The organism is Microvirga alba, from assembly GCF_015694465.1.
In the GTDB taxonomy this organism is placed as follows: Bacteria; Pseudomonadota; Alphaproteobacteria; order Rhizobiales; family Beijerinckiaceae; genus Microvirga; species Microvirga alba.
Genome location: NZ_JADQDO010000002.1, coordinates 113,420 through 170,608, shown reverse-complemented (window position 1 = coordinate 170,608; position 57,189 = coordinate 113,420). Strand labels below are relative to the sequence as shown.

Genomic DNA, 57,189 nt, shown 5'->3' with positions numbered 1-57,189 from the left:
CACAAGGGCGTCGATCAACTCGTCGAGGGCGTTGCCGCTCATGACCTCTTCGAGTTTGTACAGGGTCAGGTTGATCCGGTGGTCGGTCACCCTTCCTTGCGGAAAGTTATAGGTGCGGATGCGCTCGGAGCGATCACCGGAGCCGACCTGGGACTTGCGGTCCGCGGCGCGAGCCGCGTCCTTGGCGCTGCGCTCGGCGTCGTAGAGCCGCGCGCGCAGCAGGGCGAGCGCGCGGGCGCGGTTCTTGTGCTGGGATCGCTCGTCCTGCACGAAGACCACCGTACCGGTCGGAATATGGGTGATGCGGATCGCCGATTCGGTCTTGTTGACGTGCTGACCGCCCGCGCCTTGGGCGCGCATGGTGTCGATCTTCAGATCCGCGTCGTTGATCGCGATATCGACATCCTGCGCTTCCGGTAGCACGGCGACCGTGGCGGCGGACGTGTGGATTCGCCCTTGCGTTTCGGTGTTCGGCACGCGCTGGACCCGGTGCACGCCGCTCTCGAATTTCAGGCGGGCGAAGACACCCCGTCCTTTGACCTCGGCAACGATTTCCTTGTAGCCGCCCGCCGTCCCCTCGCTCTCGGAGACGATCTCGACCTTCCAACCCTTCAGGTCGGCGTAGCGGGCATACATGCGAAACAGGTCGCCGGCGAAGAGGGCCGCCTCGTCGCCGCCGGTACCGGCGCGGATTTCGAGGATGGCGCTTTTCTCGTCCGCTTCGTCCTTGGGCAGGAGAATGAGGCGCAGGTCCTGCGCTGCCTTCTCCACCTCTTCACGCGCCTGGGGCAGCTCGTCGGCGACGAGCGCGCGCATTTCGGAATCGGTCGCGGGATCGTCCAGAAGGGCCTGCAGGCCGTTCAGATTCTCTTCCATGGCGTGATAGGCACGAATCGCCCCTACCACGTCGTCGAGTTCCGACAATTCCCGCGACAGGGCGACGAAGGTCTCGGGGTCCGGACCAGCGTTCAGGGTCGCCGTGATGATGTCATGGCGGGCGAGAATGGCGTTCAGTCGTTCAGAAGGCGGGGCAATCGACATCAGATCGGAATACCATGGGTTTCCGCAAAACGGGCGAGCTTCGGGCGCAAGCTATCGCCGCCCCCGGCATGTTCCAGCTCCTCCCTGATAAAGGCGCCGACCTTCTCCGCGTCAAGGGCCAGCAGCATCGCCTTGACCGGGCCGATCGAGGCCGGGGACATGGAGAGCGAGCGGAAGCCGAGCCCGATCAAGGCCATGGCTTCGAGCGGACGCCCGCCGATCTCGCCGCAAACGGTTGCGAGGCAGTTGGAGGCGTTAGCCTGCTCCGCGACAAGGCTCAGCGCCCGCAGCATCGGAGCGCTCAGGGGGTCGAAACGGTCGGCCACGCGCCGGTTTTCCCGGTCGATGGCGAAGAGGAACTGCATCAGGTCGTTGGAACCCACGGAGACGAAATCGGCGCTGGCGCAGATTTCCTTGAGCTGGAACAGGAGGGAGGGGACCTCCAGCATCACCCCGAGCTTCAGATCGGAGGGATGGGCGTGCCCGTGGCGGGAGAGGTGGTTGCGTTCCCGCTGGACCAGTTCCTTGGCGCGGAAAAACTCGTCGCAGGTGGCGACCATGGGGAACATGATCTTCAGGGGCCGCTCACCCGCCGCCTTCAGAAGCGCGCGAATCTGCGCGCGCAAGAGGCCGGGACGGTCGAGGCCGATGCGGATGGCACGCCAACCGAGAGCCGGATTCTCCTCCTCGACGGCCTGCATGTAAGGCAGAACCTTGTCGCCGCCGATATCGAGGGTGCGGAAGGTAATGGGCAGATCGCCCGCCGCCGCGAAGACCGCGCTGTAGAGGGATTGCTGCTCGGTCGCCGTCGGCATGCGCTCGGCGATCATGAATTGCAGTTCGGTACGGAACAGCCCGACGCCGGCGGCCCCCGTCTCCCCGAGATGCGGCAGGTCGACCAGCAGGCCCGCATTGAGCTGGAGCGTCACCTCGACCCCGTCCTTGGTGACGGAGGGCACGTCGCGCAGCTTGAGATATTGCTCCTGACGCCGTGCCCGAAGGCGCGCCTTTTCGGCATAGGCCGCTTCCACGTCCGGGCTCGGGCGCACCTGCACCTCGCCCGCCGCGCCGTCGACGATGATGGCGTCGCCCTGCTCGGTGAGGGAGGCGATGTTCGCCACCTCGCCCACGGCGGGGATGCCCAGCGCCCGGGCGACGATGGCGATATGGCTCGTCGGGCCGCCCTCCTCGAGCACGAGGCCGCGCAGACGCGAGCGGTCGTAATCGAGGAGCGCCGCCGGGCCCATGGACCGGGCGACGAGAATCGCGTTTTCGGGCAGCAACCCCCGCTCCACCACGAGGTCGCGACCCACCAGCCGATGCAGCAGACGGTTGGCGAGATCGTCGAGATCGTGCAGGCGCTCGCGCAAGTAAGGGTCGGTCTGGCGCATCATCCGCGCCCGGTTATCCGACTGCACCCGCTCCACGGCGGCCTCGGCGGTGAGGCCCGAGGTGACGGCTTCGCGCATGCGGCGCAGCCAGCCCTGGTCGTGGGCGAACATGCGGAAGGTCTCCAAAACCTCCCGGTGCTCGCCGTGATGGGCCACGTCGCCTCGTTCGATCAGCTCGTCGATGGAGGTGCGCACTTCGGCGATCGCGTCATCAAGCCGGTGCAATTCCGATTCGACATTCTCGGCGATGAGGTTCTTCACGACCACGCGAGGTTCGTGAAGCACCACATGGCCGAGGCCGACGCCGTCGGCGAGGGCGGTGCCCTTCTGGTGGAACGGGCGGCGAAGCGCAATTCCGGTCTCGACGGGGGCGAGCGCTTGTAATTCGCCCGTGGCGATCAGCTCCGCCAGCACCATCGCGGTGGTCTGGAGCGCCTCGATTTCCTCTTCCGCGTAGACCCGGTAGGTGCGGTTCTGAACGACCAGGACCCCCAGGGTATTGCCCGCGCGCAAGAGAGGCACGCCAAGGAAGGCGTGGTATATCTCCTCGCCCGTCTCCGGCTTGTAGGAGAAGGCCGGGTGGCTCTGGGCGTCCGAGAGGGCGAGGGGCTCCGCGGTCGATGCGATCAGGCCCACGAGGCCTTCGCCGGAACGCATGACGGTATGGTGGACCGCTTCCCGGTTCAAACCCTCGGTTGCGAACAGCTCAAGGACGCCGTCGCCGCGCATGACGTAGACGGAGCACACCTCGGCCACCATGTTGGCGGCGATCTGGATCACGATTTTGTCGAGGCGATCCTGCGCTCCGACCGGCTCCGCCATGATCTCGCGGAGGCGGCGCAGCAGAAGGCGCGGACCGCCGGGAGCGCTTGGCATGAGCTTCGTGTCCCGTCCTTAATAAAGCCGACGAGTCAACCGGCGGCTGTCCTAGAGTTGTCGCAGCCTCACCGACGAGCCGTCAATCAGCTTTGATCAAGGCCGTATAGCGAGTGGAGCGTGCGGACGGCAAGCTCCGTGTAGGCGGAGTCGATCAGAACCGAGAACTTAATCTCCGAGGTCGTAATGGCCCGGATGTTGATGCCCTTGTCCGCCAAAGCCTTGAAAGCCTTGGCCGCCACGCCCGCATGGCTGCGCATGCCGACCCCGATGGCGGAGACTTTCACCACGTCGGTCGCGCCCTGAAGGTCCTTGAACTCGATCTCGCCCTTATGCTCGTTCAGGACGGAGCAGGCGCGTTCGTAATCGGCGGTCGGGACCGTGAAGGTCAGGTCCGTGGTGGTGGTATCGTCCGACACAACCTGGATGATCATGTCCACATTGATGTTGGCCTCGGCCAGCGGCACGAAAATCGAGGCGGCGATACCGGGTTTGTCGGCTACATTCCGCAGCGTAATCTGGGCTTCGTCGCGCGAATAGGCGATGCCGGTGACAACCTGCTGTTCCATGATGTCTTCCTCGTCGCAGATGAGGGTGCCGAGCTTGGGATCGGCGGGATCGTCGAAGCTGGAGCGCACGTAGGTGGGGACGCGGTGCATCATGGCGAGCTCCACCGAGCGGACCTGAAGCACCTTGGCCCCCAGCGAGGCCATTTCCAGCATTTCCTCGTAGGATACTTTATCGAGACGCTTGGCCTTCGGCACGATGCGCGGATCGGTGGTGTAGACCCCGTCCACATCCGTGTAGATGTCGCAGCGCTCGGCCTGGATCGCGGCGGCCAGCGCCACGGCGCTGGTGTCCGAGCCACCGCGCCCGAGGGTCGTGATGCGCTGGGTCGGCTGGTGCACGCCCTGGAAGCCCGACACCACGGCCACTTCCTTGTCGCGCGTGAAGCCTTCCAGGATACCCGTGCCGTCGATGGCGGCGATTCGCGCCGAGCCATGGGCTTCCGAGGTCATGATCGGGATCTGCCAGCCCTGCCAGGAGCGGGCTTTCACGCCCATTTCCTGCAAGGCGAGGGCCAGAAGACCCGACGTCACCTGCTCGCCGGAGGCGACGACGACATCGTATTCCTTGGAATCGTAGCGCGCGGAGGCGTCCTTGACCCAGCCAACGAGCTCATTCGTCTTGCCGGACATGGCGGAGACGACGACGGCCACGTCATAGCCGGCGTCGGTCTCGCGTTTGACGTGTCGCGCCACATTACGGATGCGATCGACCGTGGCGACGGATGTACCGCCAAACTTCATGACGAGACGGGGCATGGGCGAAAAGGCCAAAGGTGAGAAGAAATTTTACCTCTTCGCCGGGGAGGCGAGGGCGGCGTATACATGACTGTGGGGTAGCGCGCTGTCAACGCGCGGTTTTTATTTCCCTCCCCCTTGCGGGGAGGGTGGCCGGAGCGTAGCGGGTGGGTACCCCGACCCTCCCCGCAAGGGGGAGGGAGCAGAGGAGCGCTTTCAATGACCGACGGCCCAGCCACGACCATCGACCCGGCGGAGGTCGCCCGTTTCGAGCGGATCGCCGAGACGTGGTGGGACCCGAAGGGGCCCATGAAGGTTTTGCACAAGTTCAATCCGGTGCGCCTCGCTTATATCCGCGACGAGGCCTGCCGCCGGTTCGGGCGCGATCCGCGTTCGGCGCGTTCGCTGGACGGACTGACGATCCTCGATGTGGGCTGCGGCGGCGGCGTGCTTTCAGAACCCTTGGGCCGCCTGGGAGCCAAGGTGACCGGTCTCGATCCCGCCCCCACCAACATCTCGGTTGCCCGGCTCCACGCGGAGCGGGCGGGTGTTCCGGTCGATTACCGCAACGAGACGGTCGAGGCGGTCGTCGCTCGGGGTGAAACCTTCGACATGGTGCTCGCCATGGAGGTGGTCGAGCATGTGGCCGACGTGCAGGCCTTCGTGAGCGCCTGCGGCCAGGCGGTGAAGCCCGGGGGCGTCCTCGCCATGGCGACGCTCAACCGGACCCTGCGGTCGTTCGCGCTCGCCATCGTCGGCGCGGAATACATTTTGGGCTGGCTGCCGAAGGGCACGCATGAATGGGACAGGTTCGTCACGCCGGACGAGTTGACGGAGGCTCTGCGGGTCGCAGGCTTTGCCGTCGACGACCTCAAGGGCGTGGTCTACAACCCCCTGCGGGGCGACTGGTCTCTGTCGGCTGACACCGCCGTCAACTACATGCTGCTGGCCGCGCGCGGCTGAAGCTGCTCGCGGGCCGCGAAGCGCAGGATCAGCCAGCCCGCGAACGCGGACACCACCGAGCCCGCGAGCACGCCGAGCTTGGTGGCGTCGGTCAGTTCGGGCCGGTCCGGGAACGCGAGCGCGCCGATGAACAGGCTCATGGTGAAGCCGATGCCGCACAGAAGCGCCACGCCGTAGCATTGCAGCCGGGACGCGCCCGCCGGCACGTCGGCGAGGTCGAAGCGAATCGCCAGCATCATGAAGGCGAAGACGCCGACCTGCTTGCCGACGAAGAGGCCGAGCGCGATGCCCAAGGGCAGCGGGTTCAGCAGGGTGCCGAACGACAGGCCCGCGAACGACACGCCCGCATTGGCGAAGCCGAAGATCGGGATGATGGCGTAAGCCACCCATTTCTGCAGCGAATGCTCCAGGCGATGCAGGGCTGAATCCTCGTCCTCGCGCCGTTGCTTGCCGAGCGGAATGGTCAGAGCCAGGGCGACGCCGGCGAGCGTAGCGTGGATGCCCGATTTCAGGACGAAGAACCACAGCAATGCGCCGAGAACGACATAGGGCGCGAGCATCGTCACGCCGGATCGGTTCAGTGCGACGAGGACTAGAATGCATAAGGCCGCCGCGCCGAGCATCGGCACAGCCAATTCGCCCGTGTAGAACAGCGCGATGATGATGATTGCGCCGAGATCGTCGAGGATGGCGAGCGCCGTCAGGAAGATCTTGAGAGAGGCCGGAATGCGCGATCCGAGGATCGCCAGGACGCCGAGGGCGAAGGCGATATCGGTGGCTGCCGGAATGGCCCAGCCTCGGACGAGGTCCGGATTATTCCAGGTGACGGCGAGATAGACGAGCGCCGGAACGATCATGCCGCCCAAGGCCGCGACGCCGGGCAGGACGCGCCTCGGCCACGTCGCGAGTTGGCCCTCGAGGAATTCGCGTTTGATCTCCAAGCCGACGAGCAGGAAGAATACGGCCATGAGGCCGTCGTTGATCCAGTGCTGAATGCTCAGGCCGAAGAGGTAGCTGTGCAGAGCGTCCGAATAGACGCCCGCAGCGGGTGAGTTCGCGACGACAAGAGCAAGGATCGTCACGCCCATCAGGATGATGCCGCCGGCGGCCTCGCTGGCGAAGAAACTGCGCATCAACGATTTCTGCCGGGGGTGCTTCGCGCTGGGATTCATTCGCCGCTCCTTTGCTCAGCTCCGGTCTTGGAGTTTGATACGATCCTGACGGACAACCGGATTCCACTTGCCCTGATCATGCTCTAAGGCGCATGACGCGGTTGCGAAAGGCTCAGCTTGTCGATTTCCAGCGGTGCAGGCGCGATCCGAGGATCGTGGACAGCGTGACGGGGCGATAGTCCCACACATCGACGCCGACATCGTATTGCCGCGTCTTGTGAGAGAGCCTGCCATGGCTATGGCCGTGCAGATCGATCCAACCCTTGCTCATGCTGTGCCAGGTCCGAAACGGATAATGGCAAAGCACCAGATCCCTGTCGTCGAGATGCAGTTCCGCATAGGCCTGCACGCTCGCCCATCCCTTTGCCGCAAGGGTCGTCGGGCCGTCGTTGTTGCCCGTGACGAGGTGTTTACGGCCATACAGGCGATCGAGCAGCTCGTCGATCCGCTCAAGGTTGTCGGCTCGCGCGAAATCGCCGAGGTGCCACACTTCATCGTCGGGCGACACCACTTCGTTCCAGTTCGCCAGAAGCGCTTCGTCGTGCTCGGGGATCGTCTTGAACGGGCGCTTGTCCACCCGCAACACACGCGGGTCGCCGAAATGGGTATCGCTGGTGAAGAAGACCGCCACGGCAATTCCCTCAGGAGACAATGCTTCGATTGATGAATGTAGGCTTCGAGGAAAGCCGGGCCATCGGGCATCAATCCGCCGAAAGGACGGAAAGACGTCGGAATGGCGAAGGAGGCGAATTGTTGCCGCGCGGGGGAACCTTTTCAGGCTCGTGCGCTCTATGTCTCGAGACGTGCAGGGTTGGTGAGGCTCTTGAACAGGGGAGAATCCGATGTTGTCCGTTCGACTGGCCGGTGCTTTGAGCGCACTGATCTTGGTCTCTGGTGCTGCCGCCGCCCAGGGGGCCAAGCCGACCGATCCGCAAATCGCGCATATCGCCTACACGGCTGGCCAGATTGATGTCAGGGCCGCCGAGCAAGCGCTCAGGAAGTCCAAGAACAAGAATGTCAGGGCCTTCGCGCAGGATATGGTGCGCGACCATACGACGGTGAACAAGAAGGCGTTGGCACTGGTCAAGAAGCTTCATGTCACGCCGGAGAACAACGATACCAGCAAGGCGCTCGTGAAAAAGGCCGATGCCGAGCGCGAGAGTCTCGCGAAGCTGAGCGGCGCCGCCTTCGACAAGGCCTATGCCGCCAACGAGGTCGCTTATCACAAGACCGTCAACAGTGCCTTGCAAGACACCTTGATCCCATCCGCAAGCAACAGCGAATTGAAGGATCTCCTCTCAACGGGGTTGAAGGTCTTTCAAGGACACGAGCAGCACGCCGAGCATCTCGTGGAGACATTGAAATGACATATGGCCAGCGAAACCTTTATCGGATTTCCTTAGCTGCGGCGCTCGCGCTCGCGAGCGTCGCGTCCGCGAACGCTGATGTGATTCACGTCAAGGTTTCTGGTTTTGCCTTCGTCCCGGCGCAAATCTCCGCTCGTGTCGGCGATACGATCGAGTGGGTCAATGGAGACTTCTTCTCTCATACCGCGACGGCGAGAGACGGGACGTGGGATGTACCGCTTCCCGCAGGCCGAGCCGGAGCTCTTACGGTCAAGAAGGCGGGCCCGATCGACTACTATTGTCGCTATCACCCGAACATGATTGGTCGCATCGACGTCATGAAACGCTAGAGCTTGATCATGTCTCCTTGAAACATGATCAAGCTCTCGATTCCCTATTGCCGCATGATCCTGGCGAACAACCGGTTTCCACTTGTCTCGATCATGCTCTAGCGCAAAGCGTCAGTTGCGGTCATCGGGCACGACGGGAAGGGGCAACACGTCGATGCCTTCCTCCAGCAAGGCTTTTGCCTCGGCCAGATCTGTCTCGCCATAGATCGAGCGTTGATCCGTTTCGCCATAGTGCATCTTGCGCGCTTCCTCGGCAAAGCCTGCACCGACATTCTCGGCATTCTGCATGACGTGCTCGCGCAGCGCGCGTAGCGCGACACGAATTTCCTTCTCCTTGTCGGAGAGCGCAGCCACGGGCTGCGGCGCGGGACTGACAACGGGAGCCTTGTCGGTGCGCGCGATGGACGGCGCCATGATCTGCTTCTCGACCTTGGCCGAGTTGCAATAGGGACAGGTCACGAAGCCGCGCTTGCGTTGCGCTTCAAACGCATCGCTTGAGGGAAACCAGCTCTCGAAATCGTGGGCCTGTTCACAGGCGAGGGCGTATTTGATCATGTCATTGAAGATGGGAATTCATAAAACGCGATGCCAGGACTTCACGCCGTTGCAGCTTTGCCGGCGGATGACGGCGATGACATTGTCGCGACCTCGAAGGGGCGAGCGTTCTTGAGGGTTGGGATGCGGCCCCTGGCATCCGCGACGAGGCCAGGATCGATCTCGGCCAGAATGACGCCGGGCTCCGCGCCCGCTTCGGCGAGAACGCGGCCCCAGGGATCGACGATGATCGAATGGCCGAAGGTCTCGCGTCCGTCCTCGTGCAGGCCGCCCTGCGCCGCCGAGATCATGAAGGACCCGGTCTCGATGGCGCGCGCCCGATGCAGCACATTCCAATGCGCTTCGCCCGTCTGCTTGGTGAAGCAGGCGGGGGCGGACAGGAACGACGCGCCATTCTCGGCCAGCGCCCGGTAGAGCGCGGCGAACCGCACGTCGTAGCAAATGGTCATGCCGAGATAGCCCCAGGGGGTTTCGGCCAGCACCGCCTTGTCGCCGCCCGTATAGGTCGCCGATTCCCGCCAGCTCTCGCCGTTCGGCAGATCCACGTCGAAGAGGTGGACCTTGTCGTAGGACGCGATGATCTCGCCATCCGCGCCGATGAGGAAGGCGCGGTTGGCGATCTTGTCGCCCTCCTTCACGGCGATCGAGCCGATCTGGATGATGATGCCGCTCTCACGGGCGACCTCGCGCAGGGCCGCGAGCGTCGGGTCCTGGGCTTGCGGCCCGACTTTTTCGAACAGGGCCGCCCGCTCGCGCTCGACCAGGGACGTCATTTCCGGCGTCTGGACGAAATGGGCGCCTTTCGAGGCTGCCTCACGCACGAGCGCTACGGCGGCGTCGCGGTTTTGCAGCGGATCGCGGGTGGAGCGCATCTGGACGCAGGCGGCGGTAAAGCGGGTGGCGGTCATGGGCGAGGGTCTCCGTCAGGCCTGCAGCAGGGGCTCGAGTTGGCCCTTGTCGTCCAGGGCGTAAAGGTCGTCGCAACCGCCCACATGGCGCTCGCCGATGAAGATCTGCGGCACCGTGGTGCGGCCTCCGGCCTTCCTGATCATCTCCGCGCGGGTCTCGGGCTTGGCCTCGATGTCGATTTCGATGAAGGCGGCGCCCTTTTCGTCGAGAAGCTTCTTCGCGGCGGAGCAATAGGGGCACCAGCCCTTCGTGTAGATCGTGATGGACGGCATGGCCGATCAGTCTCCTGAGTTAAGGAGCATATAAGATGAGCTGTGCCTTGGTCACAACCCTTGCACCACGCGCGCAAAGGCCAGCACATCCACTTGGGTCGCACCCCCTCGCAGGAGCGCCCGGGAGGCGGCGTTCGCGGTTGCTCCGGTGGTGAGCACGTCGTCGATGAGCAGGACCCGCTTGCCCTGAAGCCGCGCCTTGGCGCTGTCGGTGACGCGAAACGCGCCCTGCAAATTGTCCTGCCTTTGCGCCTTGGTCAGCCCGACCTGCCGGCGGGTGTGCTTCACGCGAGTGAGGAGGAAGGGATCGCACGGCAGGCCGCTCGCGCCTGAGACGACGGCGGATAGCGCCATGGCCTGGTTGAACCGCCGCCGCCACAGCCGCCAGCGATGCAGGGGCACGGGCACGATCACGTCCGCCTCCTGCGTCAGTTCCGCGCCCGCGCGGGCCATCATGATGCCCAGTGCCCGCGCCAGCTCCAGCCGGTCGCCATATTTGAGCCGATGCACGAGCATGGCGGCCGTTCCGTCATATTCGGCGACAGCCCGGGCGCGCTCGAATACCGGTGGATCGGCAATGGCGGCGGGCGAGAGGAGCGGCTGGCCGAGGTCGACGGCGAAGGGCGTGCCCAGCCGCTCGCAATAGGGCCGCTCGATGAAGCGAATGCCGGACCAGCAGGTTGCGCAAAGAGCATGCGCCTCGCCAGTTGCCGCCTGGCAAGCGATGCAGGTCGGGGGATAGAGCAGGCCAAGCACCCCGCGCGAGGCGTACCGCGCCGTCTGGAGCAGGCGGGCGGTCAGGCTGGGCGTCTTCGTTTCGGCTTCGTCCATCACAGGGCAAACCAAGAGCTTGATCATGTCTCTTTGAAACCTGATCAAGCTCCGGATTCCTTATTGCCGCACGATCCGGGCGAACAACCGGTTTCCACTTGTTCTGATCATGCTCTAGCCGATTTGCAACAAAGAAGCGACCTTCCAGGGTGCCTCCCTCCGGCTTCCGTCCTAATAGCCCTTGGCCGCGCCATCATTTCACGCCATATCGGGCGTCTCATGAGCACGCCTCTCGTCTTCGACCGCCCTCTCGTCCGCCGCCGCCTTCAGCGCGCCCTGCGATCCGGCTATGCCGATTTCCTGCTGATGCGGATCGTCGAGGATATGCAGGAGCGGCTCTCCACGGTTCTGCGGCCTTTTTCGAATGCGCTCGATGTCGGCACCCCGACGGCCGCCGCCGCGGATAGCCTGCGCGAGAGCGGGCGCGTCGAGACGGTGCTGCGCCTGTCGCCTGTCGCGGAGCCCGGCAGCATCTTGGGCGACGAGGAACACCTGCCTTTCGCGGGTGAGCGTTTCGATCTCGCGGTGTCGCTGCTTGCGCTCCAGAGCGTGAACGACCTGCCCGGAGCGTTGGTCCAGATCCGCCGCGCCTTGAAGCCCGATGGGCTCTTCGTCGCGGCGCTGCTCGGGGGCGCGACCCTGACCGAGTTGCGGCAGGCCTTCACCCAGGCCGAGGCCGAATTGGAAGGCGGCGTGAGCCCCCGCGTCGCGCCCTTCGCTGATGTGCGCGATCTTGGCGGATTGCTCCAGCGCGCCGGTTTTTCCCTGCCGGTGACGGATTCGGACGTGATCCGGGTGCGCTATGGCGACCCCTTCGCGCTCATGCGGGACCTGCGCCAGATGGGCCTCTCCAATGCGCTCCATGATCGTCGCAAGACTCCCTTGCGGCGGGCGACACTCATGCGCGCGGCGCAGATTTACGCGGAGCGCTTCGCAGATCCCGACGGGCGGTTGCCTGCGACCTTCGAGATCGTCTGGCTGTCGGGTTGGGCACCGCACGAGAGCCAGCAGAAGCCGCTCAAGCCGGGATCGGCCAAGATGCGCCTCGCCGATGCGTTGGGCGTCGTGGAGACGCCGGCCGGTGGCGCGCGGCAGGAGTGATGCCGCAGGCCTGAATCACGGTTAATCCTTTGTCTTGGAGCAGGCGCTGCTGTATTTTAGAGCCTGATCAGGACAAGTGGAAAACCGTTGTCCGTAAAGATCATGGGGTATCCAAAAGCTGCAGGCGAGGCCGTCATGAAACAGCCCGGGCCCGATCATCCGATTACCATCGAGACGAATCCGCATCGCATCCGCGTCGTGCTTGGCGGCTTCATCGTTGCCGAGACGACCGACGCTCTCACTCTTCACGAAGCCTCGCTTCCGCCCGTGCATTACATTCCGCGCAAGGACGTGCGGATGGATCTGCTCGAACCGAGCGACCGCAAGAGCCATTGCCCGTACAAGGGCGACGCGTCGTATTTCACGGCGATGGCGGGCGGATTGGTGCGCGAGAATGCGGTTTGCTGCTACGAGAACCCCTATCCTGTCGCCGCCGTGATCGCCGGGCATCTCGCCTTCTATCCGAGCAAGGTCGACGACATCGAGGAATTCATGGTGTGAGAGCGCTCACGTCCGCCCATCGCCGTCGCCCGTGAACCGGGCGAGGTCGCGGCGCAGGCCCAGCATCATCAGGAGCTCGGCCATGATGAACATGGGCCCGATGAAGGCCTGGAACAGATTGTCCGCAAGCGCCGGTCGCCGTCCCTCGAAGGCGTGGCCGAGAAACTGAAACACCCAGCCGCCGACGAACAAGACGCCGAACAGCCACCAGGTCGCAGAGCTGCCATAGGTCGAAGTGAACCAGTTCGAGAACAGCACGACCGGCAGGAGGGCGATCGCCATCGCCAACCCGATGGTCAGGTCGAGGGCGATCCAGCCAAGGCAGGCTGCCGCCCAGACAATCCACGCGCCCGAGACGCTGATCGAGCCAAGGTGGGGCCACCAAAGAGCGCAGACCAAAAGAATCGAGCAGACGATGGCCGGGATGCCGATGAAATGGGTCGCGCGGTTGCGGTGATCCCGATGATAGCTCGAATAGGTCGCGAGCTGGCGTTCGAACAGGGTCGACATGGGCCCCTCCCATCCTTTTGTTTGAAAGAATGTAGCCGGTCTGCGTCCGGCGTGAAGGGTGTTCGACGACCGTCTTTAGCCGGATGCCGCTTTCAGCCGGCCGCGGAGCAAGCGAAAAGGAAGCCTTGCGGCGGAGCTGGGAGGGCGGAGATTGCCGCGCGGTCTGTCAGGGCGATGACTGCGGCTCAAATGGCGACGAGATCCACGAGAAACGGAATCAAAGGTTCATCCGCCGGCGGCATGGGATAGCTGCGCAAATCCTGTGGCTTTACCCATTTCAATGCCTGCCCCTCGAGCGATTGCACGAAGCCGTCCCAGCGCCGGCAGACATAGAGCGGCATCAGGAGATGGAAGCTCTCATAGGCATGGCTCGCGAAGGTGAGCGGCGCGAGGCAGGGCTCCTTCACGGTGATGCCAAGCTCCTCGCGCAATTCGCGGATCAGCGTCTCTTCCGGGCGTTCGCCGGGCTCCACCTTGCCGCCGGGAAACTCCCAGAGCCCCGCGAGCTGCTTCCCTTCCGGGCGCTGCGCGAGAAGGATGTGGTTATCAGCATCGATGAGGGCGACGGCGACGACGAGGGTGAGCTTGGGAGAGGACAAGGATGATCGGTCCAGTTGGCCAGGAGAGGCTTTAGGATTGGAAAGGAACTCTCATAGCCTGCTTTAAGTCTGCGGCGAACAGAATTTCGGGCAACGACACCGCCTGGCCAGTCCAAGTCTCCGTTAAAGTTGTTCCATAATAACAGACAGAATTCTTAACCCATTCCCGCTTGTACTACTGTTTCCGTCATGATCCTCGGGTTTTCCCGGAAGATCCTGAAAGGCGCGGACCTCTTCAGATCCAAGCTTGCTAGGTATATCCATGAATAGGAAATTGCTTATCTCGGCTTTCGCCGCACTGATCTGGGCGGATGCTGCCCGGGCGGATAACTGCACCGTCTCACCCATGAACTTCAACTCCCATATCGCGAATGTTGAAGCGGAGATGACGATCAAGGCAGGCAAGGGGTGCGGCTTCGGCCTCAACGGCATTCAAGGGGCGATCAACGAAGCGGTGATCGTCCAGAAACCGAAAGTCGGCTTGGCGGGTGTGCAGGGGTTGACGCCCTTTTATGTCGCGAAACCCGGCTACAAGGGGGCGGATGAATTCTCCTACGCCATCATCGGGACGGACCAGTACGGCGGCCTGATGCGGGTCACTACCAAGCTGAAAGTCACCGTCGTCCCCTGATCCCCGGACGGCTTTAGCTCCGGTAATCCCCGTTTATCTCCACATAGGCCTTGGTGAGATCGCAGGTCCAGGCGGTGGCTTCGCCGCGCCCGAGGCCGAGATCGACTCGGATCGTGATCTCGTCGCCCTTCATGTAGGCGGAGGTCTTCTTCTCGTCATAGTCGTTGTCGCGCGCCCCCTTCACGGCGACGCGGATGTCGCCGAACCAGATCGCGAGCTTGTCGCGCTCCGCCGGCTCGCCCGCCTTGCCGACCGCCATGACCACACGGCCCCAATTCGCATCCTCGCCGGCAACCGCCGTTTTCACCAGCGGTGAATTGGCGATCGCCATGGCGATGCGCTTGGCGGAGGTCGCGCCCGTCGCGCCCGTGACCTTCACGGTCACGAATTTGCGGGCGCCTTCGCCGTCGCGGGCGACCTGCTGCGCGAGGTCGGTGAGAAGATCCTCCAGCGCTTGCCGGAAATTTTTCAGGCGGCGGTCGCTCGGCAGCGAGATCGCCGGCGCGCCACGCTTGGCGGCTGCACCGGTCGCGAAGAAGAGAAGCGTGTCGGACGTCGAGGTGTCGCTGTCCACCGTCACGCAATTGAAGCTCTTGTCGGCGCCCTTCTTGAGGAGCGCCTGAAGCACCGGCGCGGCGATCGGTGCGTCGGTGAAGATAAAGGAGAGCATCGTCGCCATGTCAGGGGCGATCATGCCCGCGCCTTTGGCGATGCCGTTGATGGTGACCTCGACGCCGCCGATGGTGGCGGTTCGGGTTGCGACTTTCGGGAACGTGTCCGTGGTCATGATCGCCTTGGCGGCGTCGACCCAGTTGAGCGGCTTGGCTTTTTTCTCGCAGGCCTGGAGCACGCCATCGAACTTGGTTGCGTCCAGCGGCTCGCCGATGACTCCGGTCGAGGCGATGAAGACCTGTGAGGCGCGGCATCCGGCGGCCTCCGCCGCGATGTCGGCGGTCAGCTTTACTGCCTCGGCGCCCTTCTTGCCGGTGAAGGCATTGGCGTTGCCGGAATTGACCACGAGAGCCCGCGCGGCGCCCTTGGCGAGGTTCTTGCGGCACCAGTCGACGGGAGCCGAAGGGCACTTCGAGCGCGTGAACACGCCCGCCACGGCGGTGTCCTTCGCGAGTGCAACATAGAGAACGTCCGTCCGGTTCTTGTATCGGATCCCCGCCTCCGCAGTCGCGATCCTGACGCCTTCGATGGCGGGAAGCGCCGGATAGGACTTAGGCGCGAGCGGGGAGACGGTTTTGGACATGGATGAACTCGAACGAGGAAATGCCGTTAAGATCCGCGACGTGCGGGTTTTTAACGCTTTTTGTCAAGCCCGCGCTTCGTCTTGGGGGCATTCCGTCTCGCGCTGCCGGCTCTGTCGGCGGCGGACCTCCCCGCGGACGGACCGCGAGGAGGGGCTTTGAATCGTCAGATGATGAGGAAGTGGCTGGCCTTGAGCGCCACGCTCGTGTCGAAAACAGCGAACGTGACCGCCTCGCCACGGCCGTTGCCATCCGCGTCGTAGGAGAGTTCTCCCGTGGCACGGTTGTAGACGATCCGGGTATCGGCGGTCTGCGCCGAGGTTCCGATCTCGAAGGCTTTACTCGACAGGCTGCCGATGGAGAGGCCATCGAAGATTTCGTGATGGAGCAGAATGACGTCGTCCCATACGGAGAAGTCGCGGATTGTATCGATGTTCGAGGCACCGAGCGCGGCCTCGAACACGAACGCATCCGCGCCCTCGCCGCCGACGAGCAGGTCGCGTCCCAGGCCGCCGCTCAGACGGTCGGAGCCCGCGCCGCCCACGAGCAGATCGTCGCCGCCGCCGCCATAGAGCCTGTCGTTGCCGTATCCGCCGATGATGACGTCATTGCCGCCGCCGCCATCGACCTCGACATTATAGAGGCTCTTGGCGCCCTCATAGCGGTCCTCGCCCTCGCCGAGATAAACCACGCTGTCGATGCGGCCGTCGTTGATGACGAGGTCATTGCCGCCGCCCATGTCGACGATGCCCTTGTTGACAGTGATGCCCATCACGACTCCCGACGCCTTGTTGAGGAGGACGTCTTCGCCGTCGTGCAGATAGACGTTGCCCTTGATGTAGGCCGTCTTGGCGCGCGAGTCGTCATAGCCGTTGTAGATGAGATCGACTGCGTTGCCGGTGCTCACGATGACGTTGTGGTTATAGACCTGATCGTGGGGAATCTGGTCGATGGTCCGCACGATTTCGCCCGTGTTGTTGAAGGTGTTGATGCCGCCGGACAGGCTGTTCAACGTGATGGTCGTTCCGTTGTTCGCAAGGATCGTTCCATCGTTGTTGAACACGTTGCCCGCGCCTTCGATTCCGATGGCTTTGTAACCGCCTTTGACGAGCGCCGTCTCGGCGATGTTGAAGGTGTTGTCTCCGCCGGAAAGGACCACGCCGGTGTGGCGCGTGTAATCCATTCGCTCGTGGCCGAGAACGGCAAGTTCGCTCAGATTGAAGACCGAGTGACCTCCGCTGAAGACCGCAGTGTCGTTCAGGTTGGCGCCGCTCCAGATCTTTGCGCGGGCTGCGAGATTGAACGTGTTATATTCGCCGGCGAAGTTGACGGCGGACGTTATGCCGCCGATGTGGCTGAAGTACTGCAGATTGACGGTAATGTTTCCGCCGGTCGCGAAGAGTGTGTCGTTGAACCCGCGGATGTTCGAATGATCATACACAGTGATGACCGCGTCGGATTTCATATAGACGGCCGGTGTGCGATTGAGAATCGTATCGACCGATGTTCCCCATTGGACAAACAGAGTATCCCCGACGTCGAGGTAATATGGCCTCGTCACGAGGACGCCAGCCTCACCGGAGCTGTGATCGGGAGTGCGGTAATCGGTCATGTGCGTGTCCTATAGAAGTCATCGTTTGACAAAGCGTCGCGCACTCACGCGCAACGTTAACGCAACGATATACCGGTGTATTAAATATGCAAATGCCGCTTCCTTGCGTTCTTTCATTTCAACTAAGAATATAAGACCAGTAAATATTTATCGAAACAACGAAGTAATCATTGATCTGAATGCGTTTAATGACGCGCGGTTTCAAACTATTTTAACGTTATGACACAAACTACGATAGTTACGTTGTGAATTTGAGCTAAATATATTGTATCGGCGGCAATTCTAGATTGAGCGACGCCGTCGGCTCGCGATACCTGGTGCCGTCGGCGTTTGGACCCCAGAGCAAGAGCTCTCGCCGTTCGCGTGGCGCCTAGGCTGAGGACGGGAGCGCGAATATTCCGGCATCCCGACAGTCTTAAGGACACCGAAAAAATAAAGGCGAGCCGACGGCCCGCCTTTAATCTCATGCCTCCGGCCCCGCAGGGCTCAGCGGCCTAAGACCCCGCTACGGCAAGAGATGTTCTTGCCGCTTGCGGATCAAAAAGCCTCACTTCTTCTGCTCGACGAGATTGCCCTTGTCGTCCAGGCGCTCGATCTTGGCGCTCTGACGCAGGCCGCCAATCAGATCCTGCTGGGCCTTGCGTTCCAGATAGGTGTCGACCTGGTCCTTCATTTCCTCGAAGGACGGAACCGGTTTGGAGCGCTTTTCTTCGACCTTGATGACGTGCCAGCCGAACTGGGACTTCACCGGGTCCGAGATCTGGCCGGGTTCGAGCTTGAAAGCGGCTTCGGCAAAGGGCTCGACCATGCGGTCCTTGGTGAAGAAGCCGAGATCGCCGCCATCGGTCTTGGAGCCGGGATCCTTCGAGAGTTCGGCTGCGACCTTGGCGAAGTCCTCGCCGCCCTTCACGCGGGCGGCGGCTTTCTTGGCCTCTTCCTCGGATTCGACGAGGATGTGGCGGGCGCGCACCTCCTGCTCGGCGGGCACGCTCTTGGCGGTTTCGTCATAGAGCTTGCGGGCCGCCTCGGGGGTGACCGCCTTCTTGGCTTCCTGGTCCAGATACTGGTCCAGCAGGGTCTTGTCCCGCGTATAGGCGAGCTTGCGGGCGAAATCGGGCGTATCGCCGACCTTGGCGGCTTCGGCGGCCTTGGCGCCGAGCTTGAGATCGATCAGGTAACCGATCAGCATGTCGCGCTTCTGCGCTTCGGGAACGTTCGGCAGCTGCAGGGCCGGATCGGCGGTCGCGACCGCGAGGTCAGCTTCCGTGATGTTCGTCCCGTTGACGCGGGCGATCACTTTGTCGGGATTGACCGCCGTAGCGGCAGCCGGAGGTGTGGGGGCGCTCGTCTGAGCCAGGGCCGCGCCGGCGGCGAAGGGCAGGGCGACCCCGAGGGCGAGGAGGCTCTTCCGAAGCTGCAATGAAAATGACATGTAGGATCCTCTAGTGAGCTTGAGACCGCCCACGGACAGCGGCGATCGATGGCCTAGTCTGTTTACGTTTGCAAGCGATGGCATATTTATGTCACAGCATCTCTCTTGGCAGGGGACCCTCTTGGCAGGTGCTCTCTTGACAGGGCCGGGGCGGCCAAGCTTGTGGAAGCCGGGCTGCGCCACTGGGGCACAGCCTTTAAGATGCGTTCCTGCATAATTAAGTCTATAAGCCTGCCCAAATCGCTCGTTACTCTTGGTTCCTGGAATTCTGAAGGCTCCCGATGTTCGGTTCTCTCGCGAAGAAAATCTTTGGCTCGGTCAACGATCGCCGGCTGAAGTCCTACCGGCCAAAAGTGGCGGCCATCAACGCGATGGAGGCCGAGCTGGAGGCCCTCTCCGACGAGCAGCTCCGGGCGCGGACGGAGGAGTTCAAGGCCCAGCTCGCAGCCGGCAAGACCCTCGACGATATTCTGGTTCCCGCCTTCGCCACGGTGCGCGAGGCGGCCAAGCGCACCTTGGGCCAGCGCCATTTCGATGTGCAGCTCCTCGGCGGCATGGTCCTGCATGAAGGCTCCATCGCCGAAATGCGCACCGGTGAAGGCAAGACCCTGGTCGCGACCCTGCCGGTCTATCTCAATGCGCTGTCCGGCAAGGGCGTCCATGTGGTCACGGTCAACGACTACCTCGCCCGCCGCGATAGCGAGTGGATGGGCCAGATCTACCGCTTCCTCGGCCTTTCCGTCGGCGTGATCGTCCACGGCATCGAGGATGCCGACCGCGCCGCCGCTTACGCCGCGGACATCACCTACGGCACCAACAACGAATACGGCTTCGATTATCTTCGCGATAACATGAAGTACGAGATGGCGCAGATGGTCCAGCGCGGCCACAACTTCGCGATCGTCGACGAGGTGGACTCGATCCTGATCGACGAGGCCCGTACGCCGCTTATCATCTCCGGCCCGCTCGACGACCGCTCCGAGCTTTACAACGCCGTCGACGTGGTCATTCCGAGACTCGACAAGGGCGATTACGACCTCGACGAGAAGCAGCGCTCGGTCTCGCTCACCGAGGCCGGCAACGAGAAGATCGAGGAACTGCTCCGCGAGGCGGGTCTCTTGAAAGAGGGCGACCTCTACGACGCCCAGAACGCCACCCTTGTCCACCACATGAACCAGGCCCTGCGGGCCCACACCCTGTTCCAGCGCGACAAGGATTACATCGTCCGCAACGGCGAAGTGGTCATCATCGACGAGTTCACCGGCCGCATGATGCCGGGCCGGCGCTATTCGGAAGGTCTGCACCAGGCGCTCGAAGCCAAGGAGCGCGTGCAGGTTCAGCCCGAGAACCAGACGCTCGCCTCCATCACGTTCCAGAACTATTTCCGGCTTTACGGCAAGCTCGGCGGCATGACCGGTACGGCGGCGACGGAAGCCGACGAGTTCCTCGAAATCTACAATCTCGAAGTGGTCGAGATCCCGACGAACCGCCCCGTATCCCGCCTCGACGAGGACGACGAGGTCTATCGGACGGCGGAAGAGAAGTACAAGGCGGTGATCCGCGACATCGAGGCGGCTTCCGCGCGCGGGCAGCCGATCCTCGTCGGCACGACGTCCATCGAGAAGTCGGAGCATCTGGCCGAGCTTTTGATCAAGGACGGCTTCACCCTGATCGATTTCGAAAACCCGCTGGCGCTGGAGCCGCTCTACAAGGCCGCACGGGAAGGCAAGGGCACGCGCTATTTCGCGGTGCTGAATGCCCGCTTCCATGAGCAGGAAGCCTTTATCGTCGCCCAGGCCGGCGTGCCGGGCGCCATCACGATCGCAACCAACATGGCCGGTCGCGGCACCGACATCCAGCTCGGCGGCAACGCCAAGATGCGCATCGAGCGCGAGCTTGTCGGAATCGAGGGCGAAGAACGCGCCGCGAAGGAAAAAGAGATCCTGGCGGAAATCGCCTCGTTCAAGGAGCGGGCGCTGTCCGGCGGCGGTCTTTATGTGCTCGGCACCGAGCGCCACGAATCCCGCCGCATCGACAACCAGCTGCGCGGCCGTTCGGGCCGTCAGGGCGACCCCGGCCGGTCCAAGTTCTACCTGTCGCTTCAGGACGACCTGATGCGCATCTTCGGGTCGGATCGCATGGACGGCATGCTGTCCAAGCTCGGCCTGAAGGACGATGAGGCGATCATCCACCCCTGGATCAACAAGGCGATCGAGCGGGCGCAGGCGAAGGTCGAGGCGCGCAACTTCGACATCCGCAAGAACATCCTGAAATACGACAACGTCATGAACGACCAGCGCAAGGTCGTGTTCGAGCAGCGCAAGGAGTTCATGGCCGAAGAGAGCGTGCGCGAGACCATCGATGATATGCGCCATGGCGTCGTCGAGGACATCGTTTCCCGCGCCATTCCCGCGAACGCTTATGCGGAGCAATGGGACGTTGCCGGCCTCAAAGGCAGCGTGGAGAATTTCCTCAACCTCGATTTGCCCGTCGATGAATGGGCGAAGGAAGAAGGCATCGCCGACGACGAGATCCGCGAGCGTATCCTCAAGGCGGCGGACGAGGCTTATGCTCAGCGCGTGGAGACGAATTCGTCCGAGGTCATGACCTATGTGGAGAAGCAGGTTCTGCTGCAGAGCCTCGATCACCTCTGGCGCGAGCACCTGGTGACCCTCGACCACCTGCGCCAGGTCATCGGCTGGCGCGGCTATGCCCAGCGCGATCCGCTGAACGAGTACAAGTCTGAAGCCTTCGAGCTGTTCAACAACCTGGTCGGCCATTTGCGCGAGCAGGTGACGGGTCAGCTCATGCGCATCCAGGTGGTGTTCCAGCAGCCCGAACAGCCGTCGCTGCCGCCCATGTTCGCGCAGCATCTCGACCCGGCAACGGGCGAGAATGAACTCGACATGCCGCAAGGCGGCGGCTTCGGCGCGGGCCCGGCGCTCGGCTTTAGCGCAGCCTCAGCCCCGACCGTGCCGGTCGAAGCCCGCGACCCGAACGACCCCTCCACCTGGGGCCGCGTCGGCCGCAACGAAGCCTGCCCGTGCGGTTCCGGCAAGAAGTTCAAGCACTGCCACGGGCAATTCGTGGCGTGAGGGCTTTTCCCTGACCGAGCCGGTTCCGGTCGCAAGGATAGCCCTTCTTCATCTCCCCGGCGGGGAGAGGCGAGGGGGCGGCGAGCCGCCACCCCGTCCGTGACGGACAACGGTGTCATTCCCGGCCGAAGCGCAGCGGAGGGGAAGGGAATCCACGACCAGCCTCGGCGGGTTCCAATCGATCCGCTTCGGCCTGATGGCTGCCGGGGATGACAGGGGCACCACCCCGTCATTCCGGGGCCGCGAAAGCGGAGCCCGGAACCCATAAACGCCGAGCTTTACGAACAAGACGCACCGACAGCCGCCGCATCCTGTCCTGACCCGTCAGCGTTTATGGGTTCCGGGCCCGGCCCTGCGGGCCGTCCCGGAATGATGGGGGTGCCCTCGATCCGAAATGACGAACGAAGGGCATGTTCTTTTTTTGTTCTTGACATTATTCCCAGTTTGATCCATGTTGGCGTTGTCCCGACCCACCGAGGGGCGCGCTCGCGAGGCGTCGTGATTGTGGGGTCGGGCACGGTCCCGCGGATGGGGTGACGCAACCCCATTCGGCGGGAGGCCCAGGCTGTGCCGAGGGCTCAGGTTGGTCCGGGGCCGCCCGTCTCTTGCAGACGGTGTCCGCCACGGGCAACTGTTGGAGCCAACGCCGCCTGTCCGCCTAAAAGAACCGTGCGCGAGGTGCCAGCCGGCTCTCACATCTCATTGCCATCATCGAGCCGGACCGCACGTCGCGCCACCCTCGATCGCTTCTCAGGCTTGGGGCTTTTTCAGCCCCGAGCCCGCACCCGCTTGTTCTTTGACATCCCTTTTCGACACCCCGGACCCGCCGCAGGGGCCATCGCGAGGCGCGCCTGCTCCCTCTCCCGGCGGGAGAGGGTTGGGGTGGTTGTGCCCTCTTTCGGATAACGCGCCCCCCTCACCCTTGCTTCTCTCGACCTCTCCGCAACGGGAGAGGGGTCAGGGGTGGGGGTGGTTCGACCGGGTGAGTGATGGCGGAATGCGGGCACGGTATCCGCCGGAGCACGCCGCTCCCCAACCACGGCTCCGATCTTCCGACCCGCTGGCGAGTGAAGAGGCGCACAGCGCCTATGGGGACGCAATCCTCTGGCATTGACCCGAGATGGACGCATCGAACGCATATCGTCCGCCGCAAACCGACGCGGTGGGCGGCGTCTTTGTCGTCTCGAACAGATCGTGACCTTCCTTGAGATTGGCCCAATAGGCCGCCCAGCGATGCCCTTCCGTCGCGGCCAGCTTGTCCCCCGTCATGCGGAACGGGAAGGCATGCACGGGGACCTCGCGCTGCCCCTCACGCAGAGCCGCTTCGACGATGGCGTAGATGTCATCGATCCCCTTGTCCGTCATGGCGTAGCAGCCGATAGAGAGGCAGTCGCCGTGGACCATCAGGAATGATCCGGTGCGTCCGTGGGCGCGGTCATAAGCGTTCGGGAATCCGAGATTGAAGGCGCGATAATAGGCGCTGTTCGGGTTGAGCTGCTTCAGGTCGACCGCGTAAAAGCCCTCGGGGCTCTGGCCGTCGCCCTCGGCGATCTTGGGCCCGAGCGCGCCCGACCATGTGCAGATCGGATAGGTCGCGAACAGCTCGTAAATCCCATTTCGCGAGAGCCAGACTTCGAGTTCGCTTTCCTGCTTGAAGATGCGGATGAAGGCGGCTGCGCCCAGGCTAAAACCCCTCTCCCCAAGCCGCGCGGATACTGGTTTTGCCGCGCCGTGCCGGAGGCTGATGGCGAGCTCCGGCGCGATCAGTGCAACCACCCTGATCGCTCGATCGGAGGCGCTCTGCAAAAGCTGCGGACGGAGAATGGTGATGCTGGCACACGCGGCGAGAACAAGAATGACAACGATCGCAAGCAGTCGGCGCATCGGGAGCATCACATAGGCAGGGATTGGCGAGGCGTTACGGAATTATCCCGAGGCTAAGAAAAAGCCCGCCGATGAGGCGGGCCTTTATCATTCTTGTCTCGTGCTGGGCCGAATCAGTTCGCCGCCGCCACGTTGATCGTCGAGCCGCCTTGGGCGCGACGCTGCGGGGCCTTTGCGGCCGGCGTTGCATTGCGCTGGGGCGGGAGCGGTGACACGGCCGGCGTGGTCGCCGGGGCCTGCGCCGTCTCGGTCGCGGGCTGCGACGTGGTGGAGTTGCCGAACAGGTCGCCGACGCTGTTGAACATCTTCTTGTAGAACGGCGTCTCCGAGGACGATGACCCGGTGGCGGCAGGGGCGGCCTGCGGGGCGGGAGCGATCGCCGCAACCTTCTCCGGCGCGGGGGCAGGGGCAGGCGCCGGGGCAGGCTGGTTCATGGCTGCGACGGTCGTCGAGGGCGCTTCCGCCTTCGGCTTGCCGGAGGCATCGAGCGCGATCCGCTGCGGGCCGGAAGACAGGCCCTCGGGACGGCTGACATCGCCGAATTTGTCGCGCATGCGGCCCTCGACCACGAGGGAACCGTCCGCGCCCATTGCGCTGGAGAGAGCCTGGCGGAAGGATTCGTGCGAATCGCCGTCATTGTAGACGAGCTTGATCGGCTGGACGCCGCGGGCGACCAGATTGGCCGTTTCCTGCTCGTCCTGCTGCTGCTTCTGCGCCACGGCGGAATCAGCGCCCGCATCGGCGACGTTGAACTGGTAGCGGTGGTTGGCCACCGAAACGCGCGGCTCTTCCTTGGTTAGCTCGAAGTAGTCCGAGCCTTCCTTCAGGTTCTTCCAGAAGGCCATGTTCGGGTCGAGGCGGTGCTCGGCCATGTTGTAGGCATTCATCCGGAACGGGTAGGACTGGAACTGGAAGCCGCGCTGGCCGCTACCGAGGGCTTCACGGGCCAGGGCGTAGATCTCGGCGATGTTCTGGTCCGTCATGGCGAAGCAGCCGCGCGACGAGCACGAGCCGTGCACCATGAGGTTGCCGCCGGTTCGACCGAAGGAGCGGTCGTAAGCGTTCGGGAAGCCCGTATCGAAGGACAGGTAATAGGCCGAATTCGGGTTCATCTGGCCGGGCGTGACCGTGTAGAAGCCCTCCGGCGCCTGGCGGTCGCCTTCGCGGACCTTCGGGCCGAGCTGGCCGGACCAGCGGCAGATGGGATAGGTCTTGAGAAGGGCGTATCGGCCGTCGGAGCCGCGCTTCCAGATCTCCATCTCCGACTCCTTCTTGTAGGAGCGGATCAGGATCGGATCGCTTTTCGACATTCCCTTCTGGGCCATGAGAGACATGGTGGCTGCCGGAATCGGCGACAGGTGGCGCGTCGAGCTTCGCGAGAAGCTGTCATCCTGGCAGGCTGCGAGCGCGAGCGCGAGGCTCGCGGCCAATGCGAAACGCTTCATCATGGGGGACCCCGCATTCTTGATCTGCCCGGTCATTGATGCCGAGACAGTTCCCCAACCTGACTAAATCGTTAGCGTTAACTCAAGCTTACTGCAAGGGTTGGGGTTATTGAGTTATGGTTAAGAGGAGGTAAGCCGCAGCGGCGCTTAAGGCTGTGTTTTGCGCTGGTCACGGGCCAAAGCGTGGCCAATCAACGCTTCCATCAGGCCACGCTGCGGCAATCCGCCCGCCTCCCAAAGCTTGGGATACATGCTGATCGCGGTAAATCCCGGAAGCGTGTTGATCTCGTTGACGAACAGGCTTTTGGGGTCGCGCGGATCGATGAAGAAGTCGACGCGGGCAAGGCCCTCGCAACAGAGAACCCGGAAGGCCGCGATGGCCAGCTCCTGCGCGTGGCGGGCCTGCTCTGGCGAAAGGGCCGCCGGGATGCGCAAATCCGCACCCGCCGCATCCTCATATTTCGCATCGTAGCTATAAAAGCCGTGGCTGCTCGCGGGGACGATCTCGCCGAGCGGCGAGGCGCGCAACGCTCCGGAGGCTTCCTCCAGCACCGAGCATTCGATCTCGCGTGCTCCAGCGACGCTGCGTTCCACAATAATCTTGCGGTCATAGCGGAAGGCGAGCTCACAGGCCCGCGCGAACTCCGCCGGCGTTTTGGCCGGCGAAACGCCGACCGAGGAGCCCATATTCGCCGGTTTGATGAAAAGCTCGGGCGAGCCGACCGCTACGGTCGCAGCGATATAATCCACCGGGTCGTGGTCGGTCAGCGTCAGGTAGGGGACGATGGGGAGCCCGGCATCGCGCAAAAGGCGCTTGGCGACATCCTTGTCCATGCTGGCGGCGGAGCCCATGACGCCTGAGCCGACATAAGGAACGCCTGCCAGCTCCAAGAGCCCCTGGACGGTCCCATCCTCGCCGTTCGGCCCGTGCAGCACCGGGAACACCACGTCGAGTCGCAGCGGAGCGCGCGAGGCATCGCCCAAGGCAAAGAGCTCGCCGTTCCGGCCGGGAGGCAGCGTCACTTCCGGGGCGTCGGAGGGGATTTCGAGGGATTTGGCGTCGGTAGCGGCGGCATTGCCCAAAAACCAGCGCCCGTCGCGGCGGATGCCGATGGGCACGATCTCGTAGTGGGCAGGATCGAGCGCGCGAAGGATGTTGGCGGCCGACATTCTGGAAACGTCGTGCTCCGCCGAGCGTCCGCCGAACAACAGCCCGACGACTTTTCGCGTATGGTTCATGCATTCACCCTCCGGCCGGTAACCAAGTACGGCCGGAGAGATTGAAACATTGCTAAAGGAACGGGTTTTAGAGCTTGCGGCCGATATTGAGGAACTTCTCGGCCCGGTGATCGCGCAGCTCCGACGGTCCCATATTGCCGAGATCCAGGAGCGCTTCCTCGATGGCGTTGCCGGTCGAGGCGATGGCGGCCTTGGGGTCGCGGTGAGCGCCGCCCATGGGCTCGCCCACGATACCGTCGATGATGCCGAGGCGGCGCAGATCCTGGGCGGTGATCTTCATGTTGGTGGCCGCATCCTGCGCCCGGGCCGAATCGCGCCACAGGATCGAGGCCGCGCCTTCCGGCGAAATCACGCTGTAGATCGCGTGTTCCAGCATCAAGACCTTGTTGGCGGTGGCAATCGCGATCGCGCCGCCCGAACCGCCTTCGCCGATGACGACGGACACGTTCGGCACGCCGAGCGAGAGCTGCATTTCGGTCGAACGGGCGATGGCCTCGGCCTGTCCGCGCTCCTCGGCCTCGATGCCGGGATAAGCGCCCGCCGTGTCCACGAAGCAGATGACCGGCAGGCCGAAGCGGTCCGCCAGCTCCATCAGGCGCACGGCCTTGCGATAGCCCTCGGGCCGGGCCATGCCGAAATTGTGCCGGATGCGGGTTTCGGTGTTGAAGCCCTTTTCCTGGCCCATCACGCAGACGGCCTGGCCGCGGAACCGGCCGAAGCCGCCGACGATGGCCTCATCCTCCGCGAATTTGCGGTCGCCCGCGAGCGGGGTGAATTCGGTGATCAGCCCGGAGCAGTAATCGATGAAGTGAGGCCGTTGTGGGTGACGGGCGACGAGGGTCTTCTGCCAGGGCGTGAGCTTGGCATAGAGGTCCCGCAAGGCGTCCGAGGCCTTGTTTTCGAGCCGAGTGATATCGTCCGAGATCGAGACGGCGTCCCGGTTCTCTCCGAGCGCCCGAAGCTCTTCGACCTTGGCTTCCAGTTCGGCGACGGGCTTTTCGAAATCGAGGTAGCTGCGCATCAGACTCTATGAAAATGAAAAACCGGCGCTGACTTCAGCAGCCCCCGCCGGAACGGGCGGACACTGGCGATTTGACGGCCCCAAGTCAAGTTGGAGGCTGAATTAGCCCCCAAAGACCACATGATACATCAATCGCCCAGGCAAAAGCGTGAACAGTCCCGCGATGACGAGGCCGCCCAAGAAAAGGCCCCGCATCGCAGAGCGATGGTTCGCGATCCGCCCGCGTCGGGCGTGAAGGACCGCGAGGGGCAGGGTGATGAGTACGAGGGCCGACAGGCCGTGGATTGGCCCGAACCGCCCGACCACGGGCCAGTTGGACACGATCCCCAGCGAGGTGGCCGCAACCAGGGCCATCAAGGCGACCCAGCTCCAGCCCAGACGACGATGGGCTTTCGAGCCTTTGATGGAGGCCATCTGGTAGCCGCCGAGGGCAAGCGCCGCCGTTGCCGCTGCCGCGTGAATCTGGATCAGAAGGGGCGCGGCGATCAGGGGGGCCAGGGACATGGGGCTGGGATCCTACCGGGAGAAAGGAATTGATGGGTTAGGGTTCCGATTGTGTCGAAACCCGCGAGGCGGGGGCTGGAATGAAAACCGGAGCCACACGGCTTGCCCGCCGCACGACGCGGACCGCGCCGGGCCGGTAAAGCTGCTTCGTCGCTTCCACGATATGAAGCCCGGCGAAGGGCAGCGAGAACCCGATGCCGACCTGCTCCCATGCCTGGGCCGTCTGGAGCAGAAAGCGGTTGCGCAGGGGCGGCATGTAGAGCGTCTCCGCCCAGCCTTCCGGGGAAAACCAGGTCTGCCGCATCAGGCTTTTCAACTGGGAGCGGCTATAGGGCTGGCCGTAGCCGAAGGGTGTCGTGTCCATGCGCGCCCACAATCCGCGCCGGTTAGGGGCCACCATGATAATCCGGCCGCCGGGCGTGAGAATGCGCCAGATCTCGTGCAGAAGTTCGCTCGGGCTTTCCACCGTCTCAAGCGCGTGGACCAGGAGCACCCGGTCGATCGAGGCATCGGGAAGAGGCATCGTGAGGGGATCAACGAGCGCGGAGGCCGAAGCACCGGTGTTTGGCCAATGGATGACGCCCTGACTCGCGGGCATGAAGACGAGCGCTCGTTCACAGGCTTCCCGCACCGTCGCCATATAGGGTGGCGCATAGCCGAGACCCAGCACGCGCAGACCCGTCAGCGGCCCCCAGAAACGGCCGATGGCCCGCCCCACGAAGCGCTGGGTTATGCTCCCCAACGGGCTGGCATAGAAGCTGCGCAGGTCAGTGATGTCGATGCTCATGCCTTGTCCGTCCGGCGTGTGGTCCGGCCTGTCAAATATCGGCGCGATCGATCAAGATCTGGTTTCATCGCCGAACTGTCCCATGATAGCTCGTGAAGCATCAAGACAAGGTTTCCTGCATGCCCGCCCAGGTTCACGTTTTTCGCTGTCTCGACGACAATATCGGCGCTCTTGTCTACGACCCCAACACGGGGGCCTGCGCGGCGATCGACGCGCCGGAGGAGAAGCCGATTCTCGCTGCCCTGGCGCAAACCGGCTGGCGGCTCTCCGATATTCTCGTGACGCACCGCCATGGGGATCATGTCCAGGCGATCGAACCCTTGAAACGCCGCACGGGCTGCCGTGTCGTCGCGCCATGGAAGGCGCGGGACCACGTTCCCCTCGCCGACGCGCTGGTGCGTGAGGGCGATACGGTCCACGTGGGCGACCTGCAGGCCCATGTGTGGGAAACGCCGGGTCATTGCGCCGATCATGTCTCGTATTGGTTCGCGGCGGACCGGGATCTGTTCGCCGGCGACACGCTTTTCACGCTCGGATGCGGCCGGGTTCTGGAAGGCACCTATGCCGAACTATGGTCATCGCTGCAGCGTCTTGCGGCTCTGCCCGATGAAGCGCGGGTCTTCTGCGGCCACGACTACACTCTCTCCAATGCCCGCTTCGCGCTTGCCGCCGATCCGGACAACCAGGCCCTGAAAGCCCGCATGGCGGAGGCCGAAGCCGCAAAGGCGCAAGGCCGTTTCCTGGTGCCGACCACTATCGGCGCGGAGAAAGCGACCAACCCGTTCCTGCGCGCAGGGGAGCCCGCTTTGGCGAAAGCTGTTCATAAGGAGGGCGCGAAGCCGGTCGAGGTCTTCCAGGCCCTGCGCGAATGGAAGAACAGGTTCTGACGCAAAGGTTTTCATATCGCGCGATTTTTCCGAAGGACCGGAGCTCCCTTTTCGGATCCTGCTCCAGGGAACCCGTGACCAAGCCATGACCGATCACAATCTCATCCTCGGCCTTGAGAGCCGCCTTCTGAATGCGTGGCCCTCGTTCGATTATCAGGCCTATGACGGGTGGATCCTGCGGCTTGCGAACGGCTATTCAAAACGGGCCAATTCCGCGACGCCCTTTCTGGCTGGTGCAGCGCTCGACGAGGCGCTGCTCGATTACATGATCGCCCGCTTCATCGAGGCCAATGTGCGCCCGACTTTCCGCCTTAACGGGCTCGAAGCACCCGAGGTCGGCGGGCTTCTGGCCGAGCGGGGCTTCCAGGATATTGAGCCGACCTATGTTCTGGCGGCCCCTCTCGATGGCGACCACGATCCGGATGTCGAGGTTCTCCTCGAGCCCGAGGCCTCGAAGCATTGGGTGCGAGACGCGGCCCAATCGTACGGCGGCGACAAGGCGGATGACGCGACGCTTCTGGCAATCGTTTCGCGCATTCGCCAGAAGGCGGCTTTCGCGACGCTTCGCCTCGACGATCGGCCCGTCGCCTGGGGCCTTGGCGTGGTCGAGCGGGGTTATGTCGGTCTCTACGACATCGTCGTCTCACCGGACCTTCGCGGCATCGGCCTTGGGCGACGCATCGTCGGCAGCCTCATGGCCTGGGGACGTCGTGAGGGCGCGCATACCGCTTATCTGCAGGTGCGCGAGGAAAACGCAATCGCCCGTTCGCTGTACGGCACGTTCGGGTTCCGGCCCGCCTATCGCTACACGCACCGGGTTATGCCCCCGCGCTCTTAGAGACGTTTTGAGAATTGAGCCGCGCCATTCCGGGGCCGTGGCTTTTTCAAACGGACTCTTATTTTGGCGCAGAATCGGTTCCCGCTCCTGCGGAAAATGCTCTGGGCATCAGCGTCGCCACCAACGCGCCGAGCACGATCAGTCCGCAGGAGATCGCGAGCGTCGCGGACGGCTCGGCATAACCGGCGGCGACCAGAAGCAGGGTCGATAGAACCGGGGTTGCGTAGGACGCGACGCCGAGAAGCCGAATGTCGCCGCGCTTCATGCCAATATCCCAGACATAAAAGGCCGCGCCCACCGGCCCGATGCCGAGCGCCAGAAGCGCCAGCCATTGCGAGGTGGTTTCCGGCCAAACGGTCGTCTCGAACACCAAGTGGCAGAGGAGGCTCAGAAGCGAGGTCATGAGGCAGAAGCCGGCCACCGCATCCGTCGGCACCTCGCCGAAGCGTCGGGACAGAACGGAATAGGTCGCCCAAACGAAGGCGGCGATGAAGGCGCAGACATATCCGGGCACGTACTCGGCCCTCGCGTCGAGCGCACCACGTCCGGCGATCAGTACCGCGACGCCCGCAAATCCCAATAGCGCGCCCACCACATGCGCGCGCCGCAGATGCTCGCCCGGCAGCAGGGAGGAAAACAGCACGATCAGCAACGGCCAGAGATAGTTGAGAAGCCCCGCTTCCGCCGGCGGCGCCATGCGCAAAGCCGCGAAATAGAGGGCGTGATAGCCGAACAGACCGCCGAGGCCGAGCGCCCACACCATGGGCTTCTGATAGAGCGCTTTCAGTCCTTGCGGACGAACGATCCAACTCGTCATGCCGACGAGGCCGCCAACCAGGAAGGTCATCGCGGCAAGCTGGAACGGCGGGATTTTTCCGGTTGCCGCCGTGAGGACGGCAAGGAGAGACCAGAAAAGGACGGCGAAAAGGCCGATGGAAGTGGCGGTGCGTGTCGTCATGCCCCGCCACTAGCATGTCTTTCCGGTCGAAGCGAAGAAGCGCCGGATACTATCTTTCGGCTAAGTCATGTACTGGCCGCCATTCATGGTCAGGGTCGAACCGGTGACGAACCCGGCATCGTCAGCCGCCAGGAAGAGAACGCCGCGCGCGATCTCCTCGGCCTCGCCCAGACGGCCAACCGGGATCAGCGGCAGGACCTTCGTCTTGAGGATCTCCTCGGGCACCGCCTTGACCATCTCGGTGGCGATATAGCCCGGCGCGATGACGTTGACGGTGACCCCGCGACTGGCGTTTTCCTGCGCGAGCGCCTTCGCGAAGCCGATGACACCGGCCTTGGCCGCGGAATAATTAGCCTGCCCCATCTGGCCTTTCTGGCCGTTGATGGAGGAAATGATGATGATGCGCCCGAAGCCGCGCTCGCGCATTCCCTCGATCACGGGCCGGGTGCAGGTGAACATGGAATCGAGATTGGTGCGCATCACGGCGGACCATTGCTCGAAGGTCATGCGGTGGAAGGTGACGTCCCGCGTGATGCCCGCGTTGTTGACCAGGATGTCGATGGGTCCGAGTTCGGAAGCCACGGTCTTGATGCCCGCCTCGCAAGCAGCAGGGTCGGACACGTCGAATTTGTAGACCGGAATGCCAGTCTCGGCCTTGAATGCGTTCGCGGCTTCATCGTTGCCGCCATAATTCGCGGCGACCTTGTAACCCGCCTGCTTCAGGGCCGTCGAAATCGCGGCACCGATGCCGCGAGTGCCACCGGTGACCAATGCGACGCGCGCCATGTCGTTCTCCTTCCCAGGACCGTTCCCAAGCAGGTCTCTGCCGGACCCGTCTTGCTGTTGAGGCGGCTCGGATCGAGCCGCGCCGCCTTACAGCATAGCTTAGGACTCATTCACGGTCCTAGAAGGGGAGCGTCGCAACTTTAGAGCTATGCCGAGATGCTCGATTAGCGCTCGACGCACATCGCGATGCCCATGCCGCCGCCGATGCACAGCGTGGCAAGGCCCTTCTTGGCGTCGCGGCGGGCCATTTCGTGCAGGAGCGTGACGAGCACGCGTCCGCCGGACGCTCCGATCGGGTGGCCGATGGCGATGGCGCCGCCATTGACGTTCACGATGGCCGGATCCCAGCCCATATCCTTGTTGACCGCGATCGCCTGAGCCGCGAAGGCCTCGTTCGCCTCGACGAGGTCGAGGTCGGACACTTTCCAGCCAGCCTTCTCCAGCGCCTTGCGCGAAGAAGGAATCGGGCCCGTTCCCATCACCGCGGGGTCGACGCCGGACGTTGCCCAGGAGGCGATGCGGGCGAGCGGGGTCAGTCCGCGCCTCTTGGCCTCGGATTCCGTCATCAGAACGATGGCTGCCGCACCGTCATTGATGCCTGATGCGTTGCCGGCGGTAACCGTGCCGTCCTTCGAGAAGGCGGGCTTGAGTTTGGCGACCGCATCGAGCGTGGTGCCGGGGCGGATGTATTCGTCCTGATCCACGACGATGTCGCCTTTGCGGGAAGAGATCGTGACCGGCACGATTTCATCCTTGAAGCGGCCGGCCTTCTGCGCGGCCTCCGCCTTGTTCTGCGAGGCGACCGCGAAAAGATCCTGCTCCTCGCGGGTCAGTTGCCAGCGTTGAGCCACGTTCTCGGCGGTGGTGCCCATGTGATAGCCGTGGAAGGCGTCAATCAGGCCGTCCTTGAGCATGGTGTCGACGAGCTTGAAATCGCCCATCTTGGTGCCGCTGCGCATATAGGCTGCGTGCGGGGCCTGCGACATGGATTCCTGGCCGCCGGCGACGATGATGTTGGCGTCGCCATTGGCGATCTGTTGCAGGCCGATGGCGACCGTACGCAGACCCGAGCCGCAGAGCTGGTTCAGGCCCCAGGCGGTCTTTTCCTGCGGGACGCCGGCCGCCATAGCGGCCTGGCGGGCCGGGTTCTGCCCTTGCGCGGCGGTGAGGATCTGGCCGAGAATCACTTCGTCGACCTCGGCCGCGTCGACCTTGGCGCGCTCGAGTGCTGCCTTGATGGCGACCGCGCCGAGCTCATGGGCGGGGGTATTGGCGAAGGCTCCGTTGAACGAGCCGACGGGTGTGCGCGCCGCGCCGACGATGACGATGCTGTCTCGGGCCATTCCTGTCTCCTATGCTGGCATGCCGCATGTTTGAGCAGCCGATTGATGGTGCGATCAAAGCCCCGGATGATGGGAAGTCAAGCACACTATGGTCGGGGCTGGTCGACCGGGAGTGAGCATGTCTTAGACTTTTAGCGCTTTGATCGTGCAGTATTACGCCTATAATCTGGGCATATGGGCTCAACTCTCAAACCCCGAGAGGTGAGAAAAGCCGGAAGCGCTGGATTTTCCAGCTCAAACCAGGACCACGACGAGACCAAATGGCGACGGAAAAACAGCCGACGATCATCAAGAAATACGCCAATCGCCGTCTCTATCATACCGGCACATCGACCTACGTCACGCTGGAAGATCTCGCCGGCATGGTGCGTGAGGGCGAAGATTTCGTCGTCTTCGATGCGAAGTCGGGCGAGGAGATTACCCGCTCCGTCCTGACGCAGATCATCTTCGAGCAGGAGAACAAGGAGGGCCAAAACCTCCTTCCCGTGACCGTCTTGCGCCAGCTCATCCGCTTTTACGGCGACAGCCTGCAATCGCTGGTGCCAAGCTATCTCGAATTCTCCATGAACAACCTGTCCCAGGAGCAGCAGAAGCTGCGGGATCAGATGGCGCAGGCCTTCGGGCCGTCCGCCTTCCAGGCCATGGAAGAGCAGGTGCGCAAGAACATGAGCTTCTTCACCGAAGCCATGAGCATGTTCGCGCCATTCGCGCCGCAAATGCCGGTCGGTGCGCCGGACACAAAGGGACCGCAGGGTGAAGCCACGAGCGATCTCGAAACGCTGAAGCGCCAGATGGCGGACATGCAGGCCAAGCTCGACAAGCTTGCTCGTCAGTAAGGCCCTCCGATAATATTCGCGCTGATCAGGCTTTAGATTTTTTGTTGCGCATGATCCGGGCGAACAACCGGTTTCCACTTGTTCTGATCTAAAGCGCAAACCAATCGGCCTGTGGAATCTTCTGGCCCGAAAGGCGGATGATCGCATCGGCCGACAGATCCGCATCCGCGTTCAGATAAAGGACCGTCTCGCCGCTGACATGGGCGTAGCGGATCTGCCCCGGCCCGGTGAATGCTTCCGTTCCAACGAAGGTGAAGGCCTGGTTGCCGGGCAGCGTGACATCGGCATCGATGGCTGAGAGATCGAGCTTGTCCCATCCCGCTTGGAAATCGCGCACGAGGTCCGCGTTGCCGATGGTCCGGCCTGTCTCCCGCACGTCGCTCCAAACGAAGGTGTCGGCACCGGAGCCGCCGGTCAATTGATCGGCCCCCATGCCGCCTTTCAGCCGATCGTTGCCGGTGCCCCCGTTGAGCATGTCATTGCCGCCCTCGCCGAAGAGCTGATCGTCTCCCGATCCGCCAAGGAGTGTGTCGGCTCCGCCCTTCAAGGCCTGCTTGCCGGTATCGCCCCAGAGTTTGTCTTCGCCCGCGCCACCGAGGAGACGATCGTTTCCCGCGCCGCCGAACAGCGTGTCGAAGCCGCCTTCGCCCTTCATGACGTCGTTCCGGCCCAGGCCGCGCAGCACGTCGGAGGCATCTTGCCCAATGAGGCTGTCGCCCGAGAGCTTGAGACCGGCGATTCTCGTGTCAGGGTCTCCCAGCCAAGGATTTTCGCCAAGAACATCGGCAAGCGAAATGGTCTTGTCCTTGAAGACGAGCATGTTGCTGGCGTAATCCCCAGGCATCAGAAGCGAGTCAACTCCATCGGCTCCGGTGAGATCGCGAACCGTGGTCACCCCATCCTTGCCCACCGTGATCTGATAGTTCGCGCTGCGTCCGGAAAAGACCGCGCTCTCGACGCCCATCGATCCTCCAAACACCAGGACGTCGTCCCCCTTGCCTCCGGTGAGTTCATCCGGCTCACGCGTGGAGCCGATCAGATAATCGTCTCCCGCGCCTCCGGAGATGAACCATCCATACCAATAGCCGCCATAGATGCGGTCATTTCCATCTCCGCCGTTGAAGGCGTGAAAGAGCGGGGTGAAATAACCGGACAGGGTGGAGTCACGGTAGGTCTCGGGCAAGTAGACGACGTCATCCCCGCCGCGGGCATTGTATTGGGTCCCGGCATCATAGGTGCCTGCAACAACCGGCATCGTTCCGGGGACGGCGACCTCGCGAAAGGACACGAAATCGGAGCTATTTGAGAATAATCCGCTCAAGGTTCTATCCCTCGGCAAGCCGACACGTTGATTGGATAGATTGTTATACTGTGTCGATATGTGTCCTCAAGGGCCCAATCCTATGGGCGAAGCTTTACCTTAAGAACCGGAATTCGCCGTCACTCTCCGCCAGGCCGGCTGAGGGCTGACGATCGGCTCGACTTCGCCGAACGCAGCGCCTTGCAGGTAATCGACGCCCAAGCTCTGCAAGAGGCGGGCCGTGTCCTCGTCGTCCACCCATTCCGCCGCGGTCGCAATGCCGAGGTGATGGGCGAGATCGACCAATGTGCTGACGAAGAGTCGGTCGTCGGTCGAGCGCCTGAGGGACTGGATGAAGACGCCGTCGATCTTCAGGAGGTCGATCGGCAGGACTTGCAGATGCGTGCAGGTGGCGTGTCCGGTTCCGAACCCGCCGAGCGCGATGCCGATCCCGAGCGCCTTCATGGCATCGAGACGCCCGCGCGCCGCGGCGGCATCGAGCAAGGCCACCTCGGGGACTTCGATCAGAAGCCGCGACGCGATGCCGGGGCGCGCGCCGAGATGGGCGGCGAGCATGGTCAACCATTCCGCATCGTGCAGGGTCGCATCGGCAATCGGCAGCACGAGGCGCTCGCCCGGATGCCGGACGAGGTGATCCGCCGCAAGCTCCAGCATACGGCCGTCGATGAGCGCGGCGAGATTGGCCTCCGCCAGGGCCGGGATCGCATTGAGGGGGATCACGTCCCCGTCCGGACCAGCAATGGCGGCACAGGTCTGGAGCAGGGCCGGGTGACGCGAATGCGCATCCACCATCGGCCGGGAGGCCAGTACGAGCCGGCGATCATTGAGCGCGGCAATCAGGTCGTAGGGGGCCCGTTTCGATGCGGGTGAGGGAGTGCGAGGGTTCTTGCGGGCATCATGCAGGAAAGCCGCGTCGGCCCCGGACTGCGCCGTGTCCAGCGCCTGCTCCGCCGCGCGCAGCAAGGCCGTTGCCTCGAACGTCTGCTCAGGCCCGCAGGCCGCGCCGAGGCGCAAGTTGGGGTATGCGCCTAACAGCCCAGCGAGGCGTTTCATGGCGCTCTCGGCCTCTGCCAGGGGGCAGGATGTGAGCATGAGCGCGAAGCGGTTAGAGGTGAGAATCGCCACGTGATCGCGGCGACGCATCAGCGGACGCACTGCCCGTGCGATGTCCTCTCGCGATTCCGGTGCATCTTCGTCGAACGAGCCGACGATCAGGGTGCAGGTATGGGAGAACCGCAGCGCCTCGTTGATCTCGTCCTGTACACGCTCGAGGAGGGCCGAGCGCGCCCTGATCGTGGCAGGCAGGAGCTCCTTCGCACTCGCCTTCGGATCGATCCGGAGCAGGCCGCGTACGAAGGCGGGGCGTCCCTCCGCATCGGCCTGAAAGCGGCCCGCGTCCTGCACCATGGCCACGTGGTCGGGGCCGAATCGCAAGGCATAGCGGGTGTCGTAGCGGGGGCCGTCCTCCGGCTTCAGCGCCGCCCGGCGGTCGAGCCCGCTTCCAGGCTCCACCATCTGCGACAAGGCGTGGCCGGTCCGGGGTAGGGCGTGGGACGAAGGGCCGAACAGGTGGGCGGCGTTCGGCCCCCAGGTCAGGGTGTCCGTGGCGATGTCCCAGCAATAGGCGACGCCGCCAAGGGCGGTGAGGGACGATTGCGGGCCCGTGGGAGCCTGGCGCTTGCGTGGCGTCCGGGATGCGCCGGTAAAGATCCCCGCCCCGCCGTGCCGCTTCGTCACCATGAACTCACACCCTCGACATACGCATACATCGGGGCAGCAGGCGGCGGCGATGAAACGCTGCCCCCCCGAAAATACCTCTGAAAACAGGGTCTAGGATCGGGCCTGAAACTTAACGAATTGTAAAAAATCGAAACGGAAACTGGCCCGAGCGGCGCGGTCGGGGCATAAAAAAACCGGCGCTCAAGGCGCCGGTCTTTCTTGTCGCATGTAGCGATTTTTTACGCTTCAGCCTTCGCCTTCAGAACCTGACGGCCACGGTACATGCCGGACTTCAGGTCGATGTGGTGAGGGCGGCGCAGCTCGCCAGAATCCTTGTCCTCGATATAGGTCGGGGCCTGCAAGGCATCGGCGGAGCGACGCATTCCGCGCCGCGAGGGCGACGTTTTTCTTTTTGGAACGGCCATTTTTCGTCTCCGGTCAAACAGCGGAGCGCCCGCTCAAACCGGGAAACGCTCACATTCAAACTTGATAAGGTCCGGCCTCATACAAGGTCTTCAGGGAAATATCTAGTCCCCTTGCCCGTCTGCCGCTTAGTTCTTGAGGCAGTCGCTGAAAGGAGCTGCCCCTTCCATACGCGCCATGAGCCGTTCCGCCAAGACCCTATGACGGGCGCTCGGGCGGCTGGGGTTGCGCACCAGCGGGTTCGGCAGGGCCGTCGCGAGAAGGGCCGCCTCCCGCCGGGTGAGGTTGCGGGCGGGTTTGCGAAAATATTTCTGAGCCGCCGCCTCAGCCCCGAAGATTCCCTCGCCCCACTCGGCGACGTTGAGATAGGCCTCCATCATGCGCTGTTTCGACCAGATCAGGTCGAGATAGAGCGCGACGGGAAGCTCCAGGCCTTTGCGGAGATAGGACCGGCCGGGCCAGAGAAACAGGTTCTTGGCCGTCTGCATGGGGATGGTGGATGCGCCCCGTGAGGGTCCGTCCTCGTCGGCCGCCGCGACAACCTCCCGCAAAGCGTCCCAATCCACCCCGCCATGCTGGCAGAAGCGACTGTCTTCCGAGGTCAGGACGGCGAGCGGCAGGTGCGGTGATATGTTCTCAAGGTTCACGTAATCGCGTGAAACCGGCTGAAAGCTGATCCACCGGCCGAGCATCAGCGTCGAGACCGGAGGGACGACCCAGTACAATAGACCTAGCCAAATGACCGCCGACACCCATAAGAGAATAAGCCCCAGGCTGATCCGGACGAGGCGGCGGAGCGCACGAAGGGTTGCCGAAGGGCGCCTCAGCCGTCCCGGCCGCAGCGTCCATTCCGGCCGGGATTGTCCTTTCGCGCTCTCCTCGGACGGAGCGGACGCACCATCCGAATCCAGGCTCATCATGACGGCATCCACCAGCACTTTCACGGCACGGCTCACCGAAGCGGCCACATCTGTCGAGGCAAGTCTCGCGGACTTGCTAGCAGACAAAGCGCATCACGGCGAGATTGCGAGACCCGCCCGCCTCATGGCGGCCATGCGCTACGCTGCTTTGGGAGGAGGAAAGCGCCTGCGGCCCTTCCTGACCATCGAGGCGGCGCGCCTGTTCGGGCATGAGGGCGAAGGCCCCTTGCGGGTCGGGTGCGCCATCGAGCTTTTGCACTGCTATTCCCTGGTTCACGACGATCTGCCGTCCATGGACGATGACGACCTGCGCCGGGGCCGCCCGACCGTTCACAAGGCTTTTGATGAGGCGACGGCAATTCTCGTGGGCGATGCCCTGCAGACCCTTGCCTTTGAGGTGCTCGCCGATTCCGCCACCGATCTCGATCCGGCCATCCGGTCCGAACTGGTTCTCGGCCTCGCCTGCGCTTCCGGCCTTGGGGGCATGGTCGGCGGGCAGATGCTCGATCTGGCGGCGGAGGGGCGCTATGGGGCGGCCCATCTGACCGAGGCCGAGGTGCGGTTGCTGCAGATGATGAAGACCGGCGCGATCCTGACCTTTTCCGTCGAGGCCGGCGCGATCCTCGGCCGTGCCGATGCGGCGGCCTTGCGGAACCTCAAGGATTACGGGCGCGCGCTCGGCGCGGCATTCCAGGTGGCTGACGACATCCTCGACCGGGAATCCTCGGCGGAGGCGCTCGGCAAGCGCACCGGCAAGGATCAGGAGAAGGGCAAAGCCACCCTCGTCGATCTTCTCGGAATGGATGGCGCGCGGCGCGAATGCCGCCAACTCGTCGAGAAGGCCGAAGCCGCGCTTGAAGGTTTTGGTTCCGACGCGGAGACCCTGCGCGCGGCGGTGCGTTTCGTCGTGGAGCGGGAGATCTAGAGGTGGTCACGATCCGGCCTGCCGAGCGCGCCGACATTCCCTTCATCATGCAAACGGAGCGTCGCGAGGGCTTTGGCGATCTTGTCGGACGCTGGGAGCGTGACCAGCACGAAGGCGAATTCTCGAAACCGGCAAGCACCTATCTCATCGGCGAGAAGGATGGCGCGCCCAATGGATTCGCCATCTTGCGCGATCTCGACGATCCGTCGGGTAATGTCCTGTTGAAACGCGTTGCCGTGCACGAGCCGGGCGCTGGCTTCGGCAAGGCTTTCCTGCGGCTCGTCATGGCGAACGCGTTCAGCCGCGAGGGGACCCATCGTCTCTGGCTCGATGTGTTCGTTCACAACGAACGGGCACGGCACGTCTATCGCAGCGTCGGCTTTCAAGAAGACGGGTTTTTGCGTGAGGCTTATGCGTGGCCCGATGGTCGGCGGGTCTCGCAGGTGCTGATGTCGATCCTGCGGCCGGAATGGTTGTCAGGCTTGGCGATCACGCATTGACTGATCGCCGGCCTTTGGCCCAGCGCGGCGGTGTCATCTCGCTCACGATCACGCCGGCGACGATCAGGCCTGCGCCGATGAGGGCGGCGGCAACCATGCGCTCGCCCGCGTACCAGCCGACGATTCCGGCCCAGACCGGCTCGCCGGCATAGATCACGGTTGCCCGTGTGGGCGAAACCGTCTTCTGCGCCCAATTCATCGCAAGCTGGATGCCGGCGCTGGCGATGCCGAGGCCGACGGCGCTGAAGACCAGCAGCCATGAGAAGGTCGGCACGGATTCTCCCAAAGGAGCCATCCAACCGAGGGCCAGCAGCGAGGTGGTGGCGAGTTGCACCACCGTGACACGACGGACATCGACGCGACCGGCATAGCCGCCGATCAGGATGATCTCGGCCGCGATGGCGATGGCGCTGAGAAGTGTCAGCAATTCTCCGATGCCGAGCCCGATCGACGTTCCCTCAGGACCTGCGAGCAGGATCAAGCCGGCGAAGGCCAGAGCGATGCCGAGCCACGACATGAAACGCGGCGGCCGGCGCAGAACGAGCCATTGCAGCAGGGGAACGATGGGCACGTAAAGCGCTGTGATGAAGGCGGATTTGCTGCTCGGGATGGTCTGGAGCCCGTAGGTCTGGAGCGTGTAGCCTAGGAAAATGGCAATGCCGATCAGGACGCCGGCCTTGAACTCGGCAAAGGTCATGCCGCGCAGCACCGGGGCGGCGATGACCGCCATGATCAGGGCCGCACTGCCGAAGCGCAGGCCGACGAAGAACAGCGGTCCGCTCACGGCGAGCGCGTTCTGAACGATCAGGAAGGTCGCGCCCCAGATCATCGTGACGCCGATCAGCACGGCCTCGCTTCGGCTGAAGTAGAAACGGGCCTTGGGGGCAGGGGCGGCAACGGTCACGTTTGGTCCTCACAGGGGTTGCCCGTTCGGTTACGGGCAATATCCCAGACGGTCAAGGCGACCCCAAACCCAGCGAAACGCAACAGGGCTGGCTTATTGGCCTTCGGGTGTCCGCACCCAGTAAACGAATTTTACTTGCCCAGGGTGGTCTGGGTGGGGCGTCGTTTTCGCGAGCACTCCGCCATTGGCGAGAATAACCTTTTGAGAAGCTTCGTTCTCTGCGTCGCAGGAAATCTGCACCCGGGAGAAGCCTTCGCTGCGGGCAACGGGCAGGATCTGCCGCAGCGCTTGCGTGGCATAGCCGCGTTTGCGCTTCCAGGGCACGATAGCGTAGCCGATATGCCCAAGGGCGTTCGGCGGCAGTTCCTCTGTTCCCGGCTGATAGCGAAAGCTGATCCTGCCGCAGAATTCGCCGTCGCTGATCCAGAAATCATGGGCCGGCAGACGCGGAACGTCGCGGCCATCCGATAGCCGGATGGTCGGACTGTTGTGGAGATCGTGCAGGAAGCGCTCGGGATCGCGCCGGAGCTTGTCCAGGAACTCGCCGCTGACGTCCCGCGTGGTGTCGGGCGACCAGCCTTGGGCCAAGGCGCGTTCGTAAGACGGCAACCAATCGAGGTTGGGACGGATGAGAGTAATCGTGTCGGTCATAGCGGCCCGACAGTGACATCGGGCCGCCCAAAGGACAACTCTTACACGGTGACCTGCGTGCCGACTTCCACCACGCGTCCCGTCGGGATCTGGAAGAAGTCCGTGGCGTCGCTGGCCGATTTCGCGAGGCCGATGAAAACCTTGTCCTGCCAGAGCGGCATGCCGGAATGGGCGGCGGGGCGGATGGAGCGCCGCGAAAGGAAGAACGACGTCGCCATGATGTCGAACTTGAAGCCCTGCTTGCGCAGGATGGCGAGGCCGCGCGGAATGTTGGGCGTCTCCATGTAGCCGTAGCTCATGCGCACGCGCCAGAACGAATCGCCGGCAGCCTCGATCTCGATCCGGTCTTCATCCTCCACGCGCGGCACGTCCTCGCTGCGGATGGTCAGGATCACGTTTTTCTCGTGCAGCACCTTGTTGTGCTTGAGATTGTGCAGGAGCGCGGCGGGCGCGGTATCGGGGTCGCTGGTCAGGAACACGGCGGTTCCCTTCACCCGGTGCGGCGGGCTCTTCTCCAACATCTTCACCAGTTCGAGGAAGGGTACGTCGACCTTGCGGGTCTTCTCGAACAGGATGCTGGTCCCCTTCACCCAGGTCCACATCAGCGTGATGAGGACGGCGGCGAGGAGCACCGGGACGTAGCCGCCCGTGAACAGCTTCATCAGATTGGCGCCGAAGAAGGCGAGATCGATGAAGAGGAAGGGGAGCATCGCCACAAGCGTCAAGGCGAGCGACCAGCGCCAGCCTCGCCAGATCACGATGATGGCAAGAACGGCATCCACCGCCATCGCGCCGAACACGGATACGCCGTAGGCATGGGACAGGTTGCTCGACGAGCCGAAAATCAGGACCAGCACGATCACACCGAACAGGAGCAGCATGTTCACCCGCGGCAGATAGATCTGGCCCTGATGCGCCTCCGAGGTAAAGCGGATCTCCATGCGGGGCAGCAATCCGAGCTGCACGGCCTGACGGGTGAGAGAGAATGCTCCGGTAATCACCGACTGACTCGCGATGATCGTGGCAAGCGTCGCCAGTCCGATCATCGGGAGGAGGGCCCATTCCGGCACGAGCCGGAAGAGCGGGGATTCCGCAGCGGTCATGTCCGAGAGCACGAGCGCGCCCTGGCCGAAATAGTTGATCACGAGCGCCGGGAAAATCAGGTAGAGCCAGGCTCTCTTGATCGGCTTCGCGCCGAAATGCCCGAGATCCGCGTAAAGCGCTTCCGCGCCTGTCACCGACAGGCAAACCGCGCCGAGAACGATGAGCGAAACGGTCGGATGATTGACGAAGAACATGACCCCGTGATGGGGGCTCATTGCCAACAGAACGGTCGGATCGTCGGCGATGTGCAACGCGCCCGTTAGCGCAAGCGTCGCAAACCAGACCAGCATGACCGGGCCGAAAAAGGCGGCGACCCGTCCCGTGCCATGGCTTTGGACGAGAAAGAGCGTCGTGAGGATCACGATCGTGATCGGCACCACGTAGGATTCGAGCGCGGGCGTGGTGAGCTTCAGACCCTCGACGGCTGAGAGAACCGAGATCGCGGGCGTCAGCACGGCATCGCCGTAGAACAGCCCCGCGCCTGCGATGCCGAGCATTAGGACGAGCCCGCGCTTCTTGCCCGTCGCACGCTGCGCCAGAGCGACGAGGGTCAGCGTTCCACCTTCGCCCCGGTTGTCGGCGCGCAGGAGAATGAACACGTATTTGACGGTCACGACCAGAACGAGAGACCACAGGATCAGCGACAGGACACCCAGAATGATGTCGCGCGTCAGCGGGCCACCATGGGAGGCGGCCGCGACGGATTCCTTGAACGCGTAGAGCGGACTGGTGCCGATGTCGCCAAAGACCACGCCGATGGCCCCAAGCATGAGGGTCCAAGGACCGAGCTTGGCGTGATTTTCGGATAAGGTGGTCTCCGGAGCGCCCGAGCTGGCGAGTCCGGCGGCGACAGCATGTTGATCTGCCATATGATCTTCTTTTTCGGGTAGGCCTGCCAGACGGTTCTCGTTCAAACGCGCTTCAGAGCGACGAAGGGACGGCCCCTCCTCGTTGGACGCGGCGGTCGTCAGTGCCGGCGCGGCGGGCTCTCTAGCACATCGTGCGCAAGCTTAAAACGGAATTTGAACAGCCGTTCAGGGTTTGAAAAGCGTCCGGCACGCCTATTCTGCCGCATCACGCCCAGTGAGACCGTAGTTCTTCTCGATATAGTCGAGCACGATCTTCTGGAAATCTTGCGCCAAGGTCGGCCCACGAAGGGTCACGGCCTTGCGGCCGTCAATGAAGACCGGCGCGGTCGGCTGTTCGCCCGTCCCGGGCAGCGAAATGCCGATATGGGCATGTTTCGACTCGCCCGGTCCATTCACGATGCAGCCCATCACGGCGACGTTCAGACCCTCGACGCCGGGATATTGCCGGCGCCATTCGGGCATGGAGGACGAAATCCAGTTCTGGATGTCCCGCGCCAGCTCCTGGAAGACGGACGACGTGGTGCGTCCGCAACCCGGGCAGGCGGCGACCAGCGGCACGAAGGCGCGAAAGCCCATGGTCTGGAGCAGTTCCTGGGCGGTCTTGACCTCAAGCGTCCGGTCGCCTCCGGGCTCCGGCGTGAGGGAATAACGGATGGTATCGCCGATGCCTTGCTGCAACAGGATGCCGATGGCGGCCGAGGAGGACACGATGCCCTTCGAGCCCATGCCGGCCTCAGTCAGGCCGAGATGGATAGCGTAATCGGATCGCCGGGCGAGCTCCTGATAGACGGCGATCAGGTCCTGAACGGCGGAAACCTTGGCGGAGAGAATGATACGGTCGCGCCCGAGGCCGATCTCCTCAGCGCGGGCGGCCGACAGGAGCGCCGACTGGACCATTGCCTCGCGGGTGACCCAGCGCGCCTCGCGCGGATTGGCCGAGGCGGCGTTCTCGTTCATGAGGTGGGTGAGCAATTCCTGATCGAGCGAGCCCCAATTAGCGCCGATGCGCACCGACTTGCCGTGCTTGATCGCGATTTCGACAATGGCGCTGAACTGCCGGTCCTTCTTGTCCTTGAAGCCGACATTTCCCGGATTGATGCGATATTTTTCAAGGGCTTCGGCGCAGGCCGGGTGATCGGCGAGAAGTTGGTGGCCGATATAGTGAAAATCGCCGACCAGGGGGACTGTGACGCCGAGCCGGTCGAGTCGCTCGCGGATTTTCGGCACGGCCGCCGCGGCCTCGTCCCGGTCGACGGTGATGCGGACGATTTCCGAGCCAGCCCTCGCCAGAGCCGCGACCTGGGCCACAGTGGCGTCCACATCGGCCGTATCGGTGTTGGTCATCGACTGGACGACAACAGGCGCCCCGCCGCCGACGAGGACTGATCCCACCCGCACACCAACCGTGGTGTGTCGCGGGGCCGGTCCGGCCAGCGTCTCGGAGAGCATTTCATCGACAGGAGATGAGGACATCAAGGACATGCGGCGATCCAGAACGGCAACTCCAGGCTGCCGCTGACTAGCTGAAGCGAAATGCCCTCTCCGTCAAGCGTGACAGGGATAGCCGAATCAGGCGATTTCTTAGCACTGCGAGCACTTACCGGTTATTTCGAGAAATCTGGCGTGCGGTCGAAAGGCTTCGGCTTGAACGAGCCCGGCGAGGGTACTGCTGAGGGCGTCGGGATTGATCTCGTTCACGTCTCCGCACTCCTCACAGATCAGAAACGCCGTTGTTTCATGGTCATCATGGAACGTTGCGATATAGGCGTTCTGGCTCGCCAGCCGATGGGCGAGCCCCTGCTCGATCAGGAATTCCAGGGCCCGATAGATCGTGACTGGAGCAAGCCGGCGGCCATCCGGAGCGAGGGCTTCCGCGAGATCATACGCGCCAAGAGGCCTGCGGGTCGCATAGAGGGTTTCGAGCACCTTTCGGCGGATCGGCGTCAGCCTGACGCCATGGGCCCGGCAGATGGCTTCGGACTGCGCGAGTGCCCGTTCAGCCTTCTCAGATTGCCCAATGGCGTGGGCGCAAGCGCCCTCACTCTGCTCGTGGTGCTGCTTGTAAGCTGCCAATCTGGCCATCTTGATCACCCATCGTCGGAGTCAAAGGTGTTGGATCAGAGGGTATCGAACCCGAAATCCACTCCGTTCGTATAGGTTATAATGCTACTCATTCATAGAGGGTTTTTGCAACAAAGTATCATTTCGGCCCCGGTGGCCGATTCACGAGCGGGTTCGGAAGCGCCAAACGCTGGTTTTCTTGATGTCCGAATCCTCAAGCGTGCGAGTCACCGGGACCTCGTACAGAGCAAGCCTTTCGAGGCGGTCCTTCGGGAGGTAGCTGCGCCCCGGATCGCCGATGAGAACCGTGGCGCCCCGCTCGCTCAAGCCGAACAGCCAATCGCTCACCCGTTCGGCGAGGTCGCGTTCGTAGCAGATGTCGCCCGCGAGAATCGTGTCCCAGCCTTGGTCCTGGCCGACGAGGTCCTCCTGAACGGCATAGAGGCTGACAGTGTTGGCCTCAGCGTTGAGACGAATTGCCGCGACCGCGAACGGATCGATGTCGCATGCCGTGACTGCCATCGCGCCGGCCCTCTTGGCGGCGATCCCGACGAGCCCAGAGCCAGAGGCAAAGTCGAGCACGCGACGCCCGCGAACCGTCTCAGGGTTGTCGAGAACATAACGCGCAAGCGCTTGTCCTCCGGCCCACGCGAAGGCCCAGAACGGCGGAGGAAGGCCGATCCTGCCGAGTTCCTCTTCTGTCTTCTGCCAGAGCTCTGTGGCTTCATCCGCCACGTGCAGGGAGAGTTCCGGCGTGTGGGGCACCGGACGCAGGCGCGTCTCGGCACGGATGAAGGCGACCGGGTCCGCGATCATGAGGTCAGGATCTCGGCATAGAGCCCTTTGACGGCGTCCATGACATTGCGCTCTGTGAAGCCGTCGAGAACGCGGATGCGGGCCGCCTCGCCCATGCGGGCAACGAGGTCCGGCCGAGCGGCGAGGGAGACGAAGGCCTCGGTCAGGCTGGCGGCGTCGTCAGGTGGTACGATCTTTCCTTCCACCTCGTTGCGCACCAAGGTGCGGCAGCCGGGGACATCCGTCGTGACGATTGCGCGGCCACAGGCGGCGGCCTCCAGAAGGGTGCGGGGCAATCCCTCGCCTCCCCGCGAAGGCAGGCACGCGACATGATGATCACGCCAGACTGCGGCGATGTCGCGCGTCGGGCCATGCCAAGCGATGCCGGGCTCCGCGTTCCAGGCCTCCAGGGTCTCTTCCGGGATCGCCTTGGGATTCGAGGGGTCGGGCGCGCCGTAGAGGGAAAGCTCGACGGCAGCGCCTTGCGCTCGCGCCGCGCGAACGGCTTCAACCGCGAGGTCGATGCCCTTGGACCACAGCATGCGGGCGACGACCGCGACCTTGAGCGGCGGAAACGCGGGGAGGGGGGAGGGTAGGAGGGCGTCAGGGTCGATCCCCGCCCCGCCGACGATAGTCACCCGGGACCCCGTCGGGTCGAGACCAAGCAATCGGGGGTCATCCGTATTTTCGAACAGATAACGGGTCCGCCCGGTCTCCAGGCTTCGCACCAAAAGCCGCACGGCTTGCTGGGAGAGGCGTCCGACCCCGTCCGTTCTCGCACCCAGAAAGCCGAGGCCGGTCAAGGCATAGACCCGCGCGCCGACGCCGGCCAGCATCGCCGCGAAGCCGCCGACAAGGATGCTTCTGAGTGCGATGCAATGCACGAGGTCCGCTCGTTCGGCCTTGAGAATCGAGGCCAATTGCCCCGCCGCAAAGCCGGCCGCCATCGGGTTGAGGCTGCGCCGCTCGGCTTCGAGAGGGATCACCCGCGCACCCGTGGCTTCGATCGCGCCGCGATGCGACCGCACGCGCGTCACGACCGCGACATCAAGGCCGAGCTCGCGTGCTGCCCGGGCCATGGGCAGGAAGTGCGACACAAAGAACCAGTCTTCGGTGACGACGAAGACGAGTTTGCGGCCATGGAGATTGGGTTGAAGCGCGGCTGACACGGGCGTTCCAGACTGAAGGTCAACCCTTCTAACCGTCGCGCCGAGACGAGGGAACCTCCCTTTTCGTCCTCCCCCATCAAGAGGTTGCGCGGGCTTTTTTCCTTCCCGGTTCACCCATCAGGCCGCTCTCCGCCGCGTCGCGCTTCGACGGCTCGATGATTCGGCGGAAGGCGATGCGCAAGCGGGACGGCCGTCCGAGAGAATGCTTGGCTGTCCACATTGCGACCACATCCGTCAGCCAAACGTGCGTTAACCACGAGTTTTAACCAACAGCTCCCATCCGATGGAGGGTGATCACGTTATGTCCCCCTCCACTTGGAGAGGTGCATAAAAAAGGTCATGAAATTACGATGCATTTCAGTTGACACAATGACATGGAATAGGGTTACAAAAGACATGGCGTAACGTAATGCGCTGCTTTTGGGGCTCTTCACTTTCTGCGAGCGACACGAAATTGAAATGCTGCGTAGCAGCGTAATTTGCATGTTCTCATAAGTATTAGCCCAACGTATCAGCCGTCGCGAGGCGGCTAGCATCGTGTTAGACTTGTCCCCGTCTGCATGGTGTCACCGTAACTGGACGGCGCGGCCTCCGCATCCTGGTCCGCCTATGGAAGAACAACATGAAGCAACGATCCAAAAGCCATAGGGAAGAGAGCACAGAGGTCTATGACGCTCTGAAATCATGCAGTCCCTCTTTCACCGGCGTCGCGATCTTTTCGGCGGTCGTCAACATCCTGGCCCTGACCGGCTCCATTTACATGCTCCAGATTTATGATCGGGTGCTGTCCAGCCGGAGCATCGCGACTCTGGTCGGCCTGTCGCTGATCGTCCTGGCTGCTTACGTGCTCCAGGGCGGCCTCGACATGCTGCGCGGAAAGATGCTGGCGCGGATCGGCGCCCGCTTCGACGAAATGCTGTCGGCGCGCGTCTTCGACCTTGTGGCGACGATGCCGCTCAAGGGCGCGAAGCACTCGGAAAGCATGCAGCCGATCCGTGATCTCGATCAGATCCGCGGTTTCCTTTCGAGCCTCGGGCCGACGGCTCTATTCGACATGCCCTTCATGCCGATCTTCTTCATCGGCTGCTTCATCATTCATCCCTGGCTCGGCGTCATGTCGGTGCTGGGCGGCGTCTGCATCGTCATTCTGACCCTCTACACGGACGCCAAGAGCAAGGGGCCGTCCTACGAGCTGACGAAGAGCGCCGCCGAACGCCATACGATGGCTGAAACCAGCCGCCGCAACGCCGAGGCCATCCGCGCGCTCGGCATGCTGAGGTTCCTGGCCAACCGTTACGACGAGGTGCATTGCCGCCACGTGAACGACGGTCTTCGCGCCAGCGAAGCAGCCTCGGGCATCAGCGCGTTCGCCAAAGTCTTCCGCATGGTGTTGCAGTCGGGCATCCTGGGTCTTGGCGCCTATCTCGTGATCCAGGGCCAGATGTCCGGCGGTCTGATGATCGCGGCGTCGATCATGATGTCCCGTGCGCTGGCTCCCATCGAAATCGCCGTCGCCCATTGGAAGGGCTTCGTGGCGGCGCGCCAGGGCTATCGTCGCCTCCAGCACATCATGACGATCGTGCCGGCACAGGATCCGCGTATGAGCCTCCCGGCGCCGCAGGCCTCCGTTTCGGTCGAGGACGCCTATGTTGGCGCCCCCGGTACCCAGCAGCCGATCGTTCAGGCCGCCTCCCTGCAGCTGACAGCCGGTCAGGGTCTTGGCCTCATCGGACCGAGCGCCTCGGGCAAGTCGACACTCGCCCGCTCGCTCGTCGGCGTCTGGCCGACCCTACGCGGCCAAATCCGTCTCGACGGAGCGGCGCTCGATCAGTGGGAATCGGATGATCTTGGTCGTCATATCGGCTATCTGCCGCAGGATGTGGAGTTGTTCGAGGGCACGGTTGCCGAGAACATCTCCCGCTTCCAGCCCGAGGCATCGGCGGAGGCGATCATTGAGGCCGCTCGCACCGCAGGTGCACATGAGCTGATCCTCAATCTGCCGGAAGGATACGACACCCGTATCGGCGAGAGCGGAGCTAGCCTCTCGGGCGGCCAGCGTCAGCGCGTTGCCCTGGCGCGCGCCCTCTACGGCAATCCGTTCCTGGTGGTGCTCGACGAGCCGAATGCCAGCCTCGACGGCGCCGGCGATGAGGCTCTGAACCAGGCCATTCTGTCCGTGCGGCAGCGCGGTGGTGTCGTGATCGTCATCACGCATCGTCCCGCCGCGCTCGGGCATGTCGACCTCGTGGCGATCATGGAAGAGGGCCGCATCAAGGCCATGGGTCCGCGCGATGAGGTCTTGCAGGCAGTCATGAAACGTAATGCGACGCCCGCCCCCGCGCGGCCGCAACAGGGAGCCGCGTCTGCCGCGACTCTGCGGGAGGTTGGTTAAATGATGATCGAAGTAAAAGAAACGAAGCGTTCGCTTCATCAGGAGGCCCTGCGTCGCTCGGCGACGGCGGGCATGGCGATGATCGCCTTGTTCGGTGGCACGATCGGGCTCTGGGCCGCGACCGCGAACCTGTCCGGCGCTGTCGTCGCCGGCGGTCAATTCGTGGTCGATACCAGCGTGAAGAAAATTCAGCATGCGACCGGCGGCATCGTCGGCGAGCTGAAGGTTCATGAGGGATCCCGCGTCTCGCAGGGCGATCTGCTGATCCGTTTGGACGAGACCGTGACCCGCGCCAACCTGCAGGTCGTGTCAAAGCAGCTCGACGAGTTCCTCGCCCGTCAGGCCCGGCTTGAAGCCGAGCGCGACGGAGCCCCGGAGGTCAAGACGCCGCCCGAATTCGCCAATCGGCTCGATGAGCCCGGCGTCAAGACCATGATGGCCTCCGAGCGAACTCTCTTCGAGGCCCGCCGGTCCGCCCGCGATGCGCAGAAGAGCCAGCTCAGAAAGCGCATTGCCCAGTCCGAGGATGAAATCATCGGACTCAAGGCCCAGCAGAATGCGAAAGTCCGTGAGGCGGAGCTGATTTCCGAGGAGCTCAAGGGCGTTCGGGACCTCTACCAGAAGAACCTCGTTCAGCTCCCGCGCTTGAATGCACTGGAGCGCGATGGTGCCAGCATCGAGGGCCAACGCGGCCAGTTGATCGCAGCGGTCGCGCAGGCCGAAGGGCGCATCGCCGAAACGTCCTTGCAGATCATCCAGGTCGATGAGGAAATGCGCGCCGAGGCTCTGAAGGATCTGCGTGAAATGCAGGGCCGCGTGGCGGAATACACCGAGCGTCGCGTCGCGGCCGAGGACCAGTTGAAGCGCATCGATATCCGTTCGCCCAGCGACGGCTATGTTCATCAGCTGAATGCTCATACCGTCGGCGGCGTGATCTCGCCGGCCGAGCCCGTCATGCTCATCGTTCCGATGAACGACAAGCTCGAGCTCGAAGCCAAAGTGATGCCGAATGAGATCGACCAGGTCGCCATCGGACAGGCGGCCACGGTTCGCGTTCACGCTTCGAACCAGCGCTTGATTCCCGAGCTTCACGGAGCGGTCAGCCGGATTTCGGCGGACGTGTCGCGCGATCAGCAGAGTGGTGCATCCTTCTACACCATTCGCGTTGAGCTGCCGGCGAGCGAAATCAAGCGTCTCGAAAACCTGCGCATCATTGCGGGCATGCAGGCCGAGGTCTTCGTCGAAGTCAACGAGCGCACGCCGTTCGAGTACTTCTTCAAGCCGATGAAAGAGCAGATGGCGCGCGCTTTCCGCGAGCACTAGAGCATGATCAATCCGGTCTTCCGGAAGGATCATGCGGAAAACCAGAGTATGATCATATGTCAGAGAGACATGATCATACCCTAGGCTTCTTCCCCTCACGCGACCAATCCTGTCCGCGGCCGGCGCAAACGCGTCGGTCGCGGATTTTTTTTGCCTTGCGCCGTGGCGGCTAAGTCCCTGGCAGCTTCACCGGAAATTCCTCTGTAGTCCGTGCCTCCCTTCGCCGCACGGACCTTCCGGACGAAACTTTGCGCCTTCCCGGGAGTTTAAAGCTTAGCCGTTGGGGCAAAGCTTCAAATTGGTTTTGGGAGGGAAGGGACTTTTGCGACTCATTCTTCGGTTTGGCGGAATTGCAATTCTGGTCGCCGCCATTGTGATCCTAGCTGTGTTGCCTTTCGCAACATCGTTCGTGGAACAATGGTCGCGCCGTGACGTGGAGCTGCGTTCACGATTGGTCTTCAGCACCGCTCGCGACCAGGTTGTCGAACTCCTGGCGCACAATGACTCCGCGCAAGTCGAAAAATTGTTCGAGCGCATTGCAACAGACGAACGCGTCCTTGCCATCGGATATTGCGAAGGGCAGCAGCTGCGCTTTCAGACGAAAAATATGCCCAGCTTCTTTTCTTGTGCGCAGGCGGCGCAGTCCGATGGGGAGAGTTCCTTCACGATCCGGGAACAAGGCGGCAATACCCTGATCAGCGCCTTTCCGCTGAATGTGAATGGACGGGCAGGGCATCTCGTCGTTCTCCACGACATGAGCTTTGTGGAGCGGCGGGGGACCCAGGCGCGGAGCTCCATTCTCTTGGCGCTGGCGGGCGTGGCATTGGGGGCTGCGGCGCTCGTTGCGACGATCGCTCTTCTTATCATGAGACGCTGGGTTGCCTCGATCCGGCAGGCCATGGAAAATGCGCGCACTGGAACACCGACGCCCTCCGTCGACGAGGACCTTCCCGCCATCGGGAAGGAGATCCACGATGTGCTGCAAGAGCTCGACGCCACGCGCCGGACCATCGAAGCGGCGCATACGGATTGGAACCCGGAAACCTTGCGCGCGACCCTGTCGAATGAGCTATCGGGGTCGGAGGTCATCGTGGTGTCGAACCGCGAGCCCTACATCCACAATCGCACGGAGGACGGCATCGTCCTGCAGATCCCCGCAAGCGGTCTCGTCGCGGCCTTGGAGCCGGTCACGCGCGCCTGTGGCGGAACCTGGATTGCGCATGGCAGTGGTACGGCGGACCGCGAATCCGTCGATGCCTATGACCGCGTCGCCGTTCCGCCGGACAATCCGTCCTACACCCTGCGCCGCGTCTGGCTGACGGAAGAAGAACAGGAGGGCTATTATTACGGTGCGGCCAACGAGGGCCTCTGGCCGCTCTGCCACATCGCTTTCGTGCGCCCGGCTTTCCGCGAATCCGATTGGAGGATGTACCGGGCGGTCAACGAAAAATTCGCGGAGGCGGTCGTGGCTGAGGCCAAGCGCGAGGATCCGGTCATTCTCGTGCAGGATTATCACTTCGCGCTTCTGCCGCGCATGATCCGCGAGCGGCTTCCACGTGCGACCATCGTCACGTTCTGGCATATCCCCTGGCCCAACGCGGAGACCTTTGGCATCTGCCCCTGGCGTGAGGAGATCGTGGACGGCCTGTTAGGATCGTCGATCCTCGGATTTCACACTCAGGCCCATTGCAACCATTTCCTCGATGCGGTCGACACCTATGTGGAGAGCCGCATCGACCGCGAGCGCGACTCGGTCACCTATGGTGGCGAGGAAACCTTGATCCGCCCGTATCCCATCTCCATTGAATGGCCGCCGACAGCGCTTGCGGGCCAGAAGTCGATCGAGGAATGCCGCCATGCCGTTCGGCAGCGTCTCGGGCTGCCGCCCGATATGCGCATCGGCGTCGGGATCGAACGGTTCGACTACACCAAGGGCATCATCGACCGGATGCAGGTCATCGACAATCTGTTCACCGAGTATCCGGAATGGAAAGGGCGTTTCGTCTTCGTGCAGGTTGCCGCCCCGACACGGAGCAAGCTGGCGAGTTATCGGCAGCTCCAGGAAGAAGCCGAGGCCCTGGCGCGCGACATCAATACGAGACATGGCACGGAGGGGTATGAACCCATCAAACTCCTCATCCGCCATCACGGGCCGGATCAAGTCTTCGAGTTGTTTCGCGCAGCTGACATCTGCGTTGTCTCCAGTTTGCATGACGGCATGAATCTCGTCGCCAAGGAATTCGTCGCAGCGCGCGACGATGAGTCGGGCGTTCTCATTCTCTCGGCCTTCGCCGGCGCGTCGCGCGAGTTGTCGGAGGCCTTGATCGTCAATCCTTACAATGCTCACGCCATGGGTGAAGCGTTCAATCGCGCGCTCACCATGCCACCGGAGGAGCAACGCGAACGAATGCGCTTGATGCGCGATCAGGTGCGCGAGCGCAATGTCTACCGCTGGGCAGGGCAGATGCTGCTTGCTGCATCTCGCTTGCGCAAACGGCTGCGGATCAGGCGTTTGATTGCGGCGGGGCGGAGACGAGCGTCTGCCAATGCGTGAGATGATATCAGGGAAGGCTTCCGCGATCGATGATTATGCGCTGTTCCTGGATTTCGATGGAACCCTCGTGGAGATCGCCGAGCGTCCGGAAGCCGTTGTGGTCGATCCGGTCCTGCCACAAATACTCACGGGATTGCAGGCGCGGCTGAACGGTGCGCTCGCCATTATCAGCGGGCGGCCGATTGCGTTCCTCGATCAACGCTTCGCGCCTCATCGCTTCGATATTGCGGGCCTTCACGGCCTTGAGCACCGCATCGGCGATGAACTCTATTTGTGCGACCCTGAGGATCATCCGCGCCTTCGCGACATGGTGCGGCGATTGGACGAAAGCGTGAAGCATAAGCCCGGCCTTTTGATCGAGGACAAGGGGTGCTCTGTGGCACTCCATTGGCGGCTTGCGCCTCAGGAGAAGGAATTCGCACTCGCGATGGCGCATGCGGCTCTCGAGGCCTTGGGTAACGGCTATCGGATTCAATACGGCAAGGCGGTGGCGGAAATCGTGCCATCCGGTGCGGGAAAGGGAAATGTCATCGAGCGGTTTCTTCATCAGACGCCTTATCGCGGGCGTCGCCCGATCTTCATCGGGGATGATCTGACCGACGAGAACGGATTCAAGTTGGTGAATGCTCATCGTGGCCTTTCGGTGCGCGTCGGCCGGGGTGAGACGGTCGCGCAGCAGCGCGTGGGAACGCCTTCCGACCTGAGGCATTTGCTGTCCGCATGGGCTACCACCGGCACGCTTCCTTTCCATGAGGCATCAGGGACATGAGTTCACTCGACCTTGCCGTCATCGGCAATTGCATGATCGCGGCGCTGATCGACCGTCGCGCGCAGATCGTCTGGAGCTGCTTTCCCCGGTTCGACGCCGACCCGGTCTTCTCAGCGCTTCTCGATAGTCCAGAGAACCGCAACGATGCTGATCAGCGCGGTGTCTTCGCCATCGATCAGATCGGGATGGTGAGCTGCGAGCAGAGCTATCTTCAGAACACCGCGATCCTCGTGTCGCGGATGACGGATGCTTATGGCAATATCGTCGAGATCACAGATTTTGCGCCACGCTTCAAATATTTCGACCGTACGTTTCGCCCGCCGCAATTGATCCGCCGCGTCAATCCGGTGAAGGGCCGCCCGCGCATTCGGGTGAGGCTGCGCCCACACTACGAATGGGGCGCGACTCAGCCCAATCTCACACGCGGCAGCAACCATCTGCGCTTCGTCGGGCCGCATCACTCGCTCAGGATGACGACAGATGCGTCGGTGTCCTATGTGCATGAGGAACGCCCTTTCGTCGTCGAGCGTCCCATGTCGTTTTTCTTCGGGGAGGATGAACCTCTGCGCTCGGAGGCCGACGCCACCGCGCGCGAGTTTCTCGACAAGACCATCGACTTCTGGCGCGATTGGGTGCGTTCGCTGTCGATCCCGTTCGATTGGCAGGAGGCGGTCATCCGCGCCGCCATCACCCTCAAGCTCTGCAACTTCGAGGAAACGGGCGCCATCGTCGCCGCGCTGACAACCTCGGTCCCGGAAGCGCCGCACACGCAGCGCAATTGGGATTACCGCTATTGCTGGCTGCGCGATGCCTATTTCGTCATCCAGGCCCTCAACCGGCTCGGCACGACGAAGACGATGGAGGAATACCTCACCTACATCACGAATATCGCCGATGATGCGGAGGCGCGGCCGGAGCAGAAGGACATGCCGCCGCTCTTCAGCATCACCCGGTCGACGAATCTCGAAGAGCGCGAGGCGAGCGCGCTGGCGGGCTATCGCGGCATGGGGCCGGTGCGCGTCGGCAATGCGGCCTATACCCAGATTCAGAACGACGCCTATGGCAGCATCGTTTTGGCCTCGACGCACGCTTTTCTCGACAAGCGCCTCATCCGCACCGGGAACAGGGCCCTTTTCAATCATCTCGAACAGCTCGGACAGCGGGCGATCGAGGTGTTCGACCAGCCTGATGCGGGCCCTTGGGAGCTGCGCACCAAGGCTGCCGTGCACACCTTTCCGAGCGTGATGTGCTGGGCGGCCTGCGACCGTCTCGCCAAGATCGCGCTTGCGATGGATCGTGAAGACCGCGCCGCCTTCTGGCGAGGGCAGGCCGACCGCATGCACGCGATCATCGATGCCCGCGCCTTCAACCCAGGGAAGGGGACCTTCGTCTCCTCCTTCAATGGCGACGACCTCGATGCGACCCTTCTTCTGTTGTCCGAACTGAATTTCGTTAAGCCGGACGATCCGCGCTTCATCGCAACCGTGGAGGCGGTGGGGAAGGTGCTGCGGCGTGGAGATCTGCTTTTGCGCTATGGAATCGAGGACGATTTCGGCCTTATGCACAACGCCTTCATGATTTGCGGCTTCTGGTATGTGGATGCCCTCAACGCCATCGGGCGGAAGCAGGAAGCCTGTGAATTGTTCGAGCGTATTTTGAGCCTTCGCAACTCCTTCGGCCTCTTTTCCGAAGATGCCGACTTCACGACCGGCGAGTTATGGGGCAATTTCCCGCAGACCTACTCCATGGTGGGTCTCATCAATTCCGCCGTACGCCTGAGCCGGAGCTGGGAGGAAGCGTTCTGAATTCTTGGAGCATGATCTTTTCGGCAAACCGCGTTCCGTTTTGCCGGGTCATGCTTCGGCTCAGGGGTTTCGGAAACAAAAGGGTCGATAGGGTCTGATGTTCGCGTTTCCCGTTCTTTTGGGCGATATTGGTGGCACCAATGCGCGCTTTGCAATTCTGCCTGCGCCCGGAGAGCCTGTTCAACTTCTGCCGCGAACCCTGACGGCGCAGACGCCTGATCCGGTCGATGCGATCAGGATTGCCATGACGGATTATGCGGGGGCAGCCCCACGCTCCGCCATGATCGCGGTCGCGACCCGCGTCGACCGACCCGTGATCCGCCTGACCAATGCGCATTGGACCATCGACGCGGAGGCTATTGGCAGGGCTCTCGGGCTGGAGCGCGTGACCCTTGTCAATGATTATACCCCCGTTGCCGCTTCGGTGACGGTGCTCGACGTCGGTCGGGGCGACCTTGCACGCCTGGGCGACGCCGCGCCGGCCTTGACGGGAACACGGGTCGTCTTGGGCCCGGGCACGGGCTTCGGCGTGGCGGCGCTGGTGCCTGTCGAGGATCGCCTCGCCATTCTGGCGACGGAGGCCGGCCACATGGAGTTCGGCCCCGTGACGGATGACGAGGCGGCGCTCTGGCCGCATCTTGAGCGGGTCGGAGGGCGCGTGACGGCAGAAGTGGTCTTGTCCGGACCCGGACTGTTCCGTCTCTCGAAGGCGC

Annotated in this window: 52 protein-coding genes (2 of these 52 only partly in view); 18 read left to right on the top strand and 34 right to left on the bottom strand. The window is 63.2% G+C overall.

All coding sequences use genetic code 11. The features are described 5' to 3' along the window. From prfA to I2H38_RS05130, 3 genes are all read right to left on the bottom strand, one after another. Positions 1-1,041, bottom strand: partial view of a peptide chain release factor 1 gene (prfA, locus tag I2H38_RS05140; protein WP_196270758.1) — the 5' portion only. 48 nt of this gene lie to the left of the window's left edge; the window shows 1,041 of its 1,089 coding nt (coding positions 1-1,041); its start codon is at positions 1,039-1,041; its stop codon lies beyond the left edge, outside the window. Next, complete coding sequence (gene ptsP / locus I2H38_RS05135; RefSeq protein ID WP_196270757.1) at positions 1,041-3,308, bottom strand: phosphoenolpyruvate--protein phosphotransferase; 2,268 nt, start codon at positions 3,306-3,308, stop codon at positions 1,041-1,043. The genes prfA and ptsP overlap by 1 nt, the downstream gene beginning before the upstream one ends. 86 nt (positions 3,309-3,394) lie before the next feature. Beyond that, entirely contained in the window at positions 3,395-4,633 is a 1,239-nt protein-coding gene (locus tag I2H38_RS05130) for an aspartate kinase (protein WP_196270756.1), read from the bottom strand. A gap of 198 nt (positions 4,634-4,831) precedes the next feature. Here I2H38_RS05130 and ubiG point away from each other — a divergent pair, with 198 nt between their 5' ends. Next, complete coding sequence (gene ubiG / locus I2H38_RS05125) at positions 4,832-5,575, top strand: bifunctional 2-polyprenyl-6-hydroxyphenol methylase/3-demethylubiquinol 3-O-methyltransferase UbiG (RefSeq protein WP_196270755.1); 744 nt, start codon at positions 4,832-4,834, stop codon at positions 5,573-5,575. Here the strand turns inward: ubiG and nhaA are convergent. Both nhaA and I2H38_RS05115 read right to left on the bottom strand, forming a co-directional pair. Then, positions 5,548-6,747, bottom strand: coding sequence for a Na+/H+ antiporter NhaA (gene nhaA / locus I2H38_RS05120; RefSeq protein ID WP_196270754.1), 1,200 nt, complete (start codon positions 6,745-6,747; stop codon positions 5,548-5,550). The genes ubiG and nhaA overlap by 28 nt on opposite strands. 112 nt (positions 6,748-6,859) lie before the next feature. Continuing rightward, positions 6,860-7,378 carry a metallophosphoesterase family protein gene (locus I2H38_RS05115; RefSeq protein WP_196270753.1) on the bottom strand — a complete coding sequence of 173 codons (519 nt, stop codon included), beginning with the start codon at positions 7,376-7,378 and terminating at the stop codon, positions 6,860-6,862. Positions 7,379-7,592: 214 nt separating this feature from the next. Here I2H38_RS05115 and I2H38_RS05110 point away from each other — a divergent pair, with 214 nt between their 5' ends. Beyond that, a complete protein-coding gene (locus tag I2H38_RS05110; protein ID WP_407664042.1) occupies positions 7,593-8,114 on the top strand; it encodes a DUF4142 domain-containing protein in 522 nt (173 codons plus the stop codon). Next, positions 8,111-8,443 carry a cupredoxin domain-containing protein gene (locus I2H38_RS05105; RefSeq protein WP_196270751.1) on the top strand — a complete coding sequence of 111 codons (333 nt, stop codon included), beginning with the start codon at positions 8,111-8,113 and terminating at the stop codon, positions 8,441-8,443. The genes I2H38_RS05110 and I2H38_RS05105 overlap by 4 nt, the downstream gene beginning before the upstream one ends. Before the next feature lie 111 nt (positions 8,444-8,554). Here I2H38_RS05105 and I2H38_RS05100 read toward each other — a convergent pair whose 3' ends face one another. From I2H38_RS05100 to I2H38_RS05085, 4 genes are read right to left on the bottom strand one after another with little or no spacing between them, the layout of a single operon-like run. Then, entirely contained in the window at positions 8,555-8,998 is a 444-nt protein-coding gene (locus I2H38_RS05100; protein WP_196270750.1) for a DUF1178 family protein, read from the bottom strand. 41 nt (positions 8,999-9,039) lie between these two features. Then, a complete protein-coding gene (locus tag I2H38_RS05095; RefSeq protein WP_196270749.1) occupies positions 9,040-9,906 on the bottom strand; it encodes a carbon-nitrogen hydrolase family protein in 867 nt (288 codons plus the stop codon). A gap of 15 nt (positions 9,907-9,921) precedes the next feature. Then, positions 9,922-10,179 carry a glutaredoxin 3 gene (gene grxC, locus I2H38_RS05090; protein ID WP_196270748.1) on the bottom strand — a complete coding sequence of 86 codons (258 nt, stop codon included), beginning with the start codon at positions 10,177-10,179 and terminating at the stop codon, positions 9,922-9,924. Between the two features lie 51 nt (positions 10,180-10,230). Beyond that, the gene (locus I2H38_RS05085) at positions 10,231-11,037 is read right to left on the bottom strand and encodes a ComF family protein (protein ID WP_407664036.1); all 807 of its coding nucleotides are present in this window, start codon (positions 11,035-11,037) and stop codon (positions 10,231-10,233) included. A gap of 192 nt (positions 11,038-11,229) precedes the next feature. Here I2H38_RS05085 and I2H38_RS05080 point away from each other — a divergent pair, with 192 nt between their 5' ends. Beyond that, on the top strand, positions 11,230-12,111 hold the full coding sequence (locus I2H38_RS05080; protein ID WP_196270747.1) for a methyltransferase domain-containing protein: 882 nt from the start codon (positions 11,230-11,232) through the stop codon (positions 12,109-12,111). Between the two features lie 135 nt (positions 12,112-12,246). Continuing rightward, positions 12,247-12,612 carry a DUF427 domain-containing protein gene (locus I2H38_RS05075; RefSeq protein WP_196270746.1) on the top strand — a complete coding sequence of 122 codons (366 nt, stop codon included), beginning with the start codon at positions 12,247-12,249 and terminating at the stop codon, positions 12,610-12,612. A gap of 6 nt (positions 12,613-12,618) precedes the next feature. Here I2H38_RS05075 and I2H38_RS05070 read toward each other — a convergent pair whose 3' ends face one another. Together I2H38_RS05070 and mutT are read right to left on the bottom strand one after the other, a co-directional pair. Continuing rightward, positions 12,619-13,122 carry an Mpo1 family 2-hydroxy fatty acid dioxygenase gene (locus I2H38_RS05070; protein WP_196270745.1) on the bottom strand — a complete coding sequence of 168 codons (504 nt, stop codon included), beginning with the start codon at positions 13,120-13,122 and terminating at the stop codon, positions 12,619-12,621. Positions 13,123-13,307: 185 nt separating this feature from the next. After that, positions 13,308-13,721, bottom strand: a complete 414-nt coding sequence (gene mutT, locus I2H38_RS05065; protein ID WP_196270744.1) for an 8-oxo-dGTP diphosphatase MutT — start codon at positions 13,719-13,721, stop codon at positions 13,308-13,310. A 262-nt stretch (positions 13,722-13,983) separates the two neighbouring features. On the opposite strand from mutT, the gene I2H38_RS05060 reads away from it, so the two are divergent. Beyond that, positions 13,984-14,352, top strand: coding sequence for a hypothetical protein (locus I2H38_RS05060; protein ID WP_196270743.1), 369 nt, complete (start codon positions 13,984-13,986; stop codon positions 14,350-14,352). 13 nt (positions 14,353-14,365) lie between these two features. On the opposite strand, the gene argJ is transcribed toward I2H38_RS05060, so the two are convergent. From argJ to I2H38_RS05045, 3 genes are all read right to left on the bottom strand, one after another. Continuing rightward, complete coding sequence (gene argJ / locus I2H38_RS05055) at positions 14,366-15,607, bottom strand: bifunctional glutamate N-acetyltransferase/amino-acid acetyltransferase ArgJ (RefSeq protein ID WP_196270742.1); 1,242 nt, start codon at positions 15,605-15,607, stop codon at positions 14,366-14,368. A 164-nt stretch (positions 15,608-15,771) separates the two neighbouring features. Then, positions 15,772-17,217, bottom strand: a complete 1,446-nt coding sequence (locus I2H38_RS21350; RefSeq protein WP_324617349.1) for a calcium-binding protein — start codon at positions 17,215-17,217, stop codon at positions 15,772-15,774. Positions 17,218-17,764: 547 nt separating this feature from the next. After that, positions 17,765-18,649: a peptidylprolyl isomerase gene (locus tag I2H38_RS05045; protein WP_196270741.1), complete on the bottom strand. Its 885-nt coding sequence runs from the start codon at positions 18,647-18,649 to the stop codon at positions 17,765-17,767. Positions 18,650-18,930: 281 nt separating this feature from the next. Here I2H38_RS05045 and secA point away from each other — a divergent pair, with 281 nt between their 5' ends. Next, the gene (secA, locus tag I2H38_RS05040; protein ID WP_196270740.1) at positions 18,931-21,744 is read left to right on the top strand and encodes a preprotein translocase subunit SecA; all 2,814 of its coding nucleotides are present in this window, start codon (positions 18,931-18,933) and stop codon (positions 21,742-21,744) included. A 1,086-nt stretch (positions 21,745-22,830) separates the two neighbouring features. On the opposite strand, the gene I2H38_RS05035 is transcribed toward secA, so the two are convergent. The 6 genes from I2H38_RS05035 to I2H38_RS05010 form a co-directional block, all read right to left on the bottom strand. Continuing rightward, the gene (locus I2H38_RS05035; protein WP_196270739.1) at positions 22,831-23,628 is read right to left on the bottom strand and encodes a L,D-transpeptidase family protein; all 798 of its coding nucleotides are present in this window, start codon (positions 23,626-23,628) and stop codon (positions 22,831-22,833) included. 113 nt (positions 23,629-23,741) lie between these two features. Further along, the gene (locus I2H38_RS05030; protein WP_196270738.1) at positions 23,742-25,076 is read right to left on the bottom strand and encodes a L,D-transpeptidase family protein; all 1,335 of its coding nucleotides are present in this window, start codon (positions 25,074-25,076) and stop codon (positions 23,742-23,744) included. Positions 25,077-25,220: 144 nt separating this feature from the next. Next, on the bottom strand, positions 25,221-26,312 hold the full coding sequence (locus I2H38_RS05025; protein WP_196270737.1) for a D-alanine--D-alanine ligase family protein: 1,092 nt from the start codon (positions 26,310-26,312) through the stop codon (positions 25,221-25,223). A 67-nt stretch (positions 26,313-26,379) separates the two neighbouring features. Next, positions 26,380-27,333 carry an acetyl-CoA carboxylase carboxyltransferase subunit alpha gene (locus I2H38_RS05020; protein ID WP_196270736.1) on the bottom strand — a complete coding sequence of 318 codons (954 nt, stop codon included), beginning with the start codon at positions 27,331-27,333 and terminating at the stop codon, positions 26,380-26,382. Positions 27,334-27,435: 102 nt separating this feature from the next. Beyond that, on the bottom strand, positions 27,436-27,837 hold the full coding sequence (locus I2H38_RS05015) for a DUF2306 domain-containing protein (protein WP_196270735.1): 402 nt from the start codon (positions 27,835-27,837) through the stop codon (positions 27,436-27,438). A 37-nt stretch (positions 27,838-27,874) separates the two neighbouring features. Continuing rightward, on the bottom strand, positions 27,875-28,624 hold the full coding sequence (locus tag I2H38_RS05010; protein WP_196270734.1) for a class I SAM-dependent methyltransferase: 750 nt from the start codon (positions 28,622-28,624) through the stop codon (positions 27,875-27,877). A gap of 119 nt (positions 28,625-28,743) precedes the next feature. On the opposite strand from I2H38_RS05010, the gene gloB reads away from it, so the two are divergent. Both gloB and I2H38_RS05000 read left to right on the top strand, forming a co-directional pair. Then, complete coding sequence (gene gloB / locus I2H38_RS05005) at positions 28,744-29,511, top strand: hydroxyacylglutathione hydrolase (RefSeq protein WP_196270733.1); 768 nt, start codon at positions 28,744-28,746, stop codon at positions 29,509-29,511. Positions 29,512-29,596: 85 nt separating this feature from the next. Further along, on the top strand, positions 29,597-30,349 hold the full coding sequence (locus tag I2H38_RS05000; protein ID WP_196270732.1) for a GNAT family N-acetyltransferase: 753 nt from the start codon (positions 29,597-29,599) through the stop codon (positions 30,347-30,349). A 58-nt stretch (positions 30,350-30,407) separates the two neighbouring features. Here the strand turns inward: I2H38_RS05000 and yddG are convergent, their stop codons facing one another. The 3 genes from yddG to I2H38_RS04985 form a co-directional block, all read right to left on the bottom strand. After that, positions 30,408-31,307 (bottom strand): aromatic amino acid exporter YddG, encoded by a 900-nt coding sequence (yddG, locus tag I2H38_RS04995; RefSeq protein WP_196270731.1) that lies wholly within the window; start codon positions 31,305-31,307, stop codon positions 30,408-30,410. Between the two features lie 60 nt (positions 31,308-31,367). Next, positions 31,368-32,093 carry an acetoacetyl-CoA reductase gene (phbB, locus tag I2H38_RS04990; protein WP_196270730.1) on the bottom strand — a complete coding sequence of 242 codons (726 nt, stop codon included), beginning with the start codon at positions 32,091-32,093 and terminating at the stop codon, positions 31,368-31,370. 164 nt (positions 32,094-32,257) lie between these two features. Further along, positions 32,258-33,436 carry an acetyl-CoA C-acetyltransferase gene (locus tag I2H38_RS04985; protein WP_196270729.1) on the bottom strand — a complete coding sequence of 393 codons (1,179 nt, stop codon included), beginning with the start codon at positions 33,434-33,436 and terminating at the stop codon, positions 32,258-32,260. Between the two features lie 260 nt (positions 33,437-33,696). Between I2H38_RS04985 and phaR the strand changes: the two genes are divergently transcribed. Then, a complete protein-coding gene (phaR, locus tag I2H38_RS04980; protein ID WP_196270728.1) occupies positions 33,697-34,272 on the top strand; it encodes a polyhydroxyalkanoate synthesis repressor PhaR in 576 nt (191 codons plus the stop codon). 88 nt (positions 34,273-34,360) lie between these two features. Here the strand turns inward: phaR and I2H38_RS04975 are convergent, their stop codons facing one another. The 4 genes from I2H38_RS04975 to mtgA all read right to left on the bottom strand — a co-directional run bounded on the left by I2H38_RS04975 (position 34,361) and on the right by mtgA (position 38,652). After that, entirely contained in the window at positions 34,361-35,593 is a 1,233-nt protein-coding gene (locus I2H38_RS04975) for a calcium-binding protein (RefSeq protein ID WP_196270727.1), read from the bottom strand. Between the two features lie 99 nt (positions 35,594-35,692). Then, on the bottom strand, positions 35,693-37,333 hold the full coding sequence (locus tag I2H38_RS04970) for an EAL domain-containing protein (RefSeq protein ID WP_196270726.1): 1,641 nt from the start codon (positions 37,331-37,333) through the stop codon (positions 35,693-35,695). 218 nt (positions 37,334-37,551) lie between these two features. Further along, positions 37,552-37,737, bottom strand: coding sequence for a 50S ribosomal protein L32 (rpmF, locus tag I2H38_RS04965; RefSeq protein WP_196270725.1), 186 nt, complete (start codon positions 37,735-37,737; stop codon positions 37,552-37,554). A 126-nt stretch (positions 37,738-37,863) separates the two neighbouring features. Then, the gene (mtgA, locus tag I2H38_RS04960; protein ID WP_196271316.1) at positions 37,864-38,652 is read right to left on the bottom strand and encodes a monofunctional biosynthetic peptidoglycan transglycosylase; all 789 of its coding nucleotides are present in this window, start codon (positions 38,650-38,652) and stop codon (positions 37,864-37,866) included. Between the two features lies 1 nt (position 38,653). Here mtgA and I2H38_RS04955 point away from each other — a divergent pair, with 1 nt between their 5' ends. Next, entirely contained in the window at positions 38,654-39,580 is a 927-nt protein-coding gene (locus tag I2H38_RS04955; RefSeq protein WP_196270724.1) for a polyprenyl synthetase family protein, read from the top strand. Between the two features lie 2 nt (positions 39,581-39,582). Next, a complete protein-coding gene (locus I2H38_RS04950; protein WP_196270723.1) occupies positions 39,583-40,080 on the top strand; it encodes a GNAT family N-acetyltransferase in 498 nt (165 codons plus the stop codon). Here I2H38_RS04950 and I2H38_RS04945 read toward each other — a convergent pair. From I2H38_RS04945 to I2H38_RS04915, 7 genes are all read right to left on the bottom strand, one after another. Next, positions 40,070-40,984 carry a DMT family transporter gene (locus I2H38_RS04945; protein ID WP_324617348.1) on the bottom strand — a complete coding sequence of 305 codons (915 nt, stop codon included), beginning with the start codon at positions 40,982-40,984 and terminating at the stop codon, positions 40,070-40,072. The genes I2H38_RS04950 and I2H38_RS04945 overlap by 11 nt on opposite strands. A gap of 93 nt (positions 40,985-41,077) precedes the next feature. After that, a complete protein-coding gene (locus I2H38_RS04940; RefSeq protein ID WP_196270722.1) occupies positions 41,078-41,635 on the bottom strand; it encodes a GNAT family N-acetyltransferase in 558 nt (185 codons plus the stop codon). A gap of 41 nt (positions 41,636-41,676) precedes the next feature. Further along, positions 41,677-43,608 (bottom strand): potassium transporter Kup, encoded by a 1,932-nt coding sequence (locus tag I2H38_RS04935; RefSeq protein ID WP_196270721.1) that lies wholly within the window; start codon positions 43,606-43,608, stop codon positions 41,677-41,679. 192 nt (positions 43,609-43,800) lie between these two features. Then, positions 43,801-45,090, bottom strand: a complete 1,290-nt coding sequence (gene ispG / locus I2H38_RS04930) for a flavodoxin-dependent (E)-4-hydroxy-3-methylbut-2-enyl-diphosphate synthase (protein ID WP_229426561.1) — start codon at positions 45,088-45,090, stop codon at positions 43,801-43,803. 99 nt (positions 45,091-45,189) lie between these two features. Next, positions 45,190-45,690: a Fur family transcriptional regulator gene (locus I2H38_RS04925; RefSeq protein ID WP_196270720.1), complete on the bottom strand. Its 501-nt coding sequence runs from the start codon at positions 45,688-45,690 to the stop codon at positions 45,190-45,192. A 141-nt stretch (positions 45,691-45,831) separates the two neighbouring features. Then, positions 45,832-46,485, bottom strand: coding sequence for a class I SAM-dependent methyltransferase (locus I2H38_RS04920; RefSeq protein ID WP_196270719.1), 654 nt, complete (start codon positions 46,483-46,485; stop codon positions 45,832-45,834). After that, positions 46,482-47,633, bottom strand: a complete 1,152-nt coding sequence (locus I2H38_RS04915) for a glycosyltransferase family 4 protein (protein ID WP_196270718.1) — start codon at positions 47,631-47,633, stop codon at positions 46,482-46,484. The genes I2H38_RS04920 and I2H38_RS04915 overlap by 4 nt, the downstream gene beginning before the upstream one ends. Positions 47,634-48,255: 622 nt before the next feature. Between I2H38_RS04915 and I2H38_RS04910 the strand changes: the two genes are divergently transcribed. From I2H38_RS04910 to I2H38_RS04885, 6 genes are all read left to right on the top strand, one after another. Continuing rightward, positions 48,256-50,025 carry a type I secretion system permease/ATPase gene (locus I2H38_RS04910; protein ID WP_196270717.1) on the top strand — a complete coding sequence of 590 codons (1,770 nt, stop codon included), beginning with the start codon at positions 48,256-48,258 and terminating at the stop codon, positions 50,023-50,025. Continuing rightward, the gene (locus tag I2H38_RS04905; protein WP_229426560.1) at positions 50,026-51,348 is read left to right on the top strand and encodes an HlyD family type I secretion periplasmic adaptor subunit; all 1,323 of its coding nucleotides are present in this window, start codon (positions 50,026-50,028) and stop codon (positions 51,346-51,348) included. A 322-nt stretch (positions 51,349-51,670) separates the two neighbouring features. Continuing rightward, entirely contained in the window at positions 51,671-53,902 is a 2,232-nt protein-coding gene (locus I2H38_RS04900) for an alpha,alpha-trehalose-phosphate synthase (UDP-forming) (RefSeq protein WP_196270716.1), read from the top strand. Then, positions 53,895-54,671 (top strand): trehalose-phosphatase, encoded by a 777-nt coding sequence (otsB, locus tag I2H38_RS04895; protein WP_229426559.1) that lies wholly within the window; start codon positions 53,895-53,897, stop codon positions 54,669-54,671. Before I2H38_RS04900 ends, otsB begins: the two co-directional genes overlap by 8 nt. Beyond that, positions 54,668-56,476: a glycoside hydrolase family 15 protein gene (locus tag I2H38_RS04890; RefSeq protein WP_196270715.1), complete on the top strand. Its 1,809-nt coding sequence runs from the start codon at positions 54,668-54,670 to the stop codon at positions 56,474-56,476. The genes otsB and I2H38_RS04890 overlap by 4 nt, the downstream gene beginning before the upstream one ends. Before the next feature lie 118 nt (positions 56,477-56,594). Next, positions 56,595-57,189: the 5' portion of a glucokinase gene (locus tag I2H38_RS04885; RefSeq protein ID WP_407664041.1), read on the top strand. It continues 383 nt past the right edge of the window; 595 of the gene's 978 nt are visible here — the first part of the coding sequence; it begins with the start codon at positions 56,595-56,597; the stop codon falls past the right edge of the window.

Coding starts and splice junctions, on each gene's coding strand:
- I2H38_RS05000 (WP_196270732.1), top strand. CDS start 29,597: ATGACCGATCACAATCTCATCCTCGGCCTTGAGAGCCGCCTTCTGAAT.
- grxC (WP_196270748.1), bottom strand. CDS start 10,179: ATGCCGTCCATCACGATCTACACGAAGGGCTGGTGCCCCTATTGCTCC.
- mtgA (WP_196271316.1), bottom strand. CDS start 38,652: ATGAGCCTGGATTCGGATGGTGCGTCCGCTCCGTCCGAGGAGAGCGCG.
- argJ (WP_196270742.1), bottom strand. CDS start 15,607: ATGTCCAAAACCGTCTCCCCGCTCGCGCCTAAGTCCTATCCGGCGCTT.
- I2H38_RS04970 (WP_196270726.1), bottom strand. CDS start 37,333: ATGGTGACGAAGCGGCACGGCGGGGCGGGGATCTTTACCGGCGCATCC.
- rpmF (WP_196270725.1), bottom strand. CDS start 37,737: ATGGCCGTTCCAAAAAGAAAAACGTCGCCCTCGCGGCGCGGAATGCGT.
- phbB (WP_196270730.1), bottom strand. CDS start 32,093: ATGGCGCGCGTCGCATTGGTCACCGGTGGCACTCGCGGCATCGGTGCC.
- I2H38_RS04890 (WP_196270715.1), top strand. CDS start 54,668: ATGAGTTCACTCGACCTTGCCGTCATCGGCAATTGCATGATCGCGGCG.
- I2H38_RS04985 (WP_196270729.1), bottom strand. CDS start 33,436: ATGGCCCGAGACAGCATCGTCATCGTCGGCGCGGCGCGCACACCCGTC.
- I2H38_RS05080 (WP_196270747.1), top strand. CDS start 11,230: ATGAGCACGCCTCTCGTCTTCGACCGCCCTCTCGTCCGCCGCCGCCTT.
- nhaA (WP_196270754.1), bottom strand. CDS start 6,747: ATGAATCCCAGCGCGAAGCACCCCCGGCAGAAATCGTTGATGCGCAGT.
- ubiG (WP_196270755.1), top strand. CDS start 4,832: ATGACCGACGGCCCAGCCACGACCATCGACCCGGCGGAGGTCGCCCGT.
- I2H38_RS05095 (WP_196270749.1), bottom strand. CDS start 9,906: ATGACCGCCACCCGCTTTACCGCCGCCTGCGTCCAGATGCGCTCCACC.
- phaR (WP_196270728.1), top strand. CDS start 33,697: ATGGCGACGGAAAAACAGCCGACGATCATCAAGAAATACGCCAATCGC.
- I2H38_RS21350 (WP_324617349.1), bottom strand. CDS start 17,217: ATGACCGATTACCGCACTCCCGATCACAGCTCCGGTGAGGCTGGCGTC.
- I2H38_RS05085 (WP_407664036.1), bottom strand. CDS start 11,037: ATGATCAAGCTCTTGGTTTGCCCTGTGATGGACGAAGCCGAAACGAAG.
- I2H38_RS05130 (WP_196270756.1), bottom strand. CDS start 4,633: ATGCCCCGTCTCGTCATGAAGTTTGGCGGTACATCCGTCGCCACGGTC.
- ispG (WP_229426561.1), bottom strand. CDS start 45,090: ATGTCCTTGATGTCCTCATCTCCTGTCGATGAAATGCTCTCCGAGACG.
- I2H38_RS05025 (WP_196270737.1), bottom strand. CDS start 26,312: ATGAACCATACGCGAAAAGTCGTCGGGCTGTTGTTCGGCGGACGCTCG.
- I2H38_RS05100 (WP_196270750.1), bottom strand. CDS start 8,998: ATGATCAAATACGCCCTCGCCTGTGAACAGGCCCACGATTTCGAGAGC.
- gloB (WP_196270733.1), top strand. CDS start 28,744: ATGCCCGCCCAGGTTCACGTTTTTCGCTGTCTCGACGACAATATCGGC.
- I2H38_RS05030 (WP_196270738.1), bottom strand. CDS start 25,076: ATGATGAAGCGTTTCGCATTGGCCGCGAGCCTCGCGCTCGCGCTCGCA.
- I2H38_RS04905 (WP_229426560.1), top strand. CDS start 50,026: ATGATGATCGAAGTAAAAGAAACGAAGCGTTCGCTTCATCAGGAGGCC.
- I2H38_RS05060 (WP_196270743.1), top strand. CDS start 13,984: ATGAATAGGAAATTGCTTATCTCGGCTTTCGCCGCACTGATCTGGGCG.
- I2H38_RS05020 (WP_196270736.1), bottom strand. CDS start 27,333: ATGCGCAGCTACCTCGATTTCGAAAAGCCCGTCGCCGAACTGGAAGCC.
- I2H38_RS05010 (WP_196270734.1), bottom strand. CDS start 28,624: ATGAGCATCGACATCACTGACCTGCGCAGCTTCTATGCCAGCCCGTTG.
- I2H38_RS04940 (WP_196270722.1), bottom strand. CDS start 41,635: ATGACCGACACGATTACTCTCATCCGTCCCAACCTCGATTGGTTGCCG.
- ptsP (WP_196270757.1), bottom strand. CDS start 3,308: ATGCCAAGCGCTCCCGGCGGTCCGCGCCTTCTGCTGCGCCGCCTCCGC.
- I2H38_RS05070 (WP_196270745.1), bottom strand. CDS start 13,122: ATGTCGACCCTGTTCGAACGCCAGCTCGCGACCTATTCGAGCTATCAT.
- secA (WP_196270740.1), top strand. CDS start 18,931: ATGTTCGGTTCTCTCGCGAAGAAAATCTTTGGCTCGGTCAACGATCGC.
- I2H38_RS05015 (WP_196270735.1), bottom strand. CDS start 27,837: ATGTCCCTGGCCCCCCTGATCGCCGCGCCCCTTCTGATCCAGATTCAC.
- I2H38_RS05105 (WP_196270751.1), top strand. CDS start 8,111: ATGACATATGGCCAGCGAAACCTTTATCGGATTTCCTTAGCTGCGGCG.
- I2H38_RS04955 (WP_196270724.1), top strand. CDS start 38,654: ATGACGGCATCCACCAGCACTTTCACGGCACGGCTCACCGAAGCGGCC.
- I2H38_RS05075 (WP_196270746.1), top strand. CDS start 12,247: ATGAAACAGCCCGGGCCCGATCATCCGATTACCATCGAGACGAATCCG.
- I2H38_RS04935 (WP_196270721.1), bottom strand. CDS start 43,608: ATGGCAGATCAACATGCTGTCGCCGCCGGACTCGCCAGCTCGGGCGCT.
- I2H38_RS05045 (WP_196270741.1), bottom strand. CDS start 18,649: ATGTCATTTTCATTGCAGCTTCGGAAGAGCCTCCTCGCCCTCGGGGTC.
- I2H38_RS04920 (WP_196270719.1), bottom strand. CDS start 46,485: ATGATCGCGGACCCGGTCGCCTTCATCCGTGCCGAGACGCGCCTGCGT.
- otsB (WP_229426559.1), top strand. CDS start 53,895: ATGCGTGAGATGATATCAGGGAAGGCTTCCGCGATCGATGATTATGCG.
- I2H38_RS04925 (WP_196270720.1), bottom strand. CDS start 45,690: ATGGCCAGATTGGCAGCTTACAAGCAGCACCACGAGCAGAGTGAGGGC.
- I2H38_RS05035 (WP_196270739.1), bottom strand. CDS start 23,628: ATGCGCCGACTGCTTGCGATCGTTGTCATTCTTGTTCTCGCCGCGTGT.
- yddG (WP_196270731.1), bottom strand. CDS start 31,307: ATGACGACACGCACCGCCACTTCCATCGGCCTTTTCGCCGTCCTTTTC.
- I2H38_RS04910 (WP_196270717.1), top strand. CDS start 48,256: ATGAAGCAACGATCCAAAAGCCATAGGGAAGAGAGCACAGAGGTCTAT.